Below are 57,671 nucleotides of genomic sequence, written 5' to 3' on the forward strand. Positions count from 1 at the left end.
ACCCGGACGACATTCGCCTGCGTCTGGAAAAGCACGTTGACCTGATCATTCACGGTGGGTACCTGGTAGAGCAGGCGACGACTGTGATTGATATGTCCGACGATGAAGTGGTGATCCTGCGTCGTGGTTGCGGCGATACAACCCAGTTCGAATAATCATGCCTGATCAGAGTGCCCAGCAAAAGCTGCCACTGGCATTTTTACATGGTGAAGCGGTATTGGAAAAGCCGGAGGATCTGTACATTCCTCCGGATGCACTGGAAGTCATACTGGAGACTTTTGAGGGGCCGCTCGATCTGTTGCTGTATCTCATTAAACGCCACAAGCTGGACATCCTTGAGTTACCGATACTGAGTATTACGCAGCAATACGTGCAGTACGTGGAGATGATGCAGGATATGCAGCTGGAGCTGGCCGGTGAATACCTGGTTATGGCGGCCTTACTGGCACAAATTAAATCGCGTTTATTGTTACCGGTTCACGAAGAGCTGGAAGATGAGGAAGATCCGCGTGCAGAATTGGTCAGACGGCTTCAGGAGTATGAGCAATTTAAAAAAGCGGCTGAGAATCTGGATCAGATCCCCCGCGTAGATCGGGAAATTTTTGTTGCCCGCGCGCTGATGGAAGAATCAGAAGAACCACAAACCCGATTACCCGACATTGAGATGGCCGAGCTGCTTCTGGCCCTGAGTGATGTGATGGCACGGGCAAAAACCTTTGAACATCATCAGATCAGTGCTGAAGTGTTGTCTACTCGTGAGCGCATGGCCGCAATTCTTCAGTTTTTATCTGAACATACCGAGCCGGTTGAGTTTACACGCTTGTTTACTTTGTCGGAGGGGCGCAGTGGTGTGGTGGTCACGTTTATCGCCATGCTTGAGTTATTGAAAGAGCAATTGATTAACTGTGTGCAGGTAACTCCCGCAGGTACGCCTGCCAGTGCAATTTATTTGTCATTAAAGCTACACGAGTGACGCGGGCTCTGTCATAATACGTCGCTTTAGACTAGCCTTATCCTACTTGCATGAAACGTCGTATCAGTGATGAACAATTGGTTGAACTGGTTGAAGCAGCCATTTTCGTTGCCGATAAGCCTTTGTCTCGCAAACAATTGAAAGAAACCGTTTTGCAGGATATTCATGTATCTGATGTCCGCCTCAGGCAGGCGCTGGATACCTTGAGCGAGCATTATCAAACCCGCGGTGTCAAACTGGTTGAAGTCGGAACGGGCTACCGTTTTCAGGCCTGTGCCAGCTTAAGTCCCTGGCTCAGTAATCTGTGGCAGGAAAAAGCGCCAAAGTATTCTCGTGCAACACTCGAAACATTGGCACTTATCGCTTATCGACAACCCATAACCCGGGGTGAGATTGAGCAGGTGCGGGGCGTGACGGTCAGCTCTAACATCATTAAAAGCTTGTTAGAGCGACAATGGATAAAGATAGTGGGCTATAAAGAAGTGCCGGGTAAACCCGCACTGTATGCAACAACGAAACAATTTTTAGACTACTTTTCGCTTAATGGGTTGGATATGCTCCCTGAGCTGCCTTCCCAACAGGGCGAAAAGCTAGATCAGATGTTAGATGATCCTTCTGTGAGAGAACCATCAGAATGAGTGAGAAGTTACAAAAAGTTTTAGCACGCGCTGGCGTTGGCTCGCGTCGTGAAATGGAAAAGTACATCGAAAGCAACCGTGTTAGTGTTGATGGCAAGGTGGCCAGACTGGGTGATCGTGTTGAGGAAAATGCGGTTATCCGGGTCGATGGGCATATCGTAAAAGTAGAGCAGCAGGATGATCGGATCTGCCGTGTCTTGATGTACCACAAGCCAGAAGGCGAGCTGTGTACGCGTAAAGACCCTGAAGGGCGTCGCACTGTGTTTGACCGTCTGCCGCGTATTGAAGGCGATCGCTGGATTGCTATTGGCCGATTGGATGTTAATACATCAGGTTTGTTATTGTTCACCAATGATGGTGAACTGGCCAATCGTTTGATGCATCCAAAATATGAAGTAGAACGAGAGTATTCGGTACGCGTATTTGGTGATGTGACTAATGAGCACCTGCGTAACCTGAAAAAAGGGGTAGAACTGGAAGATGGTCCGGCGAAATTCCTGAAGCTGGCACCACGCGGTGGTGAAGGCCTGAACAAGTGGTTTAATGTTACTCTGACTGAAGGTCGTAATCGTGAAGTGCGTCGTTTATGGCAGTCCCAGGAGCTTGAAGTCTCGCGCCTTATTCGTATTCGCTACGGTAAGTTAGAGTTGGGTAAACGTCTGCCTCAGGGGGGCTGGGAAGAACTCAAGCTGGAAGATGTGAATTACCTTCGCAAATCTGTTGGCATGCGCCCTGAAACGCAAACTAAGCTGTCGGTGATGCCTGAAAAGCGTAAAGACAAGCGTGCTAAGATAAACCGTATTCGCAAGGCGGTAAGCAAGCATAATCAGCGTCTCAAGCAGAGCAAACGTCGTTAATAGACATAAAAAAGCGCGAAAGCGGCTTTTTTTATGTCTTTATTTTACCTGTGCGTCCAGCGACTGACCATTTACCTCGGCCGAATCATCAGACATCAGATAAAGATAAGTTGGCATCAAATCTTCTGGTGTTTTTAATTTATCTTTATCTTCTCCCGGATAGGCTGTGGCGCGCATGCCTGTGCGAGTAGCCCCTGGGTTGATACAGTTAATACGAATGTTCGTTTTGCCAACTTCAGCGGCCCAGGTTTGCATCATCCCTTCGGTAGCGAACTTAGAAATGGCATAGGCCCCCCAAAATTCTCGGCCCTGACGACCAACTCCGGATGAAGTGAAGATAATTGATGCACTGGGGGCTTTGCGCATGACAGGGAATAGGTATTTGGTGATCATAGCCTGCGCAGTGACATTTACTTTCATGATGTTTTCGAATGTAGAAACACAAAAGTGCTCTAGCGGACCCAATGCACCTAATATAGAGGCGTTGTTCAGTAGTCCGTCAAGCTTGCCAAATTGTTGTTCGATAGTGGCGGCAAGATCTCGATAGTGCTGTTTTGTGGCACCCTTTAGGTCTAAAGGTACTATTGCAGGTTTTGGATATCCTGCGGCGACGATTTCGTCATAAACACATTCCAGCTTGCTGGTGGTTTTACCCAGCAAAATAACGGTCGCGCCATGTTTGGCATAGTTCAGCGCAGCAACCCGGCCAATGCCATCGCCTGCACCAGTGACCAAAATCACTTTGTTTTCTAAAGCATTCTCAGCTGCTTGATAAGTATGCATTTTGAACCTCTGAGCTAAATTTTCAGCATATTTTACCACATACCACAGCCAAGTTATCGAATTTATTGTAAATATGGCTGGCGAAACGCTACACTTTGCGTTAACTTAAACTGGTCTAATGTCTTATTAAAAGCAGATTTACCTTTAAGTACCTTTTTGCAAAGGTTTTAACTAAATATTCTCTGATTGGTCAATTTACCAGCTAAATTAAGCAGTTAAGTTGAATTCAGGGCTAAGAATAATAATAAGATTATGTCGGAGCCAAATAAATGAAAAAAATGCTACTCTCACTCGCGGTTTCTGCAGCCTTAGCTGGTTGTGGTGGCGGTGAAACCCTTGAAGATGTAAAACAAGAAAGCACAGCTGTAACACCCAGCGCCTCGATTAAATTCGACCCTGCCAATGGGGTGATTTCGGTGCCTAATGATCTGCTGTTTAACGGCACGAAAGATGGCACGCTGAATATTCCAGGTGAACTGAACGATGACGGCTCTGCTAAAATCCAGCGTGCAAATTATGCCGACCCTTCACTGGCGTTGGGCGCACTAGATGGTTGGTCAACGCAAATGCCATTTGCGATTGATTTAACAGTGCCAGCTGGTGTTGAAATTGATGCGGCGAGTGTCGCAACGCCCGGTGCTGTGAGAATTTTTGAAGTGGTGATGGGCGCCAGCCTGACTGATCAGGACTGTGCAACTGTGCCTGCCGGGATTGCCTGTAAAGGGGTCGCTGAGCTGACCTTTGGCCCAACTGGTGATTTTATTGCTCAGCTAGGTGCAGACGGGAAAAGCATTAATGTTATTCCTGTGAAGCCGCTAAAATCGGCGACGACTTACATCACAGTATTGACAACGAGCCTGAAAGACAGCTCGGGCAGTGTTACGCCTTCTTCTTCTTACACATTGCTTAAGCAGGAAGCGCCTTTGGTAACACCTGCACAAAAGAGCTTGCAAGCGGTTGTACGCAGCTATGAGAGTGCGGTGACATCTCTGGGTACTGTGACCAGCGAAGAAATCATTTATTCTGCTGCAATGACAACCCACTCGACTTTTGAAGTCATGGGGGCCGTGAAACAGTTACTGGCTGGGTCATTGACTACCGAGCAGAGACCCGTTTTGAGTGTTGGTCAACAACCCGTTGATGGCCTGACCGTTGCTGATGTGCTGGGTGAGCGTTTACCTGAGCAAATTCGTCCTCTGTATCGTTCAGTGAGATACTTACAAGGTAATATTGTACTGCCACGTTACCTGGGTGAGCCGCAAACGAAAGACGACGCAGCGCTGGCAGATACCTACTGGCAGGCACAGTGTGATAACGCCGCAGCGGTTGCCGGCTATATTCAGGCAACGGGTGGCACACCTGAGCTCAAAGAAGGTAACGATACGCTTTGTAATGCGTTATCTGAAGGTCGTTTGAGAGACTTAGGGCTGGATCAGCACAAGTTTGTCAGCAAATATAACCCAATTCCAAAAGCGCTGGGCGCGAATAACATCCCGGTCCAGATCACGATGCCTGCGGACGAAACAAATCGCCCAGAAACCGGCTGGCCGGTTATTATCATGCAACATGGTATCACCAGTAAGAAAGAAGACATGCTGGGTCTGACGCTGGCATTGACTCAGGCTGGGTTTGCAACGGTTGCAATTGACCACCCATTGCATGGCGACCGTGGTATTGATGTAGATGGCGATGGTGAGGTTGATTTCAACGCGTCAACGAAGAGTGTACTTCACTATATGAACCTGCAATCACTGCTGGTTGCACGTGATAACCTGCGTCAATCAACAGCCGATCTACTGGGTCTGCGTCTGGGTCTGAATTTCATCAATCAGGCGACGGCGGTTCCTTTGCTGTTCAATACACAGGATGTGAGCTTTATCGGCCACTCTTTGGGATCGGTTGTTGGGCCTAGCTTCATCGCGTTGGCTAATACACCGCTGGATGAGCAGGTTGATGCCTTGTTTAGCGTGAAAGCGGGCGCATTATCAAGCGGTGGTTCGGGCATTGCAAACTTCCTGGTAGAGTCAGCTTCTTTCGGCCCGGTGGTGAAAAGCGCGGTCTTGTCTGCAGCAACAGACTTAGCTGTATCAAAACAGTTTAATGCTTACCTGGGAGAAGGTGCCATCTCAGATTGCGGCCAGTTTGCGACTGATGCCGGTGCGTTTGCAAACTGTGCATATTCCACCTTTACTGCGCAGCTAGAGGCGAACGGTGATACCGTTTCACTGGGCGCAATTGATGCAACCGTCACCCAATTCGCTTATGCAGCACAAAGTGTGCTGGGTAGCGCTGACCCGCTTAACTATGCTGGTGCGGTAAACGCGCTGGGTACGCCTATTTATATGGGTGTTGTTGTAGGTGGTGAGAATGGCAATAAAGAAGATCAGGTTATCCCTCCTTCAACGCAAAGCAATCCGTTGTCTGGCAGTTTACCAATGGCCGCTGTAATGGGGCTGACGCCTGTGAGCGAAACGCAAACGTCAACCGACGGCACAGCAGGTAGCTATGTGGTGCGCTTTAGCCAGGGACATCACAGCTCACTGTTGACCACTAGCTTTGATGAGCGATCAGGTGGTACAGCAGAAGGTCATGCTGCAGCGACCATGGAAATTCAGCAGCAACTGGCGACTTTCCTGGCTTCCAAGGGCCTGATGTTACCAATTACGAATGATGCTGTTATTGCAAAATAATCGTATTTGAGAGATTATGAAAAAGCCGCTGTTTTAGCGGCTTTTTTTTACTTAAATTTCAGGAGTAGAAAGTTGGTATTTTTATATGAATACGGATTATTTTTGGCTAAAGCGGTGACGCTGGTCGCTGCGTTAGGTGCAATTATTGCGATGATAGTTGCGGCAAGCCATAAGCCGAGTTCTCAGTCCGGTGAAATCGAGCTGACCGATCTGTCCAAACGACTGGACGAGGCTAAAGAGCAGTTTCTGACACAAACCCTGGATAAGAAAGCGCTGAAGTCCCATCTCAAGCAACAGAAAAAGACGCAATCAGAACAGTCTACTGAGACAAAAAAGCGGGTCTTTGTGATTGAGTTTTGTGGCAGTATGGATGCTCATGAGGTCGAAAACCTCAGAGAGGAAGTGACGGCTATTCTGACCATTGCAGAGGCAAAGCAGGATCAGGTCGTGGTTAACCTGGAGAGCGGGGGAGGGGTTGTACATGGTTATGGGCTGGCAGCCTCACAACTACAACGTATTAAAGATGCGGGCCTGCCACTGACGGTTTGCGTGGATAAAATTGCTGCCAGTGGTGGTTATATGATGGCCTGTGTGGCAGATAAAATCATTGCTGCGCCGTTTGCGATTGTTGGCTCAATTGGCGTCATTGCTCAGATGCCTAACTTTAATAAGCTGCTAAAAAAGAACGACATTGACTATGAGCAAATTACAGCGGGTGAGTTCAAACGCACGTTGACCCTGTTTGGTGAGAATACAGATAAAGGGCGCGAAAAGTTTCGTGAAGAAGTAGAGCATACCCATGGTTTGTTCAAGCGTTTTGTCAGCGATAACAGACCGAATATGGATATTGATAAAGTGGCGACAGGAGAGCACTGGCTGGCCACACATGCACATGAGTTTTCCCTGGTAGACGAAATCCGCACCAGTGACGATCTGTTGTTAGACTTAAATCAAGCCTACCAGCTTTATCAGGTAAGGTTTAAACTGAAAAAATCGCTGGCTGAGAAACTGGGCGTTGGTGTTAGTCTTAGCCTTGAAAAAGGCGCGATGCGTTTATTCTCTAAATGGCAAAAATCGAGTTATTAAGCACTTAGGGCAGTGTGGTTTGCACATTGCCTACTTATTTTGGCCTGATTTCTCAGGCCTGAATATATAATGTTGCAACGTGGCTATGCCTGGCGCTAGAGCGTGCCACTGCTCAGCTCTTATATTCAGTTCGACATAACCCGCTGTCACTATGTTATCAAATTGGTGTGTACTCAGATGATTTACCAGTATCGTTAAGGCAGGGTTGTGGCCAATTATTGTCACATCATTGCACTCGTCTGGCAGCAGGCGCAGGCAGTCCATTAAGTCGACGGCATCAAAGGTATAGAGTGCTTGTATTTCCTCAATAGCCTGAGTCACCTGACATTGAGCGTGCAAGATATGCGCAGTATCCCGTGCCCGGCGAGCCGGGCTGGTAAATATATGCGTATCGGGCAGCAAACCTAATCGTTTTGCCAGCGCCTGAGTTCGTCGCACGCCTTTGGGTTTGAGCGGCCGGTCAAAGTCGTGCAGCATAGGATCCTGCCAACTGGATTTGGCGTGTCGGATCAGCCTGAGTGTTCTATTCATACACAACTCAACCAAAATTTCATGTTGTTAGTGTAGACTAAGTTGTTGTGAACAGCTCATTTTCCAGGGTATTGCCATTAATTAGCTGCTTATAAGTCCACCCCTGGTGATGGCAGAGCCCCAGTAATGCGATATCCAACGCCTTATGGCAGGTATCATACTCGATAACAAACTCATCGGGCTGAGACTGTCTGACGTGCTTAACCCCGTCAAGCTGTGCTATTTGATCTCTCATCTGATCCGTTAACCGTTGCAGTTGTAAGGTCAAAAAGGCGGTGCCTGAATTGTTTTGGGTATATCTTTGGTGACTGGTCAGTTTACCTTGTTCAAGGTACAGCACAGTGTCACATAAGCGCTCCAGCTCACTCAGATCATGTGAACTGAGCATAAAGGTGATGTCTTTACTTAGACTGGCAATCAATGAACGGATGGCTTTTGCATTGATGGGATCCAATCCTGCCGTAGCTTCATCCAGCAGGACGATTTTGGGTTGTCCAATCAAAGCTTGTGCAATGCAGATCCGCTTTCTCATACCATGCGACAGCTCAGAGGCCTTGGCATTGAGCTGGTTACCGAGATCGACTAGCTCCAAAACACGTGCCGTTTCCTGCGTTGCGTCACGGTGACTTAATCCCTGTAACTGGCCATAAAAGGTCAGTTGTTTGCCAACCGAAAAGCGAGGATCCAGCTGCGCATCTTGCGGCAAGGCACTGAGCACACCAAACAGGGCGTTGTCGCCTGGTGTATGTCCAAGTACTTTGACGCTGCCTGCGTCAGCTTGTAAGAAGCCACACAAGATACTGAATAGCGTTGTTTTTCCTGCTCCATTAGGGCCTACCAGCGCAACCGTATGACCGTGACCTAACGTAAAGCTGACCTTATCCAGTGCGCACTTGCTGGCAAATCGCTTGGTGACATCATTGACTTCAATGACGAATGACGTTGAGGTACTCATAGATCTTTCCTTTTCATTAGCCAAAAAGCAGCACTCAGCAATACCGCAGTTTGTAGCAGGGGAAGTGCAATGGCGTGTAAACCGATACCGTGCCAGGGAGCAATGTCACTGATATGCACACCGGGTAGCAAATAATACAGCCAGTGAACCGGTTCGAACAAAGAGGTTAGGTAACCAATTAACATATTCCCGACAGTAAAGAGCAAGCTGGCATAAATGATACTCAGCCTGGCCGAGCTTGCGAGCAGATTAAGTAAACTCATCAGTGCGATGAAGGGAAGTGTTGTTAATACGAGTAACATGATAATTGAGGTGACTTTGCCGAGGCCGACCATGGCCAATGTGGTGTCCCGGGTTAGCATGAGTATCCATGCTGCAAGAGCTGAGGCCGTGATCAGGGTTAGTAAAATGAGGGCCTGGCCTGCAAATCGACCAAGCAAGATCTCTCCTCGGCTGGCACGTAATGTCAGGAATCTGAGCGTGCCCCGTTTAGCGTCCTCAACAGTCTGATCGGCACTGACAAACAAGGTAAAGACTGGAAAGCTAAACAAGGCAATGATCCAGTAGACCGACAGTTCAGCCTCCGGCCAGCGTGCTAATGAATAAAGTCCCACTGAACCGGCTATTTGTACAGCGATATCTGAGAACTCTGCGCTGTTGAGTACTGAAACGGCATGATAAATGGGGTAGCGTAAGATCATCAGCCACACCATAGTAAAGGCGGCCAGTGCCAGCCAGCCGCGTTTGGTCGCAAACAAGCGGGTCAGTTCAAACTGACTCAATAAAATGATTCTTTTTAGTGGCATAGTGCACTCCTTTTGCGGATACCTTAACGCAAAAGCAAATAGATGGGAAAGGTGAGAATTGTTTCAGAGTGTGGCGAACAAAAAAAGGAGTCCGAAGACTCCTTTTTTTACATGGAGAGGGTTACCAACCGCATTGGCGGTTTTTATTTTGCTCGTCCAGATAGGTCTGCAGTGGTGCAAAGTAGTCCAGAATAGCTGTTGCGTCCATTTGTTGGCTGCCAGTGACGCTTTCCAGTGCTTCTTGCCATGGGCGGCTGCTGCCCATTTCAAGCATGGCATTTAAGCGCTCACCCGCTTCCTTCGAGTTGTAGACAGAGCAGCGGTGAATGGCTTCTTTACTACCGGCAATCTCACACAAAGCTTTGTGGAATTCAAACTGAAGGATATGCGCCAGGAAGTAACGCGTGTAAGGTACATTGCCCGGTACGTGGTATTTTGCACCTGGATCAAAATCGTTTTCGCTGCGAGTGATCGGCGCTTTAAGACCTTGATACTTTTCACGCAGGTCCCACCAAGCTTGGTTGTATTCTTGCGGGCTGATTTCTCCGGAGTAGACTTTCCAGCGCCATTGGTCAACCAACAGGCCAAATGGAATGAAGGCTATTTTATCCAGCGCCATTTTCATCAGCAGACCAATGTCTTTTGATTCATCAGGTACTTGCTCTAACAAACCGATTTCTTTTAGATAGCCTGGCGTTACTGACAGGGCTATCGTGTCACCGATAGCTTCATGGAAACCATCGTTGGCACTTTCCTGATAATACAACGGCAGTGTGTTATAAGCTCGTTGATAGAAGTTGTGGCCTAACTCGTGGTGAATAACAGAGAATTCTTCGCCAGTGCGTTGGATACACATCTTAATACGCAGATCGTCTTTGTTATCCAAGTTCCAGGCTGATGCATGGCATTGTACGTCACGATCCTGTGGTTTGGTGAATAACGAACGAGTCCAGAAAGTCTCTGGCAGCGGTTCAAAGCCCATTGAAGTAAAGAACTTCTCTGCACCTTTCACCATTTTGATTTCATCGTAGTTATGCTGCTCAAGCAGTTCAGTGACGTTATAACCCGGATCGGCATTTTCTGGTGCTACCAGGTCATAGATGTTGCCCCATTGCTGAGCCCACATGTTACCTAGCAGGTGCGCTGGGATTGGCTGATCTTGTGGAACTTTATCTTCACCATATTTCTCGCCTAGCTTAGCACGGACATGACAATGCAAAGAGTCATAAAGCGGTTTTACTTGACCCCAGATGCGATCAAGCTCTTTGGCGAAGTCATCAGCCGGCATATCGTATTTGCTGCGCCACATTGCGCCTGTGTCACGATATCCGAGCTCCTGAGCACCTTCATTTGCTAAAGAGACCAAATCTTTATACAAAGGACGCATCTGAGGAGAAACCTGGCGCCAGCCTTGCCATACGTCTAACAATTCATCGTAGTTTCGGCTATTGGCCATTTTGGATGTCATTTCACCCAAACTCATGCAGTTGCCGTCTTTACAGTATTTTCCTTTGCCGTACATACCGTCCAGCTCAGCCGATAGCTTAGCTAATTCAGCCGTTTTTGCTGCGTCTTTTGGTGCTGGCAATGTCAGGTTAAGCTTCAGTTTGTCGAGTTTACGGCGATTGTCGTAGCTCAGTTCAAGCTCATCAAACTTGGCTGCTTCGTTGGCTAATGCGACCAGTTTTTCTGTGTACTCCTGGCTTACGTCAGCGGCCAATGATGCCGTGTCTTCCGTTATGAAATTGGCATAGATCCAGGCTGAACGTGCACTGCGGTAGCTCAGGTCCTGTAGCTCTTGTTCTGCTTTGGTTAAAAATGCTTCTGCATCTTTTTCGGTCAAGGTTGACGTGCTTGTTGAGTTACATCCACTCAGAGAGAGTGCCCCGGCAACCACGAGGGCGCCCAGGCTGAGTTTGAATTGTAGTGCCATCATTGTTCCAATTATCGTTATTAGAGACGTGATAATACCAGTGTCGGCTGATTGCGACAATTCGCGTTGTATGAGCAGAGTAAAAATATTGTGATAAGTGGCATTTGTTCCATACTTAAAGCGCCATCAACCGGGAGGTGCCGAAACTATGTGGTTACTGATACTCGTCTTCATTGCTGTGTGTTTTATTTTCTATGTTAAAGAAGTTAGGTTAAAAGTTGTTTCGAACCCTGCTTTAGCATATTTCAAGCGAGCATTACCCCAGCTATCACAAACTGAGCGTGAAGCGATGGAGGCTGGTGATACCTGGTGGGATGCAAGTTTGTTCAGTGGAAAACCCAACTGGTCGCAGTGGCTGAAAACGGGTAAGCCTGGACTGAGTGACCATGAGCGAGACTTTATTGAACATGAATTGGCTGAGCTGATGGCGATGCTGGATGAAAGTCAGATCTGTGCTCAGGGCGATTTGCCACCGGAAGTTTGGCAATTTCTGAAAGAAAAGGGGTTTTTCGCCTTCATTATTCCAGAAAAATTCGGTGGCAAAGCTTTTAGCGCACAGGCCAACTCGGCTATTGTAGCGCAAATTGCCACGCGCAGTTTGTCTGCGGCAGTGACCGTGATGGTGCCAAACAGTCTGGGTCCGGCTGAACTATTACTGCATTTTGGTACTCCCGAGCAACAACAAACCTGGCTACCTAAATTGGCAGATGGTTCAGCACTGCCGTGCTTTGCATTGACCTCCCTTGAAGCTGGCTCAGACGCCGGTGGCATTACCGATTTTGCGGTGGTGTGTAAGCAAGAGTTTGATGGGGAAATGACTTTGGGCCTGAAAGTCACCTGGCATAAGCGTTATATCACTTTGGCACCTGTGGCTTCCGTGCTGGGGTTGGCGTTTAAAGTATATGATCCCGATCAGCTTTTATCAGAAGCAACTGAATTAGGCATTACCTGTGCACTCATCCCGACCGACCATCCGGGTGTTAAGGTTGGAGCAAGACATGATCCTATGGGGTTGGCGTTTATGAATGGCACAACACAAGGGCAGGGGGTATTTATCCCTATGCACTGGGTTATCGGGGAGATGGACGGGATAGGTAAGGGCTGGCGAATGCTGGTTTCTTGTCTGAGCGCCGGGCGGGGTATCTCATTACCGGCTTTAAGTGCAGGAACCGCACAGTTGAGTGCTAAGGCGTCGACTGCTTATTGTCGTGTCAGGCGACAGTTTAAGCAGTCATTGTGGCGATTTGAAGGGGTCCAGGTGGCATTGGCTCGGATCGCGGGGCTGAGCTACAGCATAGAGGCCACCCGACAAAATACTGCGATGGCCATAGACCTGAATAAAAGTCCTGCGGTGATCACGGCGATTGCCAAATACCACCTGACCGAAATGGCCAGAGTTGCTATCAACGATGCAATGGATTTACATGGTGGTAAAGCAATTCAGCGCGGGCCACTGAACTATCTTGCGCTGCATTATCAGGGGATGCCCATCAGCATTACTGTAGAGGGCGCGAATATCCTGACGCGAAATTTAATGATTTTTGGTCAGGGCGCAACCCGCTGCCATCCCTTCGTGCTCAAAGAAATGGCGGCTGCACAAGAGCAGGATGCGGATATGGCATTGCAGCAATTCGACAAGGTATTAATGCAGCATTTGGCCCATAGCGGTAAAACCTTTCTCAAAGCGTCGTTTAATGGCCTGACTTGTGGTGTGTTTTCATCTGCGCCCGTTGCCGGAGAGGTAGCACGCTACTACAAAACGCTGACCTGGTATAGCCAGATTTTAGCTGTCCTGAGTGACCTGGCAATGCTGGTTTTGGGAGGCAAACTAAAGCTGCAGGAAATGCGCTCAGCCAGGCTTGGAGATATGTTGAGCCAGCTCTACTTGGCGTCATGTGTATTGAAAAAGTTTGAGGATGACGGTCGTCAGTGCAGTGATTTACCTCTGGTGCATTATGCTATGCAATTCCATCTCAGTGCGTTTGAGCAGGCTTTTACCGGGTTCATCGATAATTTCGCGCCTACCGGGTTAAAGACCATAGCAAAACGCTGGTTTATGCCTTTCGGAAGCGCTGTGGATGGTCCGTCGGACCGTTTGATTACGGCACTGTGTGATAGCCTTTATCGTAATAAGCTGACCCTCGCACGGGTAAGTAATCTATGTGATACCTCAGGACATGCAGGGTTGGCTGCACTGGAAAAGGCATTTCAGCTATTTCCCAAATGCGAGCAAGGGTTGCATAAGTTTGAACGTTGGCAAAAGGCCCATCAGGCAAAGTTGCTGGTATTAAATACTGATGAGCAGCTGGCGATGGCTGTCGCGGAATGTATCCTTGACGAAGAGGAGAGAGAGTTGCTCGTGGAATGGTTCCAAGCCAGTCGGAAGGCCCTGAGTGTGGATGAAAGCGCTTAATGTCATTCGCTATGTGATAGCTATCACTTATTGTTGCTTCGTTGTTTGTGTGAGTCGGTTATTTGACTCACACAAAATAAATGACGACCAAAGAAAATTAGAGGGGGGATGCAAGTATAAGCTTAGCGAGCAAATGGGTCGGCGTTAATTTTGTCAACATACCACTCGCCTTTGCGCCTTATAAGCTGGACGCTGCGCATATCGTCTACCTGCTCTCCGTGCAACATACCGGTAAAAATTAAGTTGATGCGGGCTTCGTTGCCGTATTGTTCCCGTAAGCTTTGATTTGTCATATCCACTTCAATGGTCACCTGATCGTACTGCATGTTTACCAGATTCCTGGCGAATTGAGATGGCGTGCCATAAGAACGCATGATCCTGCCCATGCGTGGCGTTGAGCGACTTAACGCCAACTCCATGTCTTTCTTATTATACAGTGCGTCAAAAAACACCGTTGCTGCATATCCAGGGGTGTTTTTGTCCCCACGCGCAGCGTCATCATCACCACAACCGGATAGCATCAATAGGATTACAGTTGAAAAAGTAAGTAGTAATTTCATCTTAGTAGTAATTCGGGTGAATATGACTTTAGTTTGTCTTCTAATCGGGCTTTTGTAAAGTACAGGTCGGTAAAATACGGGGAGAATGACGAGGAACGACTATAAATCAATGGGAAGTGACAAACAGTTGCAGCATTTCGCCGCAACTGTTTGAAATCTAGATTACTCAATATCGCATTTTAGAGTTCCGCGACCTGTTCGGTAGCAAATTTCTCCTATATACAGCAATAGATCTTGTGGTAATACGTCTTTGATTAGTTTAGTTTGCGTGTCACCGTTATAACATTTGATGTCTTTGTTGCTTACCAGACAGGTGAGAGAGCCGTTTGCCAGTACTTTATGTACGGTCGCATTTGCCGCAAGCAGATCAGTCAGTTCTGTGCCCCGACTACCCCAGCACTGCCAGCTGGCATCGCTTAGCTGGGCACATACATTACTTGCATCGACAGCGTTAAGTTTTGTCGCAAGCAATTGTGCAGGCACGTTTTTCACCGGGTTATCGCCCTTGGCATTACAAATGATTGTCCCATAATTGCCAAGCAAGCAGGCATAGTCGCCTTTAGTTATCACTTGTTTGAGTTCGACAGGGGCATCCAGAGAGAGTGTCTGACCTAAGGTTTCACGGCAATATTCAAATTGACCATCCGTTACTTTACAAACATAGTCATCACCTCGAACAGTGTAATTGCTTTCATATCTTAGTTTGACATCGCTATGATCGCTCTGGTCATGCTCATCAGTGGCGTGAAATTCAAGCGTCAGGGTGCGTTCTGTCTCATCATTGTACTTTACAGAAGCACTGGTATCCGACACTTGCTTAATGGTTACATTATCATCCGTGCTTTCTGCCTGCCAGTGACTTGGTAAATCTTGCATATCATTCAGGTGAAAAACTTGCCCAAAAACGTGCGCCTCGCTGCCCATAATATAGGTCTCTTCTACGCCAGCATAGGGGATGACGATGGCGTTATGAGCCGTACCAATAATCGTACTTTCACGCACAATATCACCTGCTTTAGCTGTGACTTTTATGACAGTCAGGCCTTTACGGGTAATCGTTTTTTTGTTCAGGATTAGCGTTAAATACTTACGCTCATTAATCGCTTCGAGGGTGTCATAGGGATCGTAATCACTACTGGAAACGATGACTTCTTCGATATCAACGTCGCCATTAAATTCCAATTCTAAAATTCTACTGCTGTCCGGATAGATAGAAAATTCGCCGGGATCTTTGACTATCATCAAGGTTTTAGCTGCTGTGCTATTGGCGTAGGTGAAATTAGCAAAGGTTGATTGCTCAGTACCATTTTTGAGCTTAACTGTGTACTCAATTTGCCGTGAAGTTTGCAAGATATCTTCATCAGGGATGGTAATCACGAGTTTATCGTTTGATTTATTTAGTAGTTCATCACTAAAGTCAGGAATATTCCATGTAACATTTTCAACATCATCGAAATCAGTTAAATTGGAATACGCTGTGATTGTTTGTCCAGGCACTGCGACCGAGCGGTCCAATGTAAGCTTAAGGCCCTGTAAGTCGGTGACGTTTTGCACAACAACAGTTGTCTCTGCCGTTTTTTTGATGTCGCCCTTCATAGTTACAGTGAGTTGGAGTGTAAAGGTTTGGTCTGCACTCACTTCAGGAGCACTGAAGGTATAAGCAGCTTTATCTTGGGTTTGTTGAGAAGGCTGAGTCGTGCCTTGCCATTGCCAGTCATAGCTGATGATGTCATCGGTATTGGTAGTTGTAGCATGTATTGTCAGCGAGTTTTTTTCATTCACAGTAACCTGTTCGGGCAGGCTGACAGTCAGTGATGGCTCAGATTCCGGTGCCAGCGTGACCTTGATGGTTTTAGTGATGACTTCGTCACTGGTGGTAATTTCGAAGATAATATCAAATTCTTGGGTTTGCGTGACCTCAGGTGAATCAAAGCTAAAGGTACTTTCTCCTGAGCGCGTGTTATGCCCTTGCAGGATTGTCTTATTAGAGAGTTCAAAACCGTCTGTGCGCCAATCAACCTTTTCAATATCGGATGTCACAGCAAAGGTCGCAGTAATCGAGGCATGTCCCCCTCCTGCTAGTGTCAGGGTATCGACGAGATCAATGTGTCCGGCAGTGGACTTGGGCATCACAGTTACCTGCCAGGTTTTGCTCACCTGGTTGTCGTGACTGTCTGTGACGGTGAAGGTCAGGGTGACTTGTGTCTGCTCATCGACGTCCGGGAAAATCACCTGATGTGTGCCGTCGGTTGAATCGATAAACTGAACACCCGCAAGGGAGCTGGTCCACACACCGGTTACCGAATCATTTTCCGGGTCCGTCACTGTGGTCGTCAGAGATAAAATATCACCTGCGTTGACTAAGGTATTGCCTTCCAGGCTGACGCTGGGCGCCTGGTTGACTACTTGTTGTGTGTTGTCAGTTGATGGTGATTTATTGTCGTTATTAGAAGAACCGCCACAGGCGGCTAGAATCCCAAAAGTGGAGAGCAGCAGATAATTCCGCATTATTCATTCCTTTTATTGCGTTTTCATTTCATCATGGAGAATACAACAAAAAAGTACCATTTTGGAAACGCTTATTTGTTAGATTGTGTATTTTAATTCATCAACAAAATTAAACGAGTCGTGGTGAACAGAGGTGAAAATAAAAGCCCGGTACGGGACCGGGCTTAGTTGGTTGGGTAGAACTAAGACTGCAAATTGTTAGCTTTGCTGCAATGTTTCTTCGCTTGCTTGTGGCTTTCTAAAGCGTTTGATAATGCGTTTGAGATCTTCCAGTGCCACGTATTGACAAGGAATGAGGATCAGTGTGATTACCGTCGCGAATAACACACCAAATGCCAAAGAGACTGCCATAGGTATCACGATTTGTGCCTGCAGACTGGTTTCCAGAAGAATGGGGACCAGGCCAATAAAAGTAGTCAGAGAAGTCAACAAAATGGCTCTGAAGCGCTTGCAACCTGCTTCAACAACCGCTTCCTTGATGGTCATGCCTTGCTCTCGCGCTTTGTTGACAAAGTCGACCATGACCAGTGAGTCATTAACGACCACGCCTGCGACCGCGATGATGCCAAAGAAAGACAAGCTGCTCATAGTCATACCGAGTACCATGTGGCCAAAAACTGCACCTACGACACCAAATGGGATGACAGACATAATCAGGATAGGCTGAGAATAGGAGCGAAGTGGAATTGCCAGCAGCGCAAATATGATCATCAAAGACAAAGCAAAGTCGCGAATTTGCTCAGCTACACTGTCCATTTCTTCCTGAATGCGACCAGCAACACTGCTGCTTACACCTGGGTAGTTTTGTAACAGTGAAGGTAAGTACTCATCTCTGATCTCTTCAGCGATTTTGAATGGCTCAGCCTGATCTGTGTCAACAGATGCCCAGACATTGATAGTCCTTTTCGCATTTTCGCGACGGATACGATTGACCCCCTCGACCAGGTTAATATCGGCAATTTCTCCCAATGGGACTTCTGCTCCGCTAGGCGTAATTATCCGGACTGACTGAATGTCGCTGATGGTATTACGCTGCTCTTGTGGATAACGGATCATGACTTTGATCTCTTCACCACGGCGCAGGATCCTTTGTGCTTCCAGGCCGTAGTAGCTGAAGTTGACCTGAGATGCCACGTCAGCCAAAGTGAGGCCCATGCTGTAGGCAAGCGGTTTAAGTTCGAGCTGCACTTCTTCTGTGCTTGATTGCATGGAATCATTGACATCGCCCACACCAGCAATAGTACGGAGCTTCTCCTTGAGCTTGCCAGCGACTTCTTGCAGTGCTTTTTTGTCTTTGCCTTCCAGGCGGAAGCTGATATCACCATCATCCCGGCCACCATTCATAATGCTGTCCTGGATATTCAATGATTTCACACCTGGCAGTGGGGGCATGTTTTCTCGCCAAAGTGCACTCAGGGCAAAGGTATCTATAGGGCGCTTGTGGGGTTCTACCAAAATGGCCATGATTGAAGCGGTGGTTCGGCCGCGCAGATTCACAGACAGGTCTTTTATCATGTTCGCACCATACTGCGCTTCAATCTGCTTCTCAACATCCAGAATAACCTGCTCCACTTTCTTGGCCGTGGCCAAAGTCGCAGACTCGGAAGATGACAGGTTCATATCTATGGTGATACGAGGGAAGTCATGGGGAATTTTTGGGTTTGCAACAAACTTAACTAGACCGCCTGCGAACATACCGCCGCTGACAATGATGATAGACAGGAAAGCGACGATCACAGTATATCGATAATGAATACAGCGTTCGATAAATGGGCGGTAGAGATTTTCAATGAAATTTTTAAGTGCCCCATCAATGATAGCTCTGGCGCGGTGTAGCGGGTTTTTAGGGTTATCCGGGCGGTCTTTCATCGCTGCCAAATGCGCGGGCAGGATAAGTTTAGACTCAACCAGTGAAAACAGCAGGCACAAAATAATCACACCACCAATGGCTTTGGAGAATGCGGCGGCAGGACCTGTTGCAAAGGTCTGTGGTAAAAATGCGGCGACTGTGGTTAATACCCCAAAGGTTGCGGGAATGGCGACACGTTTTACACCTCGCACTACGTTGTCGAGACTGTGACCATGTTTTTCAATTTCAGCATGGGCTGATTCGCCAACAACAATCGCGTCATCGACCACGATGCCCAGTACCAGAATGAAAGCAAATAAAGAGGCGAGGTTAATCGTGACATCCAGCATGCCCATCGGCATGAATAAGAACGCCCCTAAAAACGACACAGGTAACCCCATCATAACCCAAAAAGCCAGGCGAACGCGCAAAAACAGCGCTAGCATGAGCATGACCAGGATACCGCCCCACAACATGTTTTCTACCATCATGTTGAGGCGGCCTTCAAGGTAATAAGTGAGATCGATAAAGGGCTCAAGCTCGACCCCCTGAGGCAATTGTGTTGCTTTATCAGCCAGGTAAGCTTTCATAACCTGCGCAACTTTGGTGATATCCTGATCTTTTGACGCTCTTACCTCAAATACCAGTGAGTTTCTGCCGTTGTAACGAGAGTACAACAGGCCTTCTTCAAAGCCATCTGTGACAGTCGCAACATCACCTAGCTTTATTTGTGCGCCATCAGCAAGAGTTAACAGCGGCAGTTGTTCAAACTCATGGCCGCGATAGGCCTGATTTTCGACCCGCATTGATATATAACCGTTGTCTGAGCGGATCTGACCTGCCGACATATTAGCTGAGAAGTTTTTAACGGCTTCCGAAATATCTCGGAATGTCAGGCCATATTCGCGGAGTCTATCTGGGCTAATCTCAATGCTGATCTCATAATTCAGGCCACCATTGAAACCAACAAGGTTGACGCCGGGCAAGGCGAGCATCTCGTCATGTATTTCATTTCCCAGTTGTTTCAGCTGGTGGAAGTTCATTTCGCCATTAAGTGACAAAAACATCACTTCTTGCTCAAATTTATCGCGACGGACTATTGGACGCTCCATGCCAGCCGGAAAGGTTGAAATAGAGTCGACCTGCATTTTTACTTCGTCCAGAACGTCTTGCGGGTCGTACTTTTCTTCTACTTCGATCCAGGTTTGCGAGAAGCCTCGGTTAGAGTAGGTGATCAGGCGTTTAATCCCTTCAAGCCCTTCCATCGACTCTTCAACTTTAATGGTGATCCCTTCTTCAACTTCTTGTGGTGCAGCGCCCGGGTACACTGCCTGAACACTCAACCAGTTGTTTTCAAACTGGGGAAACATCTGCTTGCGTATGGTAAAAGCACTGAGCAAGCCGCCCACCAGGATAAAAATCATCAGCAGGTTTGCCGCAACCGGATTGCGGGCAAACCAGGCTATCAAGCCTTTTTCACGTGTGCCTTGCATAGATTACTCCTCCTTTAAAGCCAGTTGCGTCTCTGCGGCCATCACTGGCGATGTATCAAGGCGCAATTGCATTCCTTCCGTCGGGTATTCCAGAGCAGAGGTAATGAGTTGTTGTCCGTCGCTCAGGCCTTCTGTGGCCACCGCATATCCGTCTACTTCGCGAATAATGGTGACGGGCTTGAAAGTGAGTTGTTGATTCTGGTCAAGTAACGCCACTTTGCCTTCGCGTATCAAGTGACGAGGGATCCGCACCGCATTACTGACTGATACACCCTCTATTTGTGCATTCAGGTAAGTACCAAAGCGCAGTGGCTGGCTCGGGTTATCATATGGTGCAGCGACCTGAGCAACCAGATAGGTCATGCGGCTTCTGTTATCGACAACGCCTTCGCTGCGTACAATTGTGCCTTGCCACGAAACGGCTTGCCCTGCGACTTTTGCAGATAATTTCACCGTGGCATCTAACCCATTGTTATGCAGATATCTCAGTTCGTGGTCCGCAACAGGTAAGCGGATCTCTGCTACGGATATTGCGTTCAGAACACCCAAAGTACTGCCTGGGTTAACAACACTGCCAAGGCTCAATGAACGATTGGTAATAATGGCATCATAGGGCGCCTTAATGTAGGTGCGCTCGAGATTGCGTTTTGCACGTTTGACACTGGCCTGTGCTGCTTTGAAACGCGCCAGCTTTTCTGCCAGCTGAGGCTTGCGCAGATACAGCTCAGAGGGAATGGTCGAGTGTGCATTGTCTTTAATTCGTTGCCATTCTGTTTTGGCGACATGAGCCTGTGCCTGTTCAATTTCTAGCGCAGAGTGTGCCTGAGCCAGGCTCGCTTCGGCCTCAATTAACGCGGCTTCATAGTCATTGGGGTCAATGCGCGCTAAGGTTTCTCCCTGGCGCACAAACCCCCCTTTGACAAACTTGTCTGACAGCTCTATTAACTGGCCACTGACCTGAGCGACCAGTTCAGTGCTGTACTTAGGGGTGACGAGCCCGTAAGAGTCGACCATCAGTTGCATCGGGGCCATATCAATTGGCTGCACTTCAACCAGCGGATGAATGACTTTTTCAGGTTTTTCTTCGGGCGGTTGCTTCATTGCAGAGAATGCAAAAGCGGTGGCGAGGCCACCGAGTAGCACCGCAACGGGTAATAGGATTTGTTTTTTACTAGCCACGAGTTATTCCTTCCATCAATAACGGTTGAATCGATTTCTCTAACCTGGTTAAGGATACGCGAACAGATGTGTCTAGGTGTTTTAATCATTTCAAATAATGTAACAAGGCATTGCAATCATGTCTGGTTGCTTACCGATTGGCTGTCAGTTTAGTGTTTTCATCGGTGGATTGGCGTATAATCGCTTGCTTTATTCGTTAAATTCAAATTATGAAGGGTCTGATGGAGTGTCGTTTGGGTTGTGGTGCATGTTGCATAGCACCAAGTATCAGTTCGCCAATTCCGGGAATGCCGCAGGGCAAACCCGCGGGAGAGCGGTGTGTACAACTGGATGATGATAATCTGTGTAAGTTGTTTGGCGATCCCAGTCGCCCTAAAGTCTGTGGCGACTTTGTGCCCTGTGAAGATGTATGTGGGACAGATAATGCGCATGCAATGTGGCTGATCACTGAGCTTGAGCAGTGTACTTAGAGCCATCATAAACAAAAGAGAGTCAATTCGGGGAATAACCCAAACCAACCCTGAAGTGTTTTACATTTGCTATTCAGCGCCCCCTATAACAACCTATCTCCTGTAATCACTGAGAATGAGGCGATTCAGGGGAGCAACCTAAGTATGCGGTAGGGTATTGGCAGGCAAACCTTCTAGTTTTTCTTCTTCTCGCAAGGTTAATACTTCAAATCCTGTCGGGGTTACCAAGAGTGTGTGCTCTGCCTGAGCTGATAAAGCACGGTCTCTTGTCACCACAGTCCAGCCATCCTTGAGCGTCTTAACCCTGTGGCTACCCTGATTAAGCATCGGCTCAATGGTGAAGGTCATGCCGGGTATGAGTTTCAGTCCGGTACCAGGGCGTCCAAAATGCAGCACTTCAGGTGCTTCGTGCATTTCAGTGCCAATTCCGTGGCCGCAATATTCTCTTACGACGCTCAACCCTTTTAGCCGTGCAAACTCTCCAATTGCATGGCCGATATCGCCCAGTGTTGCGCCGGGCTTTACCTGATTGATACCACGCCACAGTGCTTTGACGGTATTGTTAACCAGCGCCCGGGCTGCATCACTGGCATTTGGCATCATATACATTTTGCTGGAATCAGCAATGTAACCTTGATGTTTAAGGGTGATATCGATATTCAGAATATCTCTGCTATCAATGAGATGTTTTGCGTTTGGCATGCCGTGACAGACGACTTCGTTAATTGACGTGTTGATTGAGTAAGGGTATCCATACTGACCTTTACTCGCTGGAGTAGCACCAAGCACATCTACAATATAATGCTCAACGAATTCATCCAGTTGTAGTGTTGTGACGCCTGGTTTTACTTGCTCATCCAGGGCTTTAAATACTTGGGCTAACATGGCCCCAGACTCGCGCATAAGCGAGATGGCTGCATTATTTTTGATCGTGACCTGAGTCAATGGTGTCATTCCTTGTGTGATTAAGTTGTTGTCTGATTATTTGGGCAAAGGTCATATCTGGGTTCAGTTCCGCCAGTCGGCCCATTTTGATCCAAAACTCTGCCTGAGCATTGATAGAGCGTGACATAACATGACTGGCCTGTCGTAGCTCTTCGTGTACTTCGTCTGAAATTTTAACGATACCCATTTTATATCTAATCTATATATAATCCGTATATGAATCATACATTGCTACATAAAGGGGATGCAAATTATTTTTATCAGCAGGCTATCAACTCTGGTTACTGCAGCTCAATAAAGTACTCAGGCTTCATGCCTTCGGGCGTTCGTGCAAGTATTTGCAATGAAAAGGACGCAGTACGTGTCGATATGTCTTTCAGGCGCCAGCATTTACCCGTTTTCTTGACTGAGCGGTACTTTCCAATTCGGTTTGATATGGTTATGGATACAAACGGCGTGTTTCTGCATACCTGAGATAAGATTGTTTGCTGGCGGTGATTACTTAATTGAAATAGTACTTGTCAGTAATATGACAGGCGGAAAGCTGTCTGCCTGTTAATGGTTGATGATGAGTGCGTTGAACTTAAGCGCATTGGGTTGTTTCACACCTCAAAATACCAAAACCCAGTTATACAAATGCAGCGTGGCTGAGACAAAGCAGTTTAAGGGACAATTGAAATGAGATCCTGCGACATAAAAAACGCCCGACTCTGAGGGAGTCGGGCTTAGGGAAAGGCTCAATTTTGGAGCCATGCGCTAACTTAAAAACACCTTCTAATTACAAGGGAGAAGTAGAAAGTCATTTAAGTGTAGCTAAGGCTTCATAAAATTTACAAACATTTGAAATATTAATTACTTTATCAAAAACAATACGTTACTTACATATAAATGAATGGTCTTAAAATTATCAAAAACTTTTGTTCAGGTTATACCCAAGTTATTAACTGGCCATTGAGTACCAGATCGCGTGGCAGCTTGTTTTTGATTTTGGCTTTTTGCCACTTGCCGAGCCCGACTGGTGCGCCGCATAGTGTAAGTACCACCTCACCCTGTGCGGGTCCCAGGGAACCAAGGCGGATATCTTGTCCCTGAAAGTATGCTTTTGCTTGTGCGGGATCTAATTCAAACACATTACTTGTTGCAAGATGACCGAGGCAGGTAGCAAACTCGTGCTCAAGTTTGACCCCGTTTTTATGGGTTGTGGCGACTTTAATGCCAATTCGCGAGTATTTGATTTTTTCCTGCAGTGTTTCCATGTGTTGAGGAAATAACCATAATTCTTTGTCTCGACTCATGAGCGTGCCAGGTAAAGACTTGATCCCAAACTGTTGCTTTATACTTGCCTCAAATGCTTGCTGGTCTTTTTTGGTGGTGGGCGAAAAGGGAAATTGTCCTTTTTTTGTCTTTTGTTGTGGGTGCTCGACACTGCCTGTTTTTCTAAATTTGGCAATAAAAAAGCCTTCACTGTCGTAGATTTGCGGCCAGACATGTAAGTAGCCTTGTGCCGTAGCTGCTTTGTTAGCATCCGGGAACAAAGTGTTAAGTGGTACGACTTCGATATGTTCTGAGAAGGCCTCGAGCAGGTGGTCGCAGATCTGCTGGTTTTCTACTGGTGTCAGGGTACAGGTTGAATACACCAAAGTACCGCCGGGTTTTAAGGCCATAAAGGCACTGTGGATCAGTGTTTTTTGTACCTCGGCGATGTCCTGGTTCGATGCCAGTGACCAGTTCTTAAGCGCATCCGGGTCTTTGCGCACAGTCCCTTCTCCAGAGCAGGGCGCATCCAGTAATATATGATCAAAACTTTCATACATATAATCACCAAACACCTGACCATCAAAGTGTGACAGTGCGCAGTTGGCCACGCCCATACGCTTTAGCGTAGCGGCCAGTGTCTTTAATCGGGAAGATGAGAGTTCATTGGCAATCAGAATCCCCTGATTGCCCATTAAAGCGGCCAACTGTGACGTTTTTGACCCCGGCGCTGCGGCCATATCCAGTACATGCTCTCCTGGTGTCAAAGAAGTGGCCAGCGCCATAGGTGGCAGCATAGAGCTTGCTTCTTGAACGTAGATACAGCCACTCAGGTGCAGGGCAGTATTACCGATAGGCAGGTTGGCTTCTTCTTCTGCTGTGCGGGTTAGCCAGTAGCCCTGCTCGCACCAGGGAATAGGCTCAATGTGCCAGTTTAGTTGCGCAGCCTGATGTTCAAATTCTTGCAGCGACATCTTTAGGGTATTAACACGGACAGCGCGTCGCAGGCCGGTGCGACAGCTGGCAATAAAGTCATCCATCGTCAGGTGCGCCGGTAGGTAGCTGGCGACATCTGCAATAAAATCATCGGGAATATAAGTTTTGTTGTCCAAAGTCAGTATCTCTTGCACTTTTAGTGACTAGTTTACCACTAATTGACATCACACGGGGATAGACTGACCCCAAGAGGCTATATTCCTCGTAGCAAGGCAATGCTTTGCCATTTATCTTGAATATATGGAAAAACATATATAATATATTTCGCATATTTGGTTTGGAGGGTGAAGGCTTGTCCTGAAACGCTTCAGAGTAGCTCCGGTGCAATTAAAAAGGTAATTCACATGACAATCAAAGTAGGTATCAATGGATTTGGACGCATGGGCAGATTGACCATGCGGGCATTATGGCAATCGGCAGACATAGAAATTGTAAACATTAACGACCCGGGCGGTGATGCGCATACACTGGCGCACCTGATGAACTTTGACTCAGTGCATGGTAAGTGGCAATTCGAAGCGCAAGCCAGTGATGCAGGCACTATGGTGATTGCAGATAAACACATTACCGTAACGCAGCAAAAACAGATCGAAAGCATTGACTGGTCTGGTTGTGATTTGGTCATTGAAGCCAGTGGCAAGATGAAAACCAAAGAGAAGCTGGCGGGTTACTTTGCGCAGGGTGTCAAACAGGTCGTGGTCACAGCGCCGGTAAAAGAAGAGGGTGTACTGAATGTTGTGATGGGCGTCAACCAGCAGCTATTCGAGGCTGAGTCTCACCCCATAGTGACGGCTGCATCGTGCACCACTAACTGTCTTGCACCTGTTGTTAAAGTGTTGCAGGACAACATTGGTATTAAACATGGGTCAATGACCACAATTCACGACATCACTAATACTCAGACCATTATTGATGCGCCACATAAAGATCTGCGCAGAGCCCGTGCTTGTGGCACAAGCTTAATTCCTACTACGACCGGATCGGCGACCGCTATTACTCATATATTTCCGGAACTGAAAGGGAAGCTGAATGGTCACGCGGTGCGCGTGCCGCTGACGAATGCGTCGATCACCGACTGTGTATTCGAAGTAAATCGCGAAACAACCGTCGAAGAAATCAATGGCTGGATGGAGCAGGCTGCACAGGGAGAGCTAGCTGGCATTTTGGGTTATGAAACTCGCCCTTTGGTGTCCATCGACTATAAAACGGACCCGCGCAGCGCTATTATTGATGCTCTGTCTACTATGGTCGTAAATGGGACTCAGGTTAAGCTTTACGTTTGGTATGACAATGAGTGGGGCTATGCTAATCGCACCGCTGATCTTGTGCGCTACGTGATTGCTCAGCGTTGGGGGTAAAAGCGTGTTGCAGCAGTTATCAGCGCCAATAAAGCAGTACCTGGTAATTACAGGTAATTACTGGTCGTTTACCCTGACCGACGGTGCACTGAGAATGCTGGTGGTGCTCTACTTCCATCAGCTAGGTTACAGTCCGCTCGCCATTGCTTCTTTATTTTTGCTTTATGAGGTCTTTGGCGTAGTGACCAACCTGGTTGGAGGCTGGTTGGGTGCCAGAATGGGCCTGAACAAAACCATGAATGTCGGCCTGTTTTTGCAAATTGTCGCGCTGCTGATGCTGGCCGTGGACCCACAGTGGTTAAGTATTGCCTATGTTATGGTTGCGCAGGCTCTATCAGGCATTGCTAAAGACCTTAATAAGATGAGCGCTAAAAGCGCCATTAAGTTGCTGGTGCCTAAAGAGCAGGATGGTGTCTTGTTTAAGTGGGTTGCAATCCTGACCGGCTCGAAGAACGCACTCAAAGGGGTTGGCTTCTTTATGGGGGGCTTGCTGCTGACCCAGCTAGGGTTCCAGGGGGCATTGTGGTTTATGAGTGCGATGCTACTGGTAACCTGGTTGCTCAGCCTGGTACTGCTGAAGCAAGATTTGGGCAAGAAGAAGCATAAGCCCAAATTTTCAGAGATGTTTTCGACCAGCAAACAGGTCAACTGGTTATCGGGTGCAAGACTGTTTTTGTTTGCCTCCAGAGATGTTTGGTTCGTAGTGGCATTGCCGGTTTATCTGGCCAGTGTATTCGGCTGGGATCACTGGTGGGTTGGCGGGTTTATGGCTTGCTGGGTCATAGCGTATGGGCTGGTTCAGGCAAATGCGCCTAAATTGTTGGGCAAGCGGCGCTCTAACACCCAACAGGCATTTATCTGGGTGGCTACGCTTTGTTTGCTGCCTGCGCTTATTGCATTGGCGTTGTGGTATGAGTGGTATGTTCAGATTTCCATTATTGCGGGCCTGTTGATATTTGGTGCAGTATTCGCCGTGAATTCTTCTTTGCACAGTTTTTTGATAGTGCACTTTGCGGATGAAGATGGCGTATCGATGGATGTCGGATTTTACTATATGGCCAACGCCATGGGGCGCTTAGCCGGCACTGTTTTATCAGGGCTTGCATACCAGTACGGTGGCCTGATTAGTTGTTTGTTGATTTCCAGCGTTTTGCTTGTGTTAGCGACAGTACTTACCTACGGATTGCAACGCCATACCAGATGATAAACTCTCCAAAATAGCGTAAGCCAACTGACTCTAACCAGTTGGCTTACGCTGTAAGCAATGGAATGCTATTTATGGCAGCTTGAAGCTGGCCGTAATTTGTTTGAGCTTTCTCGATTGTTTGTCCAGATCCAGACTTGCACTGGCTACCTGATCGGCCCCAGCTGCATTATCCAGTGCGGCTTGTTTAATGGCATCAATGTTGTAGCTGATCTCTTCGGTTGTCGAGGTCTGTTGCTGCGCTTCTTGCGCAATGCGTTTTGCACTTACTGAGATCTCCTGGATCTGTGTGACGCTTTTTTGCAAGCTTTGGGCACTCTCATTCGTAGCTGAGATAGAGGCCTGTGCGACTTCGGAAGATTGATGCATTTTATCAACGGCTTGTGTGGTTGCGTTTTGCAGCTCAAGGATCATGGTTTCAATATCGCCAGTAGATTGCTGAGTTTTGTGCGCCAGCTGGCGTACTTCGTCTGCAACGACAGCGAAGCCCCGGCCGTGTTCACCGGCACGAGCGGCTTCGATGGCGGCGTTTAATGCAAGCAAGTTTGTTTGCTCGGTAATTGCCTGTATCACTTCTATGACCTTGCCGATATTTTGAGCGCCAGATTCTACATTCTTAATTGCACGCTCAGAGTCATTGATCACTTGATCCAAAGTGCTCATTTTTGAAACGCATTGCGCCAAAGTATGACTGGCTGCGTCTGTACTTTCTTCTGCTCTGACACTGAGTAGGGCAACCTGATTAGCGCTGCCAGCAACGCTTTCAATGGATTGAGCTGTAGCACTGATAGCGAGCGCAACTTGCTCAATATTCGCATGTTGCTCTTGTAAGCTGGTATTGGCTTGTTCGCTTGCTGCACTGGTCTGACTGGCTGTGACAGCAAGTTGAGAGGTCGTCTCACTGATAGTCCCAATCACGCCTGTGAGATAACTGGTCATTTGTCGCATCGCGCCATACACACCCGTAACATTGGTATCCTGACTGAAATCCTGGCGCAAGTCACCTGAGGCGATACGTTCACTGATATCACGCATCATACTGGGCTCCCCGCCGAGTGGACGTAACACGGAATTGGCTATTAACCAGGTGGCAATACTGATTGCGATAATTGCAATTCCACCAATTATCGCAATAAACCAATATAACTGATAAATCGGAGCAAATGCTTCAGCTTTATCAATCTCACTCAATAACACCCAGTTCAGATTTTCGAACTTAAAGGGCATATAGGCAGACAAGACGGGGTTACCGTTGTAATCAATGATCAGTTCAGTTTCTGAAAACCCCTGTAAACCGCGCCTGACCGCGTAGGTATCGACGCCGTTTCGGGCAACTGACCCTGCAAAGCTCGCTGTCACACTGTGTGCCGTGGGGTCGAGATATGAATCAGAGCGCATTCTTAAATCTGAGCCAACCAGATAAGACTCGCCGGTTTTCCCCATACCATCGCGTTGTTGCATGATATCGTTGATCGTATCAATGGCAATTTGCAAAGCAATAATAGAGTGGGTCCGTCCGTTAATCTGGATCGGAACACCTATAAAGGCGGCTGGCTCATTATTGCTGGGGGCATATCGCTGGTAGTCAGTAATAAAAAACTGTTTGCCATTGAGTGCATTGCGAAATAACTGTGCAAGCCCGGAATCGCGATAGGGCCCGGATCTCAGGTTGGTCTTATAATCGCTCTCCTGTGCGACGGTGTAACCAATGAAGCCGTCAGTGTCTATAATGAACAAGTCATAAAACCCTTTCTGTTCAATAAAGTGTTTAAACAAAGCATGGTTTTTATGCGCTAATTGAGCTGTAGTCGAATGTACTTCAGTGCTGGCGATTTGCTGCCATTGTGCGGCAATCAGACTTAGGTCTGCCTTGCGTGCCTGAAAGTAATCGTCAATTTGGCGATGTTTAATATGTTTGATCGAGGTCAACTGATTATAAGCTTGACGTTCCAACGCATCGGATGCGGTCATTAAGGATGTGATTGCCATAAATGCGGCGGGCAGTAAGCCAACCAGCAAGAAGGAAATCAACAAACGTAGTTTGGTGGACATGGAGTACCTGACTTTGGGTTGTTTTGCTAATTGCAATTAAAAATGATTATCATCACACATTGTAAACAAAAATCCCTTTAGTGGGAACTCTGATGGGCAAAAAGTTAAAAAAAAGAAACTAAATTCTTATTTTTGTTTCTGCACTTTGCTGTTTACTTCGTTTTGTGTGTGGTTATGTGGCTGGGATCTGCATTGCCGGATCCGGATGCTGGCGCATCCGGAACACTTAATACCTATTTCACTTAGTACCTGTTCAATTTGAAGGAGTAAATATGGCGCTAACGGCGTAAAAAATTGTCATTTAGAACCTTATACCTTAAACATAGGTTCACAAATTTTAGCCTCGCCCACAGGGATGTAGGTGCCTCAGCGATAGCAGGACGCGGGTGCGGTGCTATCGACCCTATTTTCTCGCCTCAAAATGGAACACTAAACTAAGCAAATTGGCATGGTTTAGCTAAGCTCAATAGCCTGGATCTGAACGACTGGTTCGTCCCCATCCTGTGCCGTGCTTTGTGGCGCGTCAGGGAACTGTGGTTTATCGAGCGCAATGTCTCCGCCATCAATGATGTCGTCTTTTTGTAAACCCTGGAAATCAAACAGAGCATGATCGGCAAGATGAGAAGGAACAACATTTTGCATAGCCGTAAAAATACTTTCAACTCTGCCTGGATGAGAGTTATTCCACTCGTTGAGCATCGCTTTGACATGCTTACGCTGCAGGTTTTCTTGTGAGCCACATAGATTACAGGGAATGATGGGGTAAGCCTGGCTTTGCGCATACTGTGCGATATCCGCTTCTTTACAATAGGCCAGAGGACGTATCACCATATGCTGACCATCATCACTCATTAGCTTGGGAGGCATGCCTTTTAACTTGCCACCGTAAAACATGTTGAGGAACATGGTTTCAATCATATCGTCTCTGTGATGCCCCAGTGCGATTTTGGTCGCTCCCATTTCCTTTGCCGTGCGGTATAAGATACCACGACGCAGACGTGAACAAAGCGAGCAGGTGGTTTTACCCTCGGGGATCTTATCTTTTACGATTGAATAGGTATCTTCCTCTACAATCTTATACTCAATGCCAAGGGTATCCAGATATTCGGGTAAGATATGCTCAGGGAACCCAGGTTGCTTCTGATCCAGGTTAATGGCGAATACATCGAACTTAATAGGGGCAACACGTTGAAGGTGCTGTAGCACGTCCAGCAGGGTATAACTATCTTTACCGCCAGACAGACAAACCATGACGCGGTCACCCTCTTCGATCATATTAAAATCGCCAACAGCCTGACCGGCCAGCCTTCTTAAGCGTTTTTGCAACTTGTTAAGGCTATATGCTTGCTTTGCTTCTTGTGAGTGAGACACTCGCCCCCCTATGTAAAAATGACGGCAAAAATAAATAAGGGCGCATTATACCGCCAGACCAGTAAACTGCAATATTAGCAGTGTGAATACACGCAGGCATAGAGGGAGAGGGGACCGGCACTTGACTCCGTGCCGATCTGAGTGATTGATTTATTGTGCGAGTGGGCTTGTGTAACCATCCGGTTTCAGTGCCAGGACGTCACAGTCCAGGCTGTCAATCACGTGTTCTGCTGTATTACCTACGAGTGCTGCACTGAGACCCGTTCGTCCGACGGTACCGATCACAACCAGTTCGGTATTTTTCTCTTTCGCGATATGGGGGATCACATCCTCAGGAAGCCCCTCTTTTATCACGCACTGTGAGTCGCTCAATCCAAAACGTTTTGCCAGCGCCCAGGTTTCCTCTTCGTGATGCTTTTTGACAGCCTCATTATATTGAGACGGATTAAATTCAGGTATCTCAATGGCAATATTCACTGGGGTTGCGGGGTAGGTGTTGACCAGGCTTAAAGAGGCGTTAGCCAGGTCACATAAGAACTGTGCATCTTTGATTATACGGTGATTGAGCGCCTGATGTTGCTCGTCATCACTCACTGCATTGACCGCTGCAAGTATTTCACCTTTTTCTGGCCAGGCATGATCTTTGACCAGTAACACAGGAGCCGGGCATTTTCTGATCAGGTGCCAGTCTGTTGGTGTGAAAATGACAGACTTAAGTGTGTCATGTTGATGGGTGGCTTTAATAACGAGATCAAACTCGTGCTCGAGTACCGTTTTGATGATGGCTTCATAGGGCCGGTTATGCCACACCACTTTGGTCTCTATATCAATATTTTGATAGCCACTGGTGAGCTCTGAGATCCAGGCCTCGCGATCTTTAATCACGGCTTCTCTCATCGCTTCACGCTCTTCTCGCGATAACATCGTCGTCATCTCATAAGAGAAGTCATAAATTGATAAAAAGGCGGTGATTTTGGCACCTGTTTTTTGCGCCAGACTGATAGAACGATCCAGGCTGTTCTGTTGCTGTTTGGTCGGGTCTATGACAGTGAGAATGCGTTTGATTTGTTCCATAATGGACTCCTTAATCTTGCACGGACGATTTCAACTCTGTTTACAGTGTAATCGAAATCGTCTCGGGATAAAGAAAAAGTGAGCCGTAAATTGCCTCAGATCAAAGAGAAATTGCTGCGGCTTTCGCCAGTTCATCAATATCCAGAATCGTGATGAATTTGCCCTCAACTTTGATGATCTCTGCCTTTTGGAAGCGACTTAACAGTCGGCTAATGGTTTCAACGGTCAGTCCAAGGTAATTACCAATTTCGCCTCGTGTCATGGTGAAACGGAACTCTTTGCGAGAGAAACCACGCTCGCCGAAACGATTTGACAGGTTGTAGATGAAGGTTGCAAGGCGCTCTTCAGCGGTTTTTTTGTTGAGCAACAGCAGCATTTCTTGATCATAGTTGATCTCGCTGCTCATTAACCGCATGATTTGTTGTCTGAGTTTTGGCAGTTTGCCAGCCAGCTCATCAAGAGTGTCAAAGGGGATTTCACACACCATGGAGGTTTCCAGAGCTTGTGCAAAACTCTGATGCTGCATCTTATTGATGGCATCAAAACCCACTAAGTCACCAGCCAGGTGGAATCCTGTAATTTGCTCGTCACCCTGTTCTGAAATAGTGTAGGATTTAAACGACCCGGAGCGTACAGCAAAAATTGAGTTGAGTTCGCTACCGGACTCGAACAAAAAGTCCCCTTTGTGAAGGGGTTTTTTACGCTCGATGATTTCATCCAGCTTGTCCATTTCGTTACCATTTAGAGAAAAGGGCAGGCACAGTTGGCTGATACTGCAGTTATTGCAGCTGATAGTACATTGACTTTTTGAACGATTACTTAAATCCATAACAAATCCGTTATCTATGACGCACGTTAATGATATTCTATTAGATGTGGTCATATTTTAATACTTGAACTTTGCGATATCTGGTGTCCAGATATACCATCTATTAGTCGGGGTTTTGGTTCTAAACATTGAAGAACCAAACCGCGTCTTGATCATTTTAGGTCAAAAAACTCCCATTCTCCGACCAGCATAGATGACTCTCATCTAATAGTATTACTGGCTCTAGATTAATGTACTAGTTTATCCGTTGCAATGATTAGTAGATAAAAGCCATACCAAATAAAGATATTGCCTAACGCAATCCGTGTCGCTTTATGATTTAAAAACGTGCTGAGCATTTGAGCGGATTGTCCCACCGCTAGCATGGCCGGAAAAGTGCCAAGTGCAAAGGCCGCCATGATGAGTGCGCCACTTAAACTACTGTTTGCTTGCAGGCTCCAGGTCAGGGCAGAATAGACTAGCCCACAGGGGAGCCAGCCCCATAGTGCACCATAAGCTAATGCTTTGGTTTTTCTGTCTATCGGGAGCAAATACTTGTTGAGCCGAACAAGGCGTTGCCAAAGCAGCCATTTACCAGCTTTTTCCAGCCAGTTAAGGGTGGCAGCCAGGCGCATGACATAAATACCAACCAGCAGCATAAAAATACCGCTAAGTACATTCAGCGTATTTGCAAATAACGTGCTTTGCTTGGCAAATGCGGCACCTAGCCCTGCAACCAGTGCTCCGGCCACCATGTAGCTACCTAGTCTTCCCAGGTTGTATAGTAGTGCCGTCACAAAGGGCGACTGTTTGGTCTGGGCGAGTTGCAGGCTTGATGCAATTCCACCGCACATGACTAAACAATGGCCGCTACCAACCAGGCCCATGATAAAGGCGCTAAATAGACTTATCTCGGTCATTACTTTTGTTGTGTTGCTCTTTATCGTCTTCGAACAGAATGCTGTGGCCTTGTTTATTCAGATCAGAAAACTGCTCACTTTTGACGGCCCAAAAAAAGACCCCGATTGCGATGATGACAAATAAAATCGCGATGGGAATAAGGATATAAATAATACTCATAGTTTCAGTAACCTCAAAGAGTTAGTGATCACCAGAATCGAGCTCGCAGACATACCTATGACAGCCACCCAAGGGGGCACTAATCCCATCGCAGCGAGCGGCAAGATTGAACCATTATAACAAAGTGACAAAGTGAGGTTTTGTTTTATCACTGTTTTGGTTTTTTTAGCGACCTGATGCAGTGTTTGCAATGACTTAAGATCGCTGTTTAGGAGCACTACATCGGCGGTATTTTTCGAAATATCAGCGCCGGTTTCCATCGCGATGGATAAGTGTGCGCTGTTAAATACCGGGCTATCATTTACACCATCGCCAACCATGCCAACAATATGCTGCTGTGCGGACCAGGATTCGACTTGGCGCTGCTTATCTTGTGGCGAGCAAGCATTTTTATAAGTATCTAACCCCAGTTCCAAAGCCAGATCTTTTACAGCATTTGAGCTATCACCGCTAAGTAGGTGGCAGCTCAGGCCCTGGCCCTGGGCATAATGAATTATCTCAGGCGCGCTATGTCGAACTTTATCTGCCAGGTAGAAATCAGCGACTGGCTGGCCATCCACAAACAAAGTTGCTTGAGCAAAAGAGCTGTGATTGCCAAACCAGGCGGATTTACCGATAGCGACAGGTTGTTGATTAAATAGGGCCTTTACACCGCTCCCCGTGACGACTTCCACGTCACTTAGCTGTCTTGGAGACACTAGTTGTTCGGTAAATGCTTTCGCGATTGGATGCTCGGAATAACGCTCCAGAGCAACGGCCAGCGCCATTACATCGGACTCCTGCCAGCTTTTGTCAAGTATGCTGATGGATTCGATAGAGAAACGCCCTTCGGTGAGGGTACCGGTTTTGTCAAACGCCATTCTAGTCAGCTTAGGCACAGTTTCGAGTACATGGCTTTCTTTGATTAGGATCCCTTTACGGGTGAGCGTTGCGACGGCACATGTGAGTGCTGTCGGAATTGCCAAACTGAGTGCACATGGGCAAGTTGCAACTAACACAGAAATGGTCACCCAAAATGCATGGGGTGGGTCTATTTGGTACCAGGCAACCGCAGTAATAGAGGCGAAAATCAATAAGCAGGCGACAAACCACTGCGCCACTTTATCTGTGACTTCGACGATTTTGGGGCGCTTTGTCAGAGCGTTGTGTTGCAGCTTAATGATTTGATTAAGTAGTGTATTTTGACCTACTTTGTTGATTTCAATGGTGATCACGCCATCATGATTGATGGTGCCGGCATAGACCTGATGAGTTTGGTATTTTTTCACGGGTAAGTGTTCACCCGTCATCATAGATTCGTCAACGGTTGTAGAGCCTGAGATTAATACGCCATCGGCCGGGATGGTTTCACCGGGTTTGATCATAATCTGATCGCTCAGTTGCAAGCTTTTCGCAGCAACGATTTTTTGCTCGCCATCGGGCAATAACTTACGCGCGGTCAACGGTAACAGTTTTTGCAAGTTAGCAGTAAATTCGCTGGCCTTCAGTCTGGCCCGAAACTCCAGATATTTACCGAGTAATAGCAAAAAGGTGAACATACAAATGGATTCAAAGTAGACTTCGCCCACAGACATCACTGTGGCATAGCAGCTCGCAGCGTATGCACCAAAGATGGCCAGTGAGACGGGGAGATCCATATTAAGCTGTTTGGCTTTGAGCCCTTTAATGGCATTGGTCAAAAATGGCATGGCCGAGTAGAGGATCACCGGAGAGGCTAAAAATAAACTGATCCATCGAAAATACTGCTCGAAATTGTCTTCCATGCCGGAAAACATGCCAAAGTACATGGCAAACGCAAACATCATGACTTGCATGGTCATGAGGCCCGCAACACCTAGCCGGCGTAAATAGGCTTTAGCGACGGTTTGCTTTTGTGCGGCTTCATCGTCGGCCTGAAAAGGGTAGGCCTTGTAGCCAATTTGATGCAGTGATTTAATAATCTCACTCAGTTTACACTGCTGTGGGTGCCACAAGATCATGGCTCTGTGCGTTGATGTGTTGACGTCAACCCGTGCAACACCTTTCAGTCCAAGTAATTGTTTTTCAATTAACCAGGCGCAGGCGGCACAGCTAATACCTTCAACACTGAGTAATACTTCCTGCAGCTCGCCTTGCTGACTGACAAAGTCTTGCTGAATTTCAGCATTGTCATAACTCAACAGCTCTTTTAATTGTTCCGGGACCAGCTCTTCGACTTTGCCCGCACTGTCGGTTCGAAATTTGTAATAGTCGCTCATGCCCTGAGCTAGAATGGTTTCGGCGACCGCCTGACAGCCAGTGCAGCAGACAGGCTGCGGCTGGCCCTCAAATTTTACGTGAGCAGAAAACCCCGGCGGTACGGGCTCCAGACAATGAAAACAACTGGTTGTCATAGTGTCTACTTATATTCTGGGGAAATGGCGACTTTCTGAGTGGTGGGTAATTGCAGTTTTTCTTTGAGCTTCCAGCTTTGGTCCATAGGTTCCAGAAAAACAGTAAACGCGCCACGATGTGGCTCATCCAGAATGGCGGTGAATTCACCAGCAGCATTAGCAAGCAGGGTCACTTCAAAGTCATACTTTTTGACTGTGCGGTGGTAAAAAGATGCCTTCAATGCATTTACTTTACTGTGATCACCTTTGGTGAACGTAAAGCTTATTCTTTCTTCAGTGACATCAAGATCACCATGTAAATACAAAGCTTTAGCTTTATCGAACTTGCTGAGTTCAAGGTTAATGGCTTTACCTTTTTTATAGTAGTCGTCGACCACCATGTCTGGACCATTACCGACGGCAAAAATCACCAAAAAAACGCAGGCAATAATGGTAACCAGCGGAAAAAACATTAAAAACCAAGGCCAAAAATTCTTATACCAGGGAGTAGGGTTCATAACGACTCAACAGCTTAATTTCAGTGGCAATATTCTATCTTATTTGGGGTTAAATACCTAAAAAAAAGCCTCCGATTGGAGCTTTTTTGATCTTAAATAAACTTATAATCTATTCGATTATTTCTCCTGAGAGAGGCTGTACACATAGGCTGTAAGCAGGTGTACTTTGTCTTCACCCAGAATGTCTTTCCAAGCTGGCATTACACCAGCACGGCCATGACGCAGTGTTTCTTCAACAGCACGTTGAGAACCACCGTACAACCAGATGTTATCGGTCAGGTCAGGCGCACCAAATGGCAGGTTGTGAGCGACAGAGCCCTTACCATCCATGCCGTGACAAGCCGCACACATTGCGAACTTCGCTTTACCAGCATCAGCATCTTTTTGGTTTACTTTACGGCCAGACAAACTCAGTACATATGCAGTCATTTCTTTAATGCCCTGGTCACCCAGTGCATCCTGCCAACCTGGCATCGCAGCAACACGACCTTGCAGTAGTGTTTCTTTGATCTTGTCAGGTGTACCGCCGTACAACCAGTCATTGTCTGCCAGGTTAGGGAAGCCCATTGCACCACGAGCATCTGAACCATGACACTGTGCACAGTTTTGCGCGAACAAACGTTGACCAATTTCAAGTGCTTTTTGATCTTTTGCCAGTGTTTCTATGTCTTGCTCAGCAAATGCTTTGAAGATAGGACCAAAACGTTCGTCAGCAGCTTCAAACTCTTTATCAAGTTGAACCCAGTGACCGTTTGCTTTGGCTTCTTCAATTGCTTTTTTAGACTCCTCGAGAGACGTTACGCCCTGGTTAGAGCTTGTCCAGTTCAAAAAGCCTGCAAAGTTACCTAAACCTGGGTAAGCAGCAAGATAGTAAACAGACCAGATAAATGTTGCGAAGAACATGTAAGTCCACCACTTCGGTAGTGGGTTGTTTAGTTCTTCGATTCCGTCAAACTCGTGACCACAGCTTTCGCCTTCTTCAACACCTGCATAGTTTTTCAGGTTCCAAAGCAGCAAGCCAAAGATCAGAGCCAGACACGCCAAGGTCAATACAATGACCCAAATACTCCAAAAGCTAGTCATTTTTCAGACTCCTTTTCCTCGTTTGAGATTGTGTTATTGTGTTTTTTTTCATCTTCAAAAATGGCATTGGCAGCGTCATCAAAACGACGTTTGCTACGCTTGCTGTATGCCCACACAACAATCACTATGAACAGTACTAAAATTACCAGAGTCAAAATGCCTCTGTATGTGCCGTAATCCATAACAAATTACTTCAAATGTGTGCCAAGTTGCTGAAGGTAAGCAATCAGGGCTTCCATTTCGGTTTTGCCCTTTACTGCGGCTTCAGCACCTTGAATGTCCTCGTCGGTGTATGGCACACCAAAGTTACGGAACACTTCAAGTTTCTTAGCGGTTAATTGACCGTCCAATACATTCTCATTGAGCCAAGGGTAGCCAGGCATATTTGACTCAGGTACCACAGAGCGAGGGTCCATCAGGTGCGCAAAGTGCCAGTCATCTGAGTAACGCTGACCTACACGCGCGAGGTCTGGACCTGTACGCTTAGAGCCCCACTGGAACGGGTGATCCCAAACTGATTCACCAGCTACAGAATAGTGGCCGTAACGCTCAACTTCGTCACGGAAAGGACGGATCATTTGCGAGTGGCAGTTGTAGCAACCTTCACGTACGTAGATATCACGACCTTCCATTTCCAACGCTGTTAGAGGGCGCAAACCATCAACAGGCTGAGTGGTATCTTTTTGGAACATCAGTGGGGTGATCTCAACGAGGGCACCGAAGCTGATGGCAAAAACCGTCAGGATAGCCATCAGGCCAACGTTCTTTTCGACGATTTCATGTTTATTTGAAGAGTTATTATTGCTCATACTCGACACCCCTTAAGCCATTTGTGTGTTAGCGTCGGTGGTCAAAGAGCCACTCTTAGCTGCTACAGTACGGTACACGTTGTAAGCCATTACCAGCATACCAATCACGATGAATACACCGCCCAGGAATCGCATGATGTAGAAAGGCTTAGACGCTTCAAGAGACTGTACGAAGCTGTACATTAAAGTACCGTCAGAGTTAACTGCACGCCACATCAGACCTTGCATAACACCAGAGATCCACATTGCAACGATATACAGAACAACACCGACTGTGTGTAGCCAGAAGTGGGTGTTAACCAGTTTAACGCTGTACATGTTGGCGTGACCAAATAGTGCAGGGATCAGGTGATAAATAGCACCAATAGAGATCATTGCTACCCAACCTAGCGCACCAGAGTGCACGTGGCCGACTGTCCAGTCAGTATAATGTGATAGCGCGTTTACGGATTTGATTGCCATCATTGGGCCTTCGAAGGTAGACATACCGTAGAAAGACAGAGAAACAACCAGGAAGCGCAGTACCGGGTCGGTACGTAGTTTATGCCAGGCACCAGACAGAGTCATAATACCATTGATCATACCACCCCAAGAAGGAACGAACAGGATCACAGACATTACCATGCCCAGAGACTGAGTCCAATCAGGTAGCGCGGTGTAGTGTAAGTGGTGAGGGCCTGCCCAGATATACAGAGAAACCAGTGCCCAGAAGTGAACTACTGATAAACGATAAGAGTAAACAGGACGACCTGCTTGCTTAGGCACGAAGTAGTACATCATACCCAGGAAGCCTGCGGTTAGAAGGAAACCTACCGCGTTGTGACCGTACCACCACTGAACCATAGCATCTACCGCACCCGCATAAATAGAATATGACTTGGTAAGAGATACAGGTACAGCCATGCTGTTTACAATGTGCAGTACTGCAACAGTAATAATGAAGCCCGCGTAGAACCAGTTCGCAACGTAAATGTGTGACACTTTACGCTTGATCAGCGTGCCGAAGAAAACAACAGCATACGTTACCCAAACTACAGCGATTGCAATATCGATTGGCCACTCAAGTTCAGCATATTCTTTAGAAGATGTGATACCCAGTGGCAGCGTGATAGCTGCTGCAAGAATGATTGCTTGCCAGCCCCAGAAAGTGAAAGCGGCTAGCTTATCGGAGAATAAACGCGTCTGACACGTACGCTGTACAACATAGTAAGATGTTGCGAAAAGTGCACTAGTACCAAATGCGAAGATTACTGCGTTCGTGTGTAACGGACGAAGTCGAGAGTAAGTTAACCATGGAATGTCGAAGTTTAACGCAGGCCACGCAAGTTGCGCCGCGATAAATACACCTACACCCATGCCAACGATGCCCCAAATCACTGTCATTATAGCGAATTGGCGTACAACCTTATAATTGTACTCAGTTTGTGATGCTACTGTTTGGCTCATTTTCCGGATTCCGCTGCAATTAATGCGATTAGAAATGATTAACCTGTAATACAGGCCCTGTTTTTTTATTTCAACAAACCCGTTTGAGTTACATCCCGTGGAACAAAACTCTCACCAGCTTGAGAAACCCTTATTTTTGCAAGGAAATAATAATTTTTTTGCAAACGAAAAGATACTACAAACACCTAAAATAATGACATCAATCAAACTTTGTACGAGTCATTTGCTTAATGAGTACGCGAATTGCGCAATATCAAAACAAATTGCAAAACTTAACGCCAAAGGCTGGCTGAAAAGAGTTATTCCACATAAACTGAATGTCTTTTCAAGATGTCACACACTAAGCATTATGCAGAAATTTTGCACACTACCCGGTGTTTTTTTAGCCACTTTCCTGACGGCCTGTTCAGACCCAAGTACCATTATACATGAAAGTTCAGAAAATAGTGAAAGTTCGCAAACTTCCTTGAACTGTGTTGCCTCATCACCATGTAAAAATGGTGATGAGGTACTTTGGAGTTCAGGCAAAAAATTACATCCAGAAACCCCTTTCAACTTGTCTCTGGCTCTCAGTTCGTCCGATTTAAAGGTACGGTCTGCTTGGTTGGAAGGCACTCAAATGTACATGGGTACCATCCCTGTTTTTTTTACGCATCAGCAAGCTGAATTTTGGTCAGCAGAGGTGATGGTAGGCGCTTGCAGTGAACCTGTAATGGAGTGGCGTTTGACAGTCGAACTGGCAGATTTGACGGGGGAGGTTGAATATGTCAGAAATGTCACATTCAGTCTTTATACTACGCAAGAATGAAATCAATGTTGGAAAAGTTCACCTTTGCGTTTTATATTTGTTTACAAAGAAGTGTGTTTTGCAATGACTTTGTTAAGAGTATTGAGTATATTGATGGTCTAAAGTACCCAAATTAGCTTAAGAGTCTCGTTTGACAAAAACATTCGCATAGGCAAATAAATAAAGAAAAACACGCAAGCTATTTAAGGAGACCTCTAGTGGCAAAGCGCATGAATAAATTTACTCCAGTGGCATCCACCATTGCATTAAGCCTGGGCCTTACTGGCTGTAGCTTATTTGATAGTGATGATAACGACCCGATTGTCAATCCTCCCCCAGCTCCCTCCGAAGTCGAAAGTACTGTTGATGCTAATTTTAACGTTTCAGTATCTGGTAAAGCCGTTAAGGGAACTCTTAGTGGCGCTATGGTCAGTGTTAAGACTGTAGACGCGCAAGGCAATATGGTTGATTTGGCTTATCGAACAGCCGCAGGCGAAGAGTCTGCGACAGAAAAAGCTGAAAGCGAGAGTGAAGCCAAAGCAAAAGCTGAGGCAAAATTAATCAGCGGTAACCCAGCAGAGTTGAAAACATCAGCACAAGGCTTGTACGAGATCTTTGTTGACGAAGAGTTTTCTGGACCTTTATACATCACTGTTAAGACAACCAAAGACGGCGATGCATTGGTTAAGTGTGATGCGTTTGCTGGATGTGGTGTAGGTACTGCGATAAAAGTGGATGACGGCTCCGTCTTTAATGACAATGGCAAGGTCGACTTTGGCGAATGGTACAAAGATGATATCGAACTGTCTGTTGTTAAGCTGATTTCCGCGAACGCTGCGGCTAGTTCCGCGTCGGCCAAAAGAGGTCCATCCTATGCAGATGGTGACGATGGTTCTTACAAAGCGAATTTGTCGGTATTTACGTCAACCGCAGCGCGAATTTTGCTTGCTGGAGAATCAGCTATTGACGCAGCTGCTGTTGGGCAAGCGAGCATTCAGGTTATTGGCCAGCTTGTGGGTGACCTTTCTTTAGTTGCTACACTGGCCAGTGACTTATCACTGGGTGGTGTGATTGACTTTACTGATGTCGATGGGACAGAAAAGCTTGACGCCGGTGCGCTCGTGTTGGTACAGGTTGCGTCTTCACTGCAATCTCTGGCTGGTAAAGAAAGCAGAACCGTTGCGGACGTATTAGCTGAACTAACTGGTGATGTTGAACAGGGTAACCTGGGCGATAGCCAGATCTTCTCAAAACTAAAAACTGAAACACAGAAAGCGGGTAAAGTTCTGAACGCGATTGTTTCCGGTGATGAAGAAGCAATTAAAACAGCACTAATTGAAGCAGGTGTTGATGAGTCTGATGTCGATCAGGTTGCGGCTGATGCGAAAGCGGCCAAAGATAAGGCTGTTAAAAACGGTGCTACGTCAGATGAACAACTCCAAGATGATTCGGATAAAGTCGTTGACCAACTTGATGACTTGGGTAACGGTGACACTTCTCTGGAAAGCTTGAATGCGTCATTGTTAGCAAGTATTGAGGCAGGTAAACAAACACTTACTGGTAGTGATGCTCAGTTGAACGAATTTGCTGCGTCATTGGCTGCTGTTAAAGCCCTGGCAGTTGATACAGATACTAAAGAGAAAGCGGTAGCCTATGGCAGTGCTGCGGTTGTCCTGGATACACAATATACCGCTGCGGTTTCAACAGACGTAGAAGGCGATAACCTGGGTAAGTTGCTGGTCCGTGAGCTCTCTGGTGCTGAGCAACTGGTATCTGCTGCCTCGGGATTAGTGATATTAGATGCCGAGTATCAACCTACGCTGACACAAGCAGGAGAGCTGTTAACGCAAGTCACTACGTTGGTTGCTCAAAAAGACCAACTGGGTGCTCAAATAACTGCTGAATTGACTGCGGCCAATGAGAAAATCGCGGAATTTGGTGCCACGCTCGATGTTGCTAAGCAAGCGTCGGATGAAAGCCTGTTAGCAGCGAAGGAAAGTAAGGAAGCCGCAATTGCTAAGAAAGGCGAGATGGAAGTCCAATTCCAGACCGCGATGACTGCTGTCGCAGCAATTACAGATCAAGCTTCCGCTGAAGCTGCGTTGAGCGAAGTGGAAAAAACTCAGACTAGCTTACAAGACACTATTGCAGCTTACCAGGCAGCAGAAACAGCTGCAAAAGCGTCACTGGAGCTGGCTAACACCTATAAAACTATTGCTCAAAACGAAAACGCGTCAACGGATGCAGCTGACCTCGCAATCAATGAGTCGAATGAGTTGATCAGTGAAGCGCTTCTTGAAATTTCCGTATTGCAAGGAAACACTGCGCTACAAATTGAAGACTACAGAATCACAGCGCTGGCCATGCAGGGCACGGACAAACTGGTTAAGATCAGTTTTGTAACCAGAGAGGGTGCTGATGCCACATTTAATGCGGGCGAAGTTATCTATGATGTAATGAAAGATATCTGGGATTCGGGATTAGATTCTGGTGAACATAGTGGCACAGCGCCTGGTTTCCCTGAATGGAAATACAGCTATGACACAAATACATATGCTCTGAATCTGGAAAATACCGAAGGTGACGAGAAGATTGTCGCGAATGGTCAGGTTAACTCTGGCGCACAGAGTAAAATAATTTTCACCTGGTCTGGCAATTTGGTAGCTGATTCTGGTCAGAAAGTTGAGATCCAGTCTCCGGATCTGGCTGAATGTGAGCGCTGGGCGATAGATTCTATTGACATGCCAAATGCATCTTGTTTGGTGCTTAACGTTGATGGCAGCATTCAGAGTGTAGAAGATGCGCGAGACTTTGATATTTCTCGTGGCAAAACGTTCAACTTGGTTGAATTTGTTGATGGCCAGTATGGCTTTAGCGGATACTTCCATTCAGAGCTGACTGCGGTTGACCAGCAAGGTAACCCAGCTCCACTATTTGTTGACGATTCAATTGAACTGGCTTCAATTGTGCTCAAAGGTGATAGTGAGGGTACTGAGTTTACTGCGCATTTCGATATCCGTAATGAGGATAACAACGACGACCTTGGTATGGCTGAAGTCTCGATTGACAATTTTAATGGTTATGTATTTAGAGTTGGTCTAATCGATGAAGCTGGCCCATTGCGCGGCAGTGTTTCACTATTCAACGATACCGAACAGTCTGTTGGCGTAGGTAGCGTAGAGGAAATTACAAACGGTTTCCGTGTTGATTACTTTACTGGTCTGTCAATCGACTATACGGATATTGACTTTATCGGTCAGTCAAACAACTAATGTAAGTCAATTTGAAAAGGGGAAAGGGTTACCTTTCCCCTTTTTTTTAGAAGTTAAGTTTATGACATTAAAAAAAATTACACCTCTACTTTCTCTGTGCTGTCTACCTGTGTCTCAGGCGGCGCTGTCAGCATCTAATGACATACAGTTGATTCACCAGTTTCATAGTGAGATATACACGGAAGCACAACCTGTTAAGGCGTTTGTTGATGATTTTGACAAGCCTCTGACAGATGGTGACAGCGCCTTTACTTACAATGTGTTTGAGTTAGGCATGAAATACAAGGGGTTTGGTATTGGGGCGCAGAGCCGCTTTGATTATTTACTTGCATTTGATCCCGATACGGCCCGTTATACGCATACAGAAAAAAATGATCTGCCATTTGAACGTCGTAATTATCGCTATTATCTGAGAGGTAAGCAGGCGACAACCAACGGGGTTTTTCTAAGCTACGATTTCACGTTGCTGGATGAGAGTTTAGTGATTACGCCAAAGTTTACTTATTTTCAAAGTACGCACTTTCAAGACGCAGTGGTCGACGGCACTATTTTTGCGGATGAAATTGAAGGAAAACTGCAGACTGAGTACTACTTTTCGAAAGATATCCTGTTTAAGTCATTTACACCAACGGAAAATCCGCAAGGAGATGGCTATAGTTTTGATCTAACGTTTAGCTGGCAGATTACGCCGGATTTAGATATTTGGGCAGCTGGTAAAGACCTGATGTATGAAACCAAGTACGAGGGAGCTGGGTTTGTAAATGGATTTACCACGGATATCCCATTCACCGAGAGAGAAGATGGCATAGACACAACCCCCTCTGTCAGATTGCGCACTTCTGCTTATGATCAAGAAATCGAATACACCTTTGAGCGGGACGCCAGATACTATTTAGGCGTGAATTACCGTATTAACAACCAGTTCTCTACCACACTTAAAGCGCGCAAGTATATTGATGATGCGTTTGTTCAGGCAACTGTATCTTACCACTTTGGAGAAAGCTGGGAGTTATTTGGTGGCTATGAAACACATAGCGAGGCCTTAGAGTTAGGTATTAAAACTCGTCATGCTGGTATATCTGTGAAAATGGATAACCCCAATATTGATGATGCGCACTATGTAAATTTGAACTGGTTTCTTAACTTGGCATTTTAGGGGGTAAAAGGTGCAAAAAATCAATAAAATCTTACCTTTGTTGTTAGCTGGTATTTTGTCAGCATGTGGTGGAAGTAGTGACCCGGCCCCAACCGTGGATGATGCAGAGCCAGGGTTTGGCCATGATGTAACTCAAGTTCCTTCCGCTTCTGTGGCCTTCTATGTGCCGAAGTTTGTCGATACGTCGGGGACCCTGTCTGTCACTCAGATAAGCTCAAGGGAAACACAGCAGTTTACCGTTAACGATCTGAACGAAATGACCATCACCCTGGATTCAGGTGTGGTGTATCAATTTGAGTTTCGCCCAAGTTCCGAACAAGTATTTTGTCCCAGAAAGCTTGGCTGTGGTCGGGCCCTGCGTGATGACCCAAATGATCTCAATGGCAATGAGGAAATTGATTTCGGCGAACCGGTGTCTGCAAACGTGTCATATTCTCTTGCGGCGAAACCGGTTGCTGGCCAAAATCAGCTATATTTTTCTTCATATGCAACCTTGCTGAGCGATTCGCAACTAGACAGTACAGTACTGTCTTTGACAAATACACCTGTTTATCACTTGAGTCACAGTCGTATTAACCAGTCATTACAAGCAGAGTATGCGGCTCAAGCATTTACTTCTGCTGATATCATGAGACAACTTAACATTCAGGGCCGTCAGGATGACGAGATCTCGCCTTTGGCTGATGCTTTTGATCTTGCTTATAAGCACAGCGACAGTACGCTTTGGCAAAGTTATATTGATCAAGTCAACGAGTACTTTATAGAAACGCTGTTAGACGAAAAGGATAGCACACTGTTTTCTAGTGTTGTGGACCAGGTTTTGCTGACTGCCAATGAAGCATTGCAGTTACAGGATATGGTGACGCTAAAAGACTCTGATACCGTATTTAACAATGAACTGCTTGACCACTTCAGAGATTCTCTGGGGGTAGTACGCCTTCAAGAAGAGAAGTACAGTGATGAACTAGACACCAAACTGCGTGAAATAGAGAGTGTTGTTTCAGATGATGTAGTACAAGAGTCGTTCTTGGCACTTGCGGAGGCAGTTTATAATGTTGTTGACAACGTGTCTCCAGCTCGCAACTCTGAGCCAGGTAACTATCAGGTTGATGATCTGGATGTAGTGTATACGACTGATCCCTTGTTTAACTGGCAAGTAACTGGCTTTAATAGAGGCTTTGAAGTCAGTATGGACGTAACTATGTCCGAGTGGCGTAAAAGCCCAATTCTGGGCGACCGTATTGTGGGTGTTGGGGTTGTATCAGTTCGCAAGGGCGATGTGTCTTTAGAGGCAGACCTGAACGATATCTTCTTGTTATTTGATGGCTCTATTGATGGAGATAACCTGCAAACGGCCACAGGTACTTCACATTTTGCAGGTGAGGTTACTTTGCAAACTGCAGCGTCGATGACTAAAGCGGACCTGAGATTACATTTAGATCGGGTGCGCTCACCTGGCAATTCGGTTGAAAGCATCATTGCTAACTTGCGTTTGCGCGGTGATTTTGAAACTGTGAACCAGGTGACACCTGTCGCTCTATACGCCGCTGAGCAATCTCCCTATGAGTTCGACACAGCCCTGGATTTAGCGTTCGGGTTACATGTTGATTTTGATCTAAAAGGCGGCCCTGATTTTCAGCTACAGCTGGCAGCTGATCCTAATAATTTCACAAATTTGAACTCAGCTGAAATCAGTTACCTTGTTGGTGGCAGGGTTATGCAACTTGATGTGCGTCGCTCTGGAGATAACAATAATATTGTTGCGCAGGGTAAGGACGGCTATTGGCTGGATATTAAACAAAAAGGGCGTAATTTCACTGGTGGATATTATTACGGTGATCAGCAAATCGGTGACGTAAAGACAGTAAGAGGGGTTCCAGGTGTATTATTCCCGGATGGTAGTTTTGAATCCCTGTTCTGATGGGGTCAATTACTGTTAAAATGATATTTTTATTTGAAGGGCCTGCGGGCCCTTTTTGCGGTTTTAAGAGGGTCAGCTTGAATAAAAGCCACGTTATTGAACATTTAAGGTTTGCACTGGAATGCAAGCTCCAGGAGGCACAAGAGGCAGCAGACAGTGCTCGTGCCGATGCAATTCATGAACAAAGTGCGGCGGAAACTCAGTATGACTCTTTGAGCATTGAGTCCGGCTACCTTGCCGAGGGGCAAAGTGAGCGGGTCGATCAGGCACATAGAGCTATTCAGGCGTTCGAGCAAACATATACGTTAAGCCGTCCTGGCGTTGTCCAGGTAGGGGCGCTGGTAGAGTTAGTTGACGAGCAGGATCAGCATCATTGGTTTTATGTTGGACCCTGTGAAGGTGGACTGAAAGTGATTTTGGGTACTTCAGAAGTCAGAGTGATCACGCTCGCTTCTCCTGTCGGTCAGGCTCTCCAAGGGCGTGAACAGGGTGAGGAAGTTGAGTTTAACTTCAATGGTAAGACTCAATGGTTGGAGGTACTAGAGTTGCAGTGATCATGAAAAGAGCTTTTTTCTGACCACTTGTCGGTACTGACTGGGGGTTTGATTCATTGTACTTTTGAACACCCTGGTAAGCTGTCCTTGCGAGCTAAAACCGCATGCCAGCGCTATTTCCTGAATACTCAGGTTGGTGGAAGCCAATAACTCAGTAACCTGACGCACTCGGGTTGTTTGCAAATAGTTGGCGGCAGTCTGACCTGTTGCGGCTTTAAAGCGTCGGTTGAAAGTGCGATAGCTCATACCAAATTGAGTGGCAACCTCAGGAAATGTTATTTCATTCGCACTGTTGTTGCGTAACCAAAACTGGATTGAGGCAATTTGTTCATCACTATGGCGGTCAACAGCGCCTTCCAGGTACCTTTGTTCTTCATAGGGCTTTCTTACTTCGTGAGAGAAGTTTTGTTGCACATGATTGGCAGCTTCTTGGCCATAAAACTGGCCAATAAAGTGGACAATCACGTCTGCCAGCGCGTTCAAGCTTGCTACTGTATATAGTCTTTCTGACTGAGTAATGAAGTAATCAGGGCGCAGGGCAACTAAGGGATAATTGCGCTTAAATTGATCTGCATAATGCCAGTGGGTTGTTGCTGAGTGTCCGTCGAGGATCCCGGATTCCGCTAAGAAGCAAACGCCTGTGCCGACACCAATAAGTGTGGCACCAGAGCGCCATGCCAGGGCTAGATTTGAAACCAATGAGGTATTTTTTTTCAACACTGGACGAGGGTTACGCCAAATACTGGGAGTAATGATGTAGTCGAACTCACTGAGTGCACTGAAATTGGCGTGTGCTAAAAAAGGCACGCCCATCGATGAATGAACGGCTTCACCTGTTTCACTTAGCCAGGCAATTTCCAATGGTATAAATTCATTTCCTAAATGGCGTCTTGCGAACGCCTCACCAGCACGCAGCATTTCTATGGGTAATGTTACGCTGGTTATTAGCATTTGCTCATAAAGTGTGAAAGCAATACGGTGGTTATAAGCACCCATCTCATCCGACCTCTTAATGGTGGCGTAATTTGCATGTTATGTGGCGAAAAAAGTAAAGTATCATGTTTTCCTTCGTTCTAAAATCGGTTCATTAGTTTTATTTGATAAGAGATTGATATGACAGCATTACCAATTATCGTAGGTATGGGCGGTGTGAATGCCGCTGGCAGAACCTCGTTCCATCAGGGCTTTCGTCGCATTGTGTTAGACACCCTGGATGATGCTGCAAGACAGGAAACTTTCCTTGGCCTGGCGACCTTGATGAACCTAGTGTCATTAAAAGGGGCGGATTTGGTAACAGCTGAAGGCGAAGTCGTTCAGCGTGATGAAATCGAAGCACGCTTTGGCCAGCAGATTGTTGAAGGGACGTTAATCCGAAAAATCGAGAAAACTCATTTTGATGTCGATGCAACGCACTGGCAGCAAAAGCTGACAATGCAGGCCAACGATAGCCATGGATTAACCTTTACCTGTCGCAAGCGTGATTTACCAACGCCTGTACCATCTGGCTGGCAAATTGAAATGCTTGATGAAAAAACGGCCCAGGTGCTTATTCCGGAGCAGCTGGCGGTAAAAGTGGATAGTTACAGAGACAACCCTATTAAGGCAGCAGGCCAGCTACCAACTGGATTTGATCCATCTGTCATGTACAACAGCCGTTATCAGCCGCGTGGTTTGCAAGCCACTATTTTTGCCGCAACCGACGCTATCCGCTCTACAGGCCTAGACTGGGATACGGTTATGAACAGTGTCGAACCCGACCAGATTGGCACTTATTCAGCTTCGGTCGCTGGGCAGGTTAATGATGAAGGGTTTGGTGGCCTCATTCGCAGCCGCATGAAAGGGGAGCGGGTGAGCACCAAACAACTCGCGTTGGGTCTGAATACCATGTCAACTGACTTCATTAACGCTTATGTGACGGGCAGTGTGGGTACGACATTCTCCACTTCAGGTGCTTGTGCAACCTTTTTGTATAATTTGCGTGCAGCAGTTAATGACATTCAGGCGGGTCGTACCCGTGTAGCCGTGGTTGCCAGTGTTGAGTGTGCGTTAACGCCAGAGATTATAGAAGGCTTTGGTAATATGGGCGCACTGGCAAACGAAGAAGGCTTGCGTAAGCTTGATAACACTGAACAGGTTGATTATCGCCGTACCAGCCGTCCATTTGGTGAAAACTGTGGCTTTACCATTGGGGAAGGGGCACAGGTAACTATTCTGATGGATGATAAATTAGCCCTTGAACTGGGCGCTGACATTATGGGGTCTGTTGCAGATGTCTATGTTAATGCTGATGGGGTTAAGAAATCGATTACTGCGCCTGGTCCGGGTAACTACATTACTATGGCTAAATCAGTGGCACTGGCAGAGCAGATCGCGGGCACTGAAGCACTTCAACAGCGTAGCTTTATTCTGGCACATGGGTCCAGCACACCACAAAACCGGGTGACAGAATCTTTGATTTACCATCGTATTGCACAAACATTTGCTATCGAAGGCTGGAAAGTAGCTGCGCCGAAAGCATTTGTTGGTCATACCATCGGTCCGGCTTCTGGTGATCAGCTGGCAATGGCGCTGGGTATCTTCAGTCATCAGATTATGCCAGGTGTGACGACCATAGATGCGGTTGCAGAAGATGTCTATGACCAGCATCTGGATATCCGCACACACCATTATCACTGTGGAGAGATGGATATCGCTTTCATTAATTCCAAAGGGTTTGGTGGTAATAATGCAACTGCAACGATACTGTCGCCTGCCGTTACCTTAAAGATGCTATCGAAACGCTATAGCGAAGCTGCGCTTGCAGAGCATGACGCCAAACTGGCAGAAACGAAGCAACAACAAGCCAGTTATCAACAGGCAGCCGATCTGGGTCAGTATGAGCTTATTTATCGATTTGGTAATGGCATGATTGATGATTCGCAACTACAGCTAAGTAAAGAAACTCTGGAGATCCCAGGCTTTGATAAAGCAGTTAAGCTGAATGTCAATAATCAGTATGGTGACCTGACGGATTAAAATACTATGTTAAGCAAACAAAAGGCGCGCTAGCGCCTTTTTTTGTATTGGTTACTTCAGGTATTGTGCATGGAAATCCAGGTGTGCATCGATGAAGGTCGAAATAAAGAAGTAACTGTGGTCATATCCCGGCCGCATTGTTAGCGTAAGTGGGTAATTTGCAGCCTGAGCCGCCTGCACCAGTGCTTCAGGCTTGAGCTGTTCAGTTAGGAACTGATCAGCATCACCTTGATCAACTAAGATAGGTGCTTTGCCATTTTCCGTATTTTGTCTAAGCAAGTGGCATGCATCATATGCTTCCCACATTGCATTGTCTTCTCCCAGGTAGCCTCTGAATGCTTTTTTGCCCCAAGGGCAATCCACCGGATTAGAGATTGGGCTAAAAGCCGAGATACTCTGATAACGAGTTGGATTTTTCAGACCGATAACCAGCGCGCCATGACCACCCATGGAGTGTCCCGCGATAGCACGTTTGTCAGAGACAGGAAGTTGCGCTTCGATAAGTTTTGGCAGCTCGTCACTGACATAGCTATACATGTGATAGTGTTTATCATAGGGGGCTTGAGTCGCATTGACGTAAAAGCCTGCGCCGAGCCCAAAATCATAGCTATTTTCCGGGTCATCTGGGATCTCTTCACCACGCGGTGATGTATCCGGTGCTACGATTGCTATCCCGAGCTCGCTGGCACGTTTAAACGCGCCGGCTTTTTGCATAAAGTTCTCGTCGTTACAGGTTAGCCCTGACAGCCAGTAAAGCACTGGTACAGGCTGGCCATTAAGTGCTTGCTCAGGTAAAAAAACGGCAAAGGTCATTTTACATTGAGTATATTGACTGTCATGTTGATAACGTCGGTGCCAGCCTCCGGCGACTTTGTTTTCGCTCAATAATTCCATAATATGCTCTTTATAAATGGATCACCGAACGGATACTCTTACCCTGGTGCATTAGATCAAACGCTTCATTAATGTCATCCAGCGACATCGTATGGGTAATAAAGTCATCCAGTTTAAATTCACCAGCGAGGTAACGCTCGACGATTTCTGGCAGCTCAGAACGGCCTTTAACCCCTCCGAATGCTGTACCCCGCCATACCCGGCCAGTTACCAACTGGAAAGGACGAGTAGAGATTTCCTGGCCAGCACCCGCAACCCCGATGATCACAGATTCGCCCCAGCCTTTGTGACAACATTCCAATGCACTGCGCATCACGTTGACGTTACCAATACATTCAAATGAAAAATCAACTCCTCCATCGGTCATTTCCACAATGACTTCCTGAATTGGTTTGTCGTAATCGTTTGGGTTGATGAGGTCGGTAGCGCCGAGTTTTTCAGCCAGCGCGTATTTGTCTGTATTGATATCAACGCCAATGATCCGACTGGCACCAGCCATCACTGCCCCTATCACGGCTGACAGGCCAATACCACCCAGGCCAAAGATAGCAACCGTGTCGCCTGGTTGCACTTTGGCTGTATTCATCACTGCGCCCATCCCTGTTGTTACTCCACACCCTAGCAGGCAGATCTCTTCTAGTGGCGCAGTTTTATTAACTTTAGCCAGAGAAATCTCAGGAAGAACAGTGTATTCAGAGAAGGTTGAAGTGCCCATATAGTGATAAATAGGTTCGCCGTCTTTGTAAAAACGGGTTGTTCCGTCAGGCATGACTCCTTTACCCTGAGTCGCACGGATCTTCTGGCATAAGTTCGTCTTGCCTGATGTACAGAACTTACATTCGCCACATTCTGGCGTGTAAAGTGGAATAACGTGGTCACCTACTGCGACACTGGTTACCCCTTCACCTACGGCTTCAACAATGCCACCACCTTCGTGACCTAAAATCGCCGGAAATACACCTTCAGGGTCTTCTCCGGATAGGGTGAATGCGTCTGTATGACAGACACCTGTGGCAACGATTTTAACCAATACTTCGCCTGCTTTAGGCATCATCACATCCACTTCTTCAATGCTCAGTGGTTGTCCTGGTCCCCAGGCAATCGCTGCCCGTGATTTAATAAACTCAGCCATCATTACTCCAGTTTTGTAGTGTGAAAACAAAAGTATAACTTGCTGTGAGAGTTTGATAATCTTAAAAATTAAGAAAGACTTTTACGTATTTGTAATAATGGATAGATGGTCAGGTTTAGATGAATTTGTCGCGGTGGCGACCAGTGGCTCCTTCACAGCGGCAGCGCAGCAGTTAGACACCTCAGTAGCACAGGTCAGCCGTCGGGTTAAAACCCTGGAGTCCGAGCTTGGCTATCAGCTACTGACTCGAACAACCCGAAATCTGGCGTTGACACCCGAAGGCCAGGTATTTCTCGGTCATGCCAGGTTGCTCCAGCACGCCTACGATGACGCAACAGCGGCACTGAGACAAAGAGACAGTGAGCCTACGGGCAAAATCAGGCTCACAGCACCAGTGATGTACGGCGAGCAATACATTATGCCGTTGGTACACCAGTTCATGTGTCGTTTTCCTTCGGTTACGGTTGATATGGAGCTGACTAATGCGCAGCTCGATCTGGTTGAGCAGGGCGTCGATCTTGCTATTCGCATCGGCCAGCTCAAAGATTCCTCGTTACATGCAAAACGTCTGTCGCAGAGACGTACTTTGGTGTGTGTTTCACCGCAATATTTAAGTCAGCGCGGTCCAATTACCGCTATCAGAGATCTGGAGAAACAAAATTGCCTGTTAGGCAATGCACATTATTGGCGTTTTATGGATCACGGAGTCGAGCGGCATGTAAAGGTAACTGGTACCTTGAGATGTAACAGTGGCTGGGCGTTGTTAGACGCGGCAAAGCAGGGGCTAGGGGTCGTTCAGTTGCCTCATTATTATGTGCAAGATGCCATTCAAGGTAGTGAATTAGTGACTGTGCTGGATTCCTTTGCACCTATGGAAGAGGGGATCTGGGCGGTGTACCCGCCCAGAAAATATTTGTCTACGGCTATCCGTGCGCTAATAGACTTTTTGGCTGACGCACTCTAGGCCTGAATAGTATTGCTTTGCATCGCTTCCAGGGCTCTGGTCAATGCCTGTTCGCGGCTCTTACAAAATGCGTGGTCACCCAATTTGCTGCGAATATCGAACTTCTGAAGCTGTTCACTCGTGTCTTTATTTGGTGAGTAAATAAAGACCTGGCATTCAGCATCCAGTGCGTCACTGATGGCGTTTTCAATTGCGAGGCTGACGGTTACATCCAGCATGGCAACATCACTTAAATCAAGCACCATGGTTTTATATTCGCCAATGTGGCGATGCTGGCGGGTGATTGCTTTCGATACGCTAAAGATCATCGGACCTGACAGGTAAAAGAACAAGAGCTTGCCTTTGGCCTGCTCTAGCAAGGCTCGCTCGTGCGTTGACAGTGGCACATCTTCGTCGGCGTCGCCATCACTGATGGCTTTCACATGTTGTTCCTGAACCCGGCTTAGGCGCTCAATTACCATAATATTGGAAATAAATACGCCCAGACCAACAGCCACCATTAAATCAACGAAAACGGTCAGCAACATCACACCATACATGATGGCCATCTGACTGATGCTGAGTTTATGTGCACGTTGAATAAAGCTCCAGTCCAGAATGTTAATCCCGACATACACCGCGATGCCGGCGAGCACAGCCATCGGGATCGGCTCTGTCAGGCTGCCGGCCACAAATACAACGGCCATTAGGATCAGGGCGCGGAAAATCCCGGCTAACGGAGAGCGTGCACCTACCTGTATGTTGACAACTGTGCCCATGGTGGCACCAGCACCTGGTAGTGCGCCGAAGAAGCCTGCAATCATGTTTGCAATACCCTGACCACGTAGTTCTTTATCAGAGTCGTGCTCTGTACGCGTCAGACTATCACCGATAACGGCTGTCAGCAAAGTGTCAATACACCCTAAGGTACCCAGCACCAGGGCATCGATCACCATTTCGGTAAAGAGTTCCGGAGTAAAAGTTGGCCAGACAATTTCAGGCAAGCCACTGGGGATCTCGCCAATGCGGCGAATGCTGTCAGTATCAAACAGCAAGATTGAGATTAAAGTAACAATGACCAGTGCAACCAGTTGAGCAGGCACATACTGGCGATACTTCTTAGGCATGTAGAACAGCACACCTAAGGTGAGGATCCCTAAAAAGAGCTCAGAAAAATGTAAATTGAGAAATAGCTCAGGGAAAGCGGACAAAGTACCGGGAACACCGCCAGGAGGCGCCTGATGTCCGAGTAGGGGGGCCAGTTGCAGTATGATTAATATGACACCAATTCCGGACATAAACCCGGAGACCACGCTGTATGGCATCAGAGTGACATATTTACCAAGCTTGAGCGTGCCCAGTAATATCTGGAATGCACCCGCCATCATCACCACGGTGAAGGCCATAGCCGGCCCCGCTTCGGGGTATTTTGATATCATGGTGGTCAGAACTGCTGTCATAATGACCGTCATCGGGCCAGTTGGTTCTGAGATCAGAGAAGTAGAGCCGCCAAATAAGGCAGCGAAGAGGCCAACGAGAATTGCGCCCCACATACCGGCTTCAGCTCCGGCGCCGGATGCCACGCCAAAGGCGAGGGCGAGTGGTAGGGAAATGATTGCAGTGGTCACACCACCGAACAAATCTCCCTTGAAATTCATATGTTTAAATCTTGATAACGAAAACATTGAAGGTCCATACCGCGAGATTTGCCGCATTCTACACTAAAACCCGACGTAATTTAGAGCGGCTATTAAAAAAATTTTACACTTTTTTTTGGGGTCAAGGGTATGACCCGGCTTTCTTGATTGTGCTAGTATCGTGCTCTGAACTTGTATGCAGAAAAATAAACTATTATGTTTCAGCCTGTTAGCCTTTACATAGGGCTCAGATACAGCCGTGCCAGCAAGGGCAATGGGTTTGTATCTTTTATTTCTTTTTTTTCCATTGCCGGGATAGCACTCGGGTTAATGGCACTTATTACAGTTAGCTCTGTGATGAATGGGTTTGAGCAGAGCCTGAAAAATGCCATGCTCGACTTAATACCTCATGTGCAGTTGCGCAAATCATCAGACGAACAATCTCAAGACGCCGATGCGTTGCTAACTAAGCTGAGCGCATTGCCAGAAGTTAAGCGGGTAACTCCCTATGTCACCAGTGATGTGATCCTGCAAACGAATAAAGATCTGGTTGGTGTGCGTTTGCAAGGGGCCTTTTCCGGTTATCCATCGGCACTCGAGCCACACATTGAAGCCGGTAGCCTGGCACAGTTTCGTGAGCAGAAATATCAACTGGCGCTGAGTCGCTATCTGGCAAATCAACTGGATGTGCGATTGGGACAAAAAGTTCGGGTGATCATGCCTGATGTTAGCAGTTATACGCCTATGGGCCGGGTCCCTAAACAGCGTTTATTTACAGTTGCCTTGATTTACAACACCCACAGTGAGGCCGATGTTAACCTGGCATTCGCCGATGGTAAAAGTCTGCAACGTTTACTTAAGCGCAAACCGATGGATTTTGACGTTAGCATTACATTAAAAGACGCTTTTGCCGTTAATGAGTTCAGAACAGCGAATGTCCCCTTGTTGTCTGGATTAGAATACTCAGACTGGCATGTACAGCAGGGGGCATTATTTGCAGCCGTTGCAATGGAAAAACGCATTATGGCCTTACTATTGGGACTGATCGTGATTGTGGCCGTATTCAATATAGTGTCGGCGCTATCGATGATGGTCAGTGAAAAGCAAGGTGAAGTAGCTATTTTGCAGACTTTGGGGCTGGCACCTGGCGCTATAGCACGGGTGTTCATGGTGCAAGGGTTGTACAACGGTGTAGTGGGTACGCTAATTGGCACTGTGTTTGGTTATCTGCTGGCCAGTCATATTAACGAGGTACTGGCAGTCTGTGGGCTGTCTTTACTGGGTGGTGCAGAGTTACCGGTCAGGTTCGACTGGTTTAGTTTGAGTTTAATTGTTGCGACCAGTCTGGTTTTGAGTTTTCTGGCAACATTATATCCGGCGTTTAAAGCCGCAAAAGTGCTTCCTGCTGAGGTGTTAAGGTATGAGTGATTTAGTAATTGAATGTCAGGGCCTGAACAAGGCTTATGATGAAGCGGGCCAGCAGGTTGAAGTGTTAAAAGGGGTCGATCTGGCGCTTGAACAGGGCGACATGTTGGCCATTGTCGGCAGTTCCGGCTCAGGCAAGAGTACTTTGTTGCATATATTGGGCACATTGGATACCGCCAGCAGTGGTTCAGTGAAAATCAAAGCCACCGATGTCGCGCAGTTATCGCGTCGCAAACAGGCGGATTTTCGCAATCAAAACCTGGGCTTTATATATCAGTTCCATCACCTGCTTATGGATTTTACGGCATTAGAGAATGTGGCTATGCCTTTGCTGATTGCCGGTCAGCCACCTAAAGCCGCTCAGGCGCAAGCACAGGAAATGTTGGGCAAAGTTGGCCTGGACCATCGTGGAGGTCATCGACCATCGGAGTTATCGGGCGGGGAGCGCCAGCGAGTTGCCATAGCCAGGGCGCTAGTTACGCGTCCTGCATTAGTCTTGGCAGATGAACCTACCGGTAACCTGGACAAACAAAATGCACTGAAAATCTATGCCTTGTTAAAAGAGTTAAACCGGGATTTAAAAACCAGCTTTGTGGTGGTAACACATGACCTTGAACTGGCGGCAAAACTGGGTCGTGCAGTTGCTCTGGACGACGGTGTGTTGGTTGAGCATGCGCTACATAGTGAGGCATAAGCGAATGTTGAGTGTGTTTATCAGTAACCGATTACGTGCTTCCAAGCATCAGGCTGGTATGATTGGTTTTTTGAGTAAATCATCAACGCTCGGTGTCATGCTGGGGGTGGCGGTGCTTATTGTCGCACTCTCAGTGATCAATGGGTTTGAACAACAGCTGAAAACCCG

At 46.9% G+C, this 57,671-nt stretch carries 48 protein-coding genes (2 of these 48 cut by a window edge); 20 read left to right on the forward strand and 28 right to left on the reverse strand.

The annotated features are described in order from the left end of the window. The 4 genes in view from IY568_RS13545 to rluB are tightly spaced (at most 50 nt apart) and all read left to right on the forward strand, a layout consistent with a single transcriptional unit that may run on beyond the window. A protein-coding gene (locus IY568_RS13545) for an L-threonylcarbamoyladenylate synthase (RefSeq protein WP_010385480.1) crosses the window boundary here: on the forward strand, positions 1-155 show its 3' portion. It extends 466 nt beyond the left edge of the window; the window shows 155 of its 621 coding nt (coding positions 467-621); the start codon falls outside the window, past its left edge; its stop codon occupies positions 153-155. A 2-nt stretch (positions 156-157) separates the two neighbouring features. Next, positions 158-973 (forward strand): segregation and condensation protein A, encoded by an 816-nt coding sequence (locus tag IY568_RS13550; protein WP_125561474.1) that lies wholly within the window; start codon positions 158-160, stop codon positions 971-973. Between the two features lie 50 nt (positions 974-1,023). Continuing rightward, complete coding sequence (gene scpB / locus IY568_RS13555) at positions 1,024-1,611, forward strand: SMC-Scp complex subunit ScpB (protein ID WP_010385478.1); 588 nt, start codon at positions 1,024-1,026, stop codon at positions 1,609-1,611. Next, a complete protein-coding gene (gene rluB, locus IY568_RS13560; RefSeq protein ID WP_010385476.1) occupies positions 1,608-2,468 on the forward strand; it encodes a 23S rRNA pseudouridine(2605) synthase RluB in 861 nt (286 codons plus the stop codon). Before scpB ends, rluB begins: the two co-directional genes overlap by 4 nt. Positions 2,469-2,507: 39 nt before the next feature. On the opposite strand, the gene IY568_RS13565 is transcribed toward rluB, so the two are convergent. Then, positions 2,508-3,251 carry a YciK family oxidoreductase gene (locus IY568_RS13565; RefSeq protein ID WP_194867862.1) on the reverse strand — a complete coding sequence of 248 codons (744 nt, stop codon included), beginning with the start codon at positions 3,249-3,251 and terminating at the stop codon, positions 2,508-2,510. 269 nt (positions 3,252-3,520) lie between these two features. Between IY568_RS13565 and IY568_RS13570 the strand changes: the two genes are divergently transcribed. Then, positions 3,521-5,941 (forward strand): VolA/Pla-1 family phospholipase, encoded by a 2,421-nt coding sequence (locus tag IY568_RS13570; protein ID WP_194867863.1) that lies wholly within the window; start codon positions 3,521-3,523, stop codon positions 5,939-5,941. 72 nt (positions 5,942-6,013) lie between these two features. Further along, positions 6,014-7,027 (forward strand): protease SohB, encoded by a 1,014-nt coding sequence (gene sohB, locus IY568_RS13575; protein ID WP_138539705.1) that lies wholly within the window; start codon positions 6,014-6,016, stop codon positions 7,025-7,027. 30 nt (positions 7,028-7,057) lie between these two features. On the opposite strand, the gene IY568_RS13580 is transcribed toward sohB, so the two are convergent. The 4 genes from IY568_RS13580 to IY568_RS13595 all read right to left on the reverse strand — a co-directional run bounded on the left by IY568_RS13580 (position 7,058) and on the right by IY568_RS13595 (position 11,252). Next, a complete protein-coding gene (locus IY568_RS13580) occupies positions 7,058-7,558 on the reverse strand; it encodes a SixA phosphatase family protein (RefSeq protein WP_194867864.1) in 501 nt (166 codons plus the stop codon). Positions 7,559-7,595: 37 nt separating this feature from the next. Continuing rightward, positions 7,596-8,513, reverse strand: coding sequence for an ABC transporter ATP-binding protein (locus tag IY568_RS13585; protein ID WP_194867865.1), 918 nt, complete (start codon positions 8,511-8,513; stop codon positions 7,596-7,598). After that, entirely contained in the window at positions 8,510-9,319 is an 810-nt protein-coding gene (locus IY568_RS13590) for an ABC transporter permease subunit (RefSeq protein ID WP_125561467.1), read from the reverse strand. The genes IY568_RS13585 and IY568_RS13590 overlap by 4 nt, the downstream gene beginning before the upstream one ends. A 121-nt stretch (positions 9,320-9,440) precedes the next feature. Beyond that, complete coding sequence (locus IY568_RS13595) at positions 9,441-11,252, reverse strand: M2 family metallopeptidase (RefSeq protein ID WP_125561466.1); 1,812 nt, start codon at positions 11,250-11,252, stop codon at positions 9,441-9,443. A gap of 148 nt (positions 11,253-11,400) precedes the next feature. On the opposite strand from IY568_RS13595, the gene IY568_RS13600 reads away from it, so the two are divergent. Further along, the gene (locus IY568_RS13600) at positions 11,401-13,665 is read left to right on the forward strand and encodes an acyl-CoA dehydrogenase (RefSeq protein WP_194867866.1); all 2,265 of its coding nucleotides are present in this window, start codon (positions 11,401-11,403) and stop codon (positions 13,663-13,665) included. A 122-nt stretch (positions 13,666-13,787) separates the two neighbouring features. On the opposite strand, the gene IY568_RS13605 is transcribed toward IY568_RS13600, so the two are convergent. The 4 genes from IY568_RS13605 to IY568_RS13620 all read right to left on the reverse strand — a co-directional run bounded on the left by IY568_RS13605 (position 13,788) and on the right by IY568_RS13620 (position 21,254). Beyond that, positions 13,788-14,225, reverse strand: coding sequence for a hypothetical protein (locus IY568_RS13605; RefSeq protein ID WP_049863006.1), 438 nt, complete (start codon positions 14,223-14,225; stop codon positions 13,788-13,790). 162 nt (positions 14,226-14,387) lie between these two features. Continuing rightward, on the reverse strand, positions 14,388-16,733 hold the full coding sequence (locus IY568_RS13610) for a PKD domain-containing protein (protein ID WP_194867867.1): 2,346 nt from the start codon (positions 16,731-16,733) through the stop codon (positions 14,388-14,390). 198 nt (positions 16,734-16,931) lie between these two features. Then, positions 16,932-20,075, reverse strand: coding sequence for an efflux RND transporter permease subunit (locus tag IY568_RS13615; RefSeq protein ID WP_138538858.1), 3,144 nt, complete (start codon positions 20,073-20,075; stop codon positions 16,932-16,934). A 3-nt stretch (positions 20,076-20,078) separates the two neighbouring features. Beyond that, positions 20,079-21,254 (reverse strand): efflux RND transporter periplasmic adaptor subunit, encoded by a 1,176-nt coding sequence (locus tag IY568_RS13620; RefSeq protein WP_194867868.1) that lies wholly within the window; start codon positions 21,252-21,254, stop codon positions 20,079-20,081. Between the two features lie 221 nt (positions 21,255-21,475). Between IY568_RS13620 and IY568_RS13625 the strand changes: the two genes are divergently transcribed. Further along, a complete protein-coding gene (locus IY568_RS13625) occupies positions 21,476-21,724 on the forward strand; it encodes a zinc/iron-chelating domain-containing protein (RefSeq protein WP_010385461.1) in 249 nt (82 codons plus the stop codon). A 138-nt stretch (positions 21,725-21,862) separates the two neighbouring features. Here IY568_RS13625 and map read toward each other — a convergent pair whose 3' ends face one another. The 3 genes from map to rsmF all read right to left on the reverse strand — a co-directional run bounded on the left by map (position 21,863) and on the right by rsmF (position 25,035). Further along, a complete protein-coding gene (gene map, locus IY568_RS13630; RefSeq protein ID WP_194867869.1) occupies positions 21,863-22,669 on the reverse strand; it encodes a type I methionyl aminopeptidase in 807 nt (268 codons plus the stop codon). Beyond that, positions 22,644-22,856 carry a ParD-like family protein gene (locus tag IY568_RS13635; RefSeq protein WP_049863010.1) on the reverse strand — a complete coding sequence of 71 codons (213 nt, stop codon included), beginning with the start codon at positions 22,854-22,856 and terminating at the stop codon, positions 22,644-22,646. Before IY568_RS13635 ends, map begins: the two co-directional genes overlap by 26 nt. A 739-nt stretch (positions 22,857-23,595) precedes the next feature. After that, complete coding sequence (gene rsmF, locus IY568_RS13640) at positions 23,596-25,035, reverse strand: 16S rRNA (cytosine(1407)-C(5))-methyltransferase RsmF (RefSeq protein WP_194867870.1); 1,440 nt, start codon at positions 25,033-25,035, stop codon at positions 23,596-23,598. A 228-nt stretch (positions 25,036-25,263) separates the two neighbouring features. Between rsmF and IY568_RS13645 the strand changes: the two genes are divergently transcribed. Together IY568_RS13645 and arsJ are read left to right on the forward strand one after the other, a co-directional pair. After that, positions 25,264-26,277 (forward strand): ArsJ-associated glyceraldehyde-3-phosphate dehydrogenase, encoded by a 1,014-nt coding sequence (locus tag IY568_RS13645; RefSeq protein ID WP_194867871.1) that lies wholly within the window; start codon positions 25,264-25,266, stop codon positions 26,275-26,277. A gap of 4 nt (positions 26,278-26,281) precedes the next feature. Continuing rightward, positions 26,282-27,481: an organoarsenical effux MFS transporter ArsJ gene (gene arsJ / locus IY568_RS13650; RefSeq protein WP_125561412.1), complete on the forward strand. Its 1,200-nt coding sequence runs from the start codon at positions 26,282-26,284 to the stop codon at positions 27,479-27,481. A 72-nt stretch (positions 27,482-27,553) separates the two neighbouring features. Here arsJ and IY568_RS13655 read toward each other — a convergent pair whose 3' ends face one another. From IY568_RS13655 to ccoN, 12 genes are all read right to left on the reverse strand, one after another. Then, positions 27,554-29,533 (reverse strand): methyl-accepting chemotaxis protein, encoded by a 1,980-nt coding sequence (locus tag IY568_RS13655; protein WP_194867872.1) that lies wholly within the window; start codon positions 29,531-29,533, stop codon positions 27,554-27,556. A 453-nt stretch (positions 29,534-29,986) separates the two neighbouring features. After that, positions 29,987-30,904, reverse strand: a complete 918-nt coding sequence (gene ttcA / locus IY568_RS13660; protein WP_194867873.1) for a tRNA 2-thiocytidine(32) synthetase TtcA — start codon at positions 30,902-30,904, stop codon at positions 29,987-29,989. A 150-nt stretch (positions 30,905-31,054) separates the two neighbouring features. Beyond that, positions 31,055-31,978 carry a universal stress protein UspE gene (uspE, locus tag IY568_RS13665; protein ID WP_125561406.1) on the reverse strand — a complete coding sequence of 308 codons (924 nt, stop codon included), beginning with the start codon at positions 31,976-31,978 and terminating at the stop codon, positions 31,055-31,057. Between the two features lie 100 nt (positions 31,979-32,078). Beyond that, positions 32,079-32,807, reverse strand: coding sequence for an FNR family transcription factor (locus IY568_RS13670; protein WP_125561404.1), 729 nt, complete (start codon positions 32,805-32,807; stop codon positions 32,079-32,081). Between the two features lie 227 nt (positions 32,808-33,034). Continuing rightward, positions 33,035-33,706: a sulfite exporter TauE/SafE family protein gene (locus tag IY568_RS13675; protein ID WP_125561402.1), complete on the reverse strand. Its 672-nt coding sequence runs from the start codon at positions 33,704-33,706 to the stop codon at positions 33,035-33,037. Next, positions 33,684-33,866 carry a cbb3-type cytochrome oxidase assembly protein CcoS gene (gene ccoS / locus IY568_RS13680; protein ID WP_049865783.1) on the reverse strand — a complete coding sequence of 61 codons (183 nt, stop codon included), beginning with the start codon at positions 33,864-33,866 and terminating at the stop codon, positions 33,684-33,686. The genes IY568_RS13675 and ccoS overlap by 23 nt, the downstream gene beginning before the upstream one ends. After that, positions 33,863-36,238: a heavy metal translocating P-type ATPase gene (locus IY568_RS13685; RefSeq protein ID WP_125561400.1), complete on the reverse strand. Its 2,376-nt coding sequence runs from the start codon at positions 36,236-36,238 to the stop codon at positions 33,863-33,865. Before IY568_RS13685 ends, ccoS begins: the two co-directional genes overlap by 4 nt. A 5-nt stretch (positions 36,239-36,243) precedes the next feature. After that, positions 36,244-36,735 (reverse strand): FixH family protein, encoded by a 492-nt coding sequence (locus tag IY568_RS13690; protein ID WP_125561398.1) that lies wholly within the window; start codon positions 36,733-36,735, stop codon positions 36,244-36,246. A 117-nt stretch (positions 36,736-36,852) separates the two neighbouring features. Next, the gene (gene ccoP / locus IY568_RS13695; RefSeq protein ID WP_125561396.1) at positions 36,853-37,818 is read right to left on the reverse strand and encodes a cytochrome-c oxidase, cbb3-type subunit III; all 966 of its coding nucleotides are present in this window, start codon (positions 37,816-37,818) and stop codon (positions 36,853-36,855) included. Next, a complete protein-coding gene (locus tag IY568_RS13700) occupies positions 37,815-38,000 on the reverse strand; it encodes a cbb3-type cytochrome oxidase subunit 3 (protein WP_010373992.1) in 186 nt (61 codons plus the stop codon). The genes ccoP and IY568_RS13700 overlap by 4 nt, the downstream gene beginning before the upstream one ends. A 6-nt stretch (positions 38,001-38,006) precedes the next feature. After that, positions 38,007-38,627 (reverse strand): cytochrome-c oxidase, cbb3-type subunit II, encoded by a 621-nt coding sequence (ccoO, locus tag IY568_RS13705; RefSeq protein ID WP_058795135.1) that lies wholly within the window; start codon positions 38,625-38,627, stop codon positions 38,007-38,009. Positions 38,628-38,639: 12 nt separating this feature from the next. After that, positions 38,640-40,073, reverse strand: coding sequence for a cytochrome-c oxidase, cbb3-type subunit I (gene ccoN / locus IY568_RS13710; RefSeq protein ID WP_125561394.1), 1,434 nt, complete (start codon positions 40,071-40,073; stop codon positions 38,640-38,642). Positions 40,074-40,170: 97 nt separating this feature from the next. Between ccoN and IY568_RS13715 the strand changes: the two genes are divergently transcribed. The 5 genes from IY568_RS13715 (at position 40,171) to IY568_RS13735 (ending at position 47,763) form a co-directional block, all read left to right on the forward strand. Further along, positions 40,171-40,881: a hypothetical protein gene (locus tag IY568_RS13715; RefSeq protein ID WP_194867874.1), complete on the forward strand. Its 711-nt coding sequence runs from the start codon at positions 40,171-40,173 to the stop codon at positions 40,879-40,881. Between the two features lie 209 nt (positions 40,882-41,090). Beyond that, entirely contained in the window at positions 41,091-44,132 is a 3,042-nt protein-coding gene (locus IY568_RS13720; RefSeq protein ID WP_194867875.1) for a hypothetical protein, read from the forward strand. A gap of 61 nt (positions 44,133-44,193) precedes the next feature. Beyond that, positions 44,194-45,288, forward strand: a complete 1,095-nt coding sequence (locus tag IY568_RS13725; protein WP_194867876.1) for a hypothetical protein — start codon at positions 44,194-44,196, stop codon at positions 45,286-45,288. Positions 45,289-45,298: 10 nt separating this feature from the next. Beyond that, entirely contained in the window at positions 45,299-47,209 is a 1,911-nt protein-coding gene (locus tag IY568_RS13730) for a hypothetical protein (protein WP_194867877.1), read from the forward strand. A gap of 77 nt (positions 47,210-47,286) precedes the next feature. After that, positions 47,287-47,763, forward strand: a complete 477-nt coding sequence (locus IY568_RS13735) for a GreA/GreB family elongation factor (protein ID WP_194867878.1) — start codon at positions 47,287-47,289, stop codon at positions 47,761-47,763. Here IY568_RS13735 and IY568_RS13740 read toward each other — a convergent pair whose 3' ends face one another. After that, positions 47,764-48,759 carry a GlxA family transcriptional regulator gene (locus IY568_RS13740; protein WP_125561382.1) on the reverse strand — a complete coding sequence of 332 codons (996 nt, stop codon included), beginning with the start codon at positions 48,757-48,759 and terminating at the stop codon, positions 47,764-47,766. It lies immediately after the preceding gene. Between the two features lie 117 nt (positions 48,760-48,876). Here IY568_RS13740 and IY568_RS13745 point away from each other — a divergent pair, with 117 nt between their 5' ends. Continuing rightward, complete coding sequence (locus IY568_RS13745; protein ID WP_194867879.1) at positions 48,877-50,778, forward strand: beta-ketoacyl synthase; 1,902 nt, start codon at positions 48,877-48,879, stop codon at positions 50,776-50,778. A 51-nt stretch (positions 50,779-50,829) separates the two neighbouring features. On the opposite strand, the gene fghA is transcribed toward IY568_RS13745, so the two are convergent. Together fghA and IY568_RS13755 are read right to left on the reverse strand one after the other, a co-directional pair. Further along, positions 50,830-51,672 (reverse strand): S-formylglutathione hydrolase, encoded by an 843-nt coding sequence (gene fghA / locus IY568_RS13750; RefSeq protein WP_194867880.1) that lies wholly within the window; start codon positions 51,670-51,672, stop codon positions 50,830-50,832. A gap of 10 nt (positions 51,673-51,682) precedes the next feature. Next, the gene (locus tag IY568_RS13755) at positions 51,683-52,804 is read right to left on the reverse strand and encodes an S-(hydroxymethyl)glutathione dehydrogenase/class III alcohol dehydrogenase (RefSeq protein ID WP_228553340.1); all 1,122 of its coding nucleotides are present in this window, start codon (positions 52,802-52,804) and stop codon (positions 51,683-51,685) included. Between the two features lie 97 nt (positions 52,805-52,901). On the opposite strand from IY568_RS13755, the gene IY568_RS13760 reads away from it, so the two are divergent. Beyond that, entirely contained in the window at positions 52,902-53,768 is an 867-nt protein-coding gene (locus tag IY568_RS13760) for a LysR family transcriptional regulator (protein ID WP_138538846.1), read from the forward strand. On the opposite strand, the gene IY568_RS13765 is transcribed toward IY568_RS13760, so the two are convergent. Next, positions 53,765-55,432, reverse strand: coding sequence for a SulP family inorganic anion transporter (locus IY568_RS13765; RefSeq protein ID WP_194867881.1), 1,668 nt, complete (start codon positions 55,430-55,432; stop codon positions 53,765-53,767). The genes IY568_RS13760 and IY568_RS13765 overlap by 4 nt on opposite strands. A gap of 168 nt (positions 55,433-55,600) precedes the next feature. Here IY568_RS13765 and IY568_RS13770 point away from each other — a divergent pair, with 168 nt between their 5' ends. The 3 genes in view from IY568_RS13770 to IY568_RS13780 are tightly spaced (at most 4 nt apart) and all read left to right on the forward strand, a layout consistent with a single transcriptional unit that may run on beyond the window. Continuing rightward, the gene (locus tag IY568_RS13770; protein ID WP_194867882.1) at positions 55,601-56,812 is read left to right on the forward strand and encodes a lipoprotein-releasing ABC transporter permease subunit; all 1,212 of its coding nucleotides are present in this window, start codon (positions 55,601-55,603) and stop codon (positions 56,810-56,812) included. Continuing rightward, the gene (gene lolD, locus IY568_RS13775) at positions 56,805-57,503 is read left to right on the forward strand and encodes a lipoprotein-releasing ABC transporter ATP-binding protein LolD (protein WP_125561367.1); all 699 of its coding nucleotides are present in this window, start codon (positions 56,805-56,807) and stop codon (positions 57,501-57,503) included. The genes IY568_RS13770 and lolD overlap by 8 nt, the downstream gene beginning before the upstream one ends. Positions 57,504-57,507: 4 nt before the next feature. Then, positions 57,508-57,671, forward strand: the 5' end (the start) of a protein-coding gene (locus IY568_RS13780) for a lipoprotein-releasing ABC transporter permease subunit (RefSeq protein WP_138538843.1). The gene runs 1,063 nt beyond the window's last position; the window shows 164 of its 1,227 coding nt (coding positions 1-164); its start codon is at positions 57,508-57,510; its stop codon lies off the right edge, out of view.

It is taken from the genome of Pseudoalteromonas sp. PPB1 (assembly GCF_015356275.1).
Classification (GTDB): domain Bacteria; phylum Pseudomonadota; class Gammaproteobacteria; order Enterobacterales; family Alteromonadaceae; genus Pseudoalteromonas; species Pseudoalteromonas rubra_D.

Bases quoted from the DNA above. Each gene is read 5' to 3' on its own strand.
- IY568_RS13550 (WP_125561474.1), top strand. From the start codon at position 158: ATGCCTGATCAGAGTGCCCAGCAAAAGCTGCCACTGGCATTTTTACAT.
- scpB (WP_010385478.1), top strand. From the start codon at position 1,024: ATGAAACGTCGTATCAGTGATGAACAATTGGTTGAACTGGTTGAAGCA.
- rluB (WP_010385476.1), top strand. From the start codon at position 1,608: ATGAGTGAGAAGTTACAAAAAGTTTTAGCACGCGCTGGCGTTGGCTCG.
- IY568_RS13565 (WP_194867862.1), bottom strand. From the start codon at position 3,251: ATGCATACTTATCAAGCAGCTGAGAATGCTTTAGAAAACAAAGTGATT.
- IY568_RS13570 (WP_194867863.1), top strand. From the start codon at position 3,521: ATGAAAAAAATGCTACTCTCACTCGCGGTTTCTGCAGCCTTAGCTGGT.
- IY568_RS13580 (WP_194867864.1), bottom strand. From the start codon at position 7,558: ATGAATAGAACACTCAGGCTGATCCGACACGCCAAATCCAGTTGGCAG.
- IY568_RS13585 (WP_194867865.1), bottom strand. From the start codon at position 8,513: ATGAGTACCTCAACGTCATTCGTCATTGAAGTCAATGATGTCACCAAG.
- IY568_RS13590 (WP_125561467.1), bottom strand. From the start codon at position 9,319: ATGCCACTAAAAAGAATCATTTTATTGAGTCAGTTTGAACTGACCCGC.
- IY568_RS13595 (WP_125561466.1), bottom strand. From the start codon at position 11,252: ATGGCACTACAATTCAAACTCAGCCTGGGCGCCCTCGTGGTTGCCGGG.
- IY568_RS13600 (WP_194867866.1), top strand. From the start codon at position 11,401: ATGTGGTTACTGATACTCGTCTTCATTGCTGTGTGTTTTATTTTCTAT.
- IY568_RS13605 (WP_049863006.1), bottom strand. From the start codon at position 14,225: ATGAAATTACTACTTACTTTTTCAACTGTAATCCTATTGATGCTATCC.
- IY568_RS13610 (WP_194867867.1), bottom strand. From the start codon at position 16,733: ATGCGGAATTATCTGCTGCTCTCCACTTTTGGGATTCTAGCCGCCTGT.
- IY568_RS13615 (WP_138538858.1), bottom strand. From the start codon at position 20,075: ATGCAAGGCACACGTGAAAAAGGCTTGATAGCCTGGTTTGCCCGCAAT.
- IY568_RS13625 (WP_010385461.1), top strand. From the start codon at position 21,476: ATGGAGTGTCGTTTGGGTTGTGGTGCATGTTGCATAGCACCAAGTATC.
- IY568_RS13635 (WP_049863010.1), bottom strand. From the start codon at position 22,856: ATGGGTATCGTTAAAATTTCAGACGAAGTACACGAAGAGCTACGACAG.
- IY568_RS13645 (WP_194867871.1), top strand. From the start codon at position 25,264: ATGACAATCAAAGTAGGTATCAATGGATTTGGACGCATGGGCAGATTG.
- IY568_RS13655 (WP_194867872.1), bottom strand. From the start codon at position 29,533: ATGTCCACCAAACTACGTTTGTTGATTTCCTTCTTGCTGGTTGGCTTA.
- uspE (WP_125561406.1), bottom strand. From the start codon at position 31,978: ATGGAACAAATCAAACGCATTCTCACTGTCATAGACCCGACCAAACAG.
- IY568_RS13670 (WP_125561404.1), bottom strand. From the start codon at position 32,807: ATGGATTTAAGTAATCGTTCAAAAAGTCAATGTACTATCAGCTGCAAT.
- IY568_RS13675 (WP_125561402.1), bottom strand. From the start codon at position 33,706: ATGACCGAGATAAGTCTATTTAGCGCCTTTATCATGGGCCTGGTTGGT.
- ccoS (WP_049865783.1), bottom strand. From the start codon at position 33,866: ATGAGTATTATTTATATCCTTATTCCCATCGCGATTTTATTTGTCATC.
- IY568_RS13685 (WP_125561400.1), bottom strand. From the start codon at position 36,238: ATGACAACCAGTTGTTTTCATTGTCTGGAGCCCGTACCGCCGGGGTTT.
- IY568_RS13690 (WP_125561398.1), bottom strand. From the start codon at position 36,735: ATGAACCCTACTCCCTGGTATAAGAATTTTTGGCCTTGGTTTTTAATG.
- ccoP (WP_125561396.1), bottom strand. From the start codon at position 37,818: ATGACTAGCTTTTGGAGTATTTGGGTCATTGTATTGACCTTGGCGTGT.
- IY568_RS13700 (WP_010373992.1), bottom strand. From the start codon at position 38,000: ATGGATTACGGCACATACAGAGGCATTTTGACTCTGGTAATTTTAGTA.
- ccoO (WP_058795135.1), bottom strand. From the start codon at position 38,627: ATGAGCAATAATAACTCTTCAAATAAACATGAAATCGTCGAAAAGAAC.
- ccoN (WP_125561394.1), bottom strand. From the start codon at position 40,073: ATGAGCCAAACAGTAGCATCACAAACTGAGTACAATTATAAGGTTGTA.
- IY568_RS13720 (WP_194867875.1), top strand. From the start codon at position 41,091: ATGAATAAATTTACTCCAGTGGCATCCACCATTGCATTAAGCCTGGGC.
- IY568_RS13725 (WP_194867876.1), top strand. From the start codon at position 44,194: ATGACATTAAAAAAAATTACACCTCTACTTTCTCTGTGCTGTCTACCT.
- IY568_RS13740 (WP_125561382.1), bottom strand. From the start codon at position 48,759: ATGGGTGCTTATAACCACCGTATTGCTTTCACACTTTATGAGCAAATG.
- IY568_RS13745 (WP_194867879.1), top strand. From the start codon at position 48,877: ATGACAGCATTACCAATTATCGTAGGTATGGGCGGTGTGAATGCCGCT.
- fghA (WP_194867880.1), bottom strand. From the start codon at position 51,672: ATGGAATTATTGAGCGAAAACAAAGTCGCCGGAGGCTGGCACCGACGT.
- IY568_RS13755 (WP_228553340.1), bottom strand. From the start codon at position 52,804: ATGGCTGAGTTTATTAAATCACGGGCAGCGATTGCCTGGGGACCAGGA.
- IY568_RS13760 (WP_138538846.1), top strand. From the start codon at position 52,902: ATGGATAGATGGTCAGGTTTAGATGAATTTGTCGCGGTGGCGACCAGT.
- IY568_RS13765 (WP_194867881.1), bottom strand. From the start codon at position 55,432: ATGTTTTCGTTATCAAGATTTAAACATATGAATTTCAAGGGAGATTTG.
- IY568_RS13770 (WP_194867882.1), top strand. From the start codon at position 55,601: ATGTTTCAGCCTGTTAGCCTTTACATAGGGCTCAGATACAGCCGTGCC.
- lolD (WP_125561367.1), top strand. From the start codon at position 56,805: ATGAGTGATTTAGTAATTGAATGTCAGGGCCTGAACAAGGCTTATGAT.